Here is a 42,267-nt window from a genome sequence, read left to right as displayed (position 1 = left end):
TTAGCAGGGGCTTGTTTATGACTTTTAACTTTCTGGGGCCTGGATTAACTGTAAATGTTGAGGCCAAAGTCAAAGAGCAAATTATTTTGGACAGCAGTGGGTCAAATTATTAATTTTATTTTGTATAACCCGGTTCCGAGGTACGGTTAGGCACATTCCGCGGAACAGTAATCGAAAGTCTCAATATCGCTTATTCCGATTGTTTATCCCCCGTATCCCAATCTAAGATATTAAAGCAGCATCGTTCAATATTTATTTCTAATCAAATAGTTGGAGGATGTATGGATAGGAAGGCTATCGTTCAGGGGCTTTATAAAAGGCTCAAAATCCGAGAGATCGCTACCCTCTCAAAATGCGGTCTTGCAACGGTTCAAAGAACCAAAGACTATCTCCAAGAGCACAATATCCCTCTTGAAGAAGCCATTGAACTTACGGAATCCCAGCTGCAAGCGCTGTTCGATCAACCTCACAGAAAACCCGATATCTTTGCTGAGGAAGACTTTGCAGACGTCTTCCGGAAGGTCAATCGCGTAAAACTGAGGATGTCATTAAAGGATTGTTGGTATCAATACAAGCAATCTCACGAACAAAGCAGTCTTGAAGTAATGGGATACAAGACTTACTGCAAGCGTTATGGTGAGTTCAAGGAAAAGCTCGACGAGGAAGCAAAATTCCAGGAATGCGGACGCCGTCAGTGGCTGCCCGGGCAGGCGGTTATGGTTGACTACAGCGGAGACGGACTGCCTGCGCTTATCGGCGGCGAGCACATCGAACTCCAAGTCTTTGTAGCCGTGCTCCCTTACTCGGGCTACACCTTCGCCTACGTAACTCCCGATCAAACCAGAAAAAGCTGGCTTCATTCAATCAGAGAAATGATGACGGAGCTACAGGGAGCAACAAAATACCTCATTCTGGACAACAGTACGACATGCGTCTGCCAGGCAAGTAAAGTCTGGCCAAAATACGCAAAAGAATTTGAACATGTGTGCCGTTATTACGGAACGATCCCTTATGCCGGAGAACCGCATGTGCCGCTGTCAAAACCTCATGTGGAACGGGCTGTCGGGCTTGTTCAGGAAAAAGTTCTCTCGCAGCTTATTGACGAAAGGCCGGCCGCGTCAATTAAGGAAGCAAACGAGCGCTTAACTGAAAAGATCTGAGTATTTAATGATCGTCCTCTAGAGATTGATCCGAGTCTGACACGTCGTACCTTATTTGAAGGCAAAGAAAGAGAGTTTTTAAAACAGATCCCGGCAATCCCCTGGGGTGAGGGCATTGAAGTTAAACGATTAAAAGTCCAAAAAGGAGGAACAGTACGGTACAACCAACGCCGTTATCGTGTGAATTATCGATACGTCGGAGAGTACGTTAACGTGGTGGCCTGCGAGAGCGACCAAACTGTGCGCATCTTTACGGATAAGAAATGGAGCCTCATCGGAGAACTTCCCCTCAGAGACGGTACCAACCTGACCATTGAAGATCTTGAAAAGCAGAGTTCCGGTTCAAGATTTATGCAATTGAAAGCGGCCGAATTGATAGGAAATATCCGCAAAGCCGGTTCAAACTCACAAGCGCTGTATGTGGAGCTAGCCGGAATGACCGATGAATTAGCCGGTGCCCGTTATGCCAGATTTATCAATAAACGCTTCTCTGAATTAGGAGCAGAACGGTTCGAAAAAATCCTGGAAGAATCTCGAGACCTAGGAGCGGGCTGGGAGTTAGAAGAACTAAAGGACAAACTCACAAACGCCGGCAAGAAAGAAATCGTCAATATCCGCCGGAGAGCCGGGCAAGTGCTTCAACGTGAGCAAAGAGCTGACCAAAATCTCAGAGGCGCCGAACACTATGAATCAATCTTGAGGGAAAGAAAAGTGGAGAGGTAATGTTATGGAAAAGCTAAAAGAAAATGCCGCCTTGTCCGGTTCACGCTCTAACGGAGTAGCGCCCAATCAGGAGCAGATGAACAGAGAAGCGGCTAATGGAGATAGTCTGCTCCAAATGACAGCAGTAGACAAGCTAGAAGAAACGATCATGGATCTCCTTAGGGAGTACAGAATGAACGCTTTTGCTCAGCAGCTGCACGAGCAGCTCATGAATCCGGCATGGGCTTCACAACCGTTCTTAAGACGCCTTCTTGTCTGCTTAGAAGCGGAACGGGCTGTTCGAAAAGAACGCGGGGCGGAAAAAAGATTTAAGATCGCCGGCTTGCCCAGAGGGGCATATGGCCTGAAGCAGTTTGACTTTGCGCCGGGGCGAGGAATCAGCCGTCAAACCCTTGAAGAGATAGTTGAATGTCGATGGATCGCAAAGAGAGTGCCTCATCAAAGAAGAGACAGTCGCCGCGATGGTCAGTCAATTGCGATCACGGGAGCCACGGGCTGCGGAAAAAGCTTCCTTGCAATGGTTATTAGTTCTGAAGCTATCGAAAGAGGCTTTAACGTAAGGTACTGGAGCCTGACTGAACTTGTGGAGAGACTCTCAAAGGCAGAGAAAAAATCTGAGACGCTAAAGAAGATCAATGAAGCAGATTTACTCACAATCGATGACTTCGGTCTGGGGACTCTAACTGCTCAGGAGCAAAGCCTCGTCTATGAAATTATTAAAAGTCGTGCCGATAACTTGTCCACGATCATAGTTAGTCAAAGGCCATGCGCTGACTGGTATGAGTGGTTGGGTGGAAAATACATCGCTGATGGAGTCGCCGACAGGATTATTAATTTTTATTATTTAATAGAGTTGAAAGGAGAATCTCGTCGATCGATAGCACGGAAACAGGCTAAAGAAGCGGCTGGGTTGTAAAACTAGACGGTCTCTCGAACTAAAGGAGCGGTCCGGGAGACCAAATTTAAAAAATCGGAGTCGGTTCCGCGGAACTGAGAATGTTGTTCCAAGACCGTATCCCGCGACAGTATTTAGAAGAAATTTCACCTCAGTGTCTGCGATTGAAGGAATAATTTTGTTACTCCTCGAGAAATTCTGCAAAAATGACGGCACAAATAGGAGACAACGATAATGGTTTACCGACTTGTGTGTTCTTTAGTCTATGGAATATGCATCGCTTCAAGCGGCTATGCAGCTGCGCAATCCTCCGAAATCGTAAAAGAGGAACCGGCTGTCCAGACAGAGGAAAAAACAGAGGCAGCAAATCCGGCGCCAACCCAAAAAGCAAGCGCCGAAAAAGAAGTTAAACCTGCTGAAACAGTTTTAGAACCAAGAGAGTCAGAGGAACAACTTCTTGCTCGACAAAAGAAGATCAAAGAGTTAATCGAACAAGCTGAAGTGCAGTTGTACGGGGAAGGCGTTCCTGTTGATTTCTCCAAAGCCGCCGTTCTTTATGGGCAGGCAGCCGATCTCGGAAGTCCGAAAGCCATGATGCGATTGTCGGCTCTTTATAGAAAAGGTACCGGTGTCGAACTATCTCAGGAAAAAGCTTTCGAGCTCATTCAAAAAGCTGCTTCACTTGACTATGCTCCAGCACAAGCCGCTCTAGGTATTTCCTATCTTGAGGGCAGAGGCGTCGAAAAAGACGAGAACTTGGGCTATGACTGGATTCGCAAAGCCGCTGAAAACGGCCATACGCTCTCCAGAGTGATGACCGGTGAACGTCTGCTTTCTCAAGCAGATAACGAGCAGTCCAAGCAAACAGGGCAGGAATATATTGATTCCATCCTTCAAAACGCTTCTCCTCAAGAACTTTATACGATTAGTTATTCCTTCGGACACGGTTTACGGCTGACAAAGAATCCTGAAAAGGCCAGATATTGGGCAAAAGCCGCCGCGGACAAGGGAAGTGTTAACGGTACATACTATCTAGGCGAACTGTATTGGAATGCCAAAGAAGTGCCGGAAGCGCTTAAATGTTTTGAAAAAGCAGCCGAGATGGGCTTGACGGCTGCTGAACTCCAAACAGGAAGAATTTATCTTTACGGCGCTGAGGGTGTTGCCAAGAATCCTGCAAAAGCCGTTTACTGGATGAAAAAGGCCGCTCCCATCGCTTCTAATGAAGATTTACTGACTTTAGTCGGATTAGAGTTATCCGGACCTCGTGCGGTTAAAAACCATGAAGACGCCCAAAAGTATCTTGATATGTACATCGCTCGGGCTAAGCCGGAAGAGCTGGAAGAAAACGCTGAGAAATACTGGAACGGTGTCGGCGTACGCAAAAACTTCGATATCGGCGGGGCCTTGGCTCTAGCAGCCGTGCAGAAAGGCAATAAAGCGAATGTCTGCAGCTATGCCATGAAGTTAGCCACTCCGAATTGGTTCGGAGGCGATCCTGTCACCGCTTATGCAATTTTGAACGATTGCGTACTTCAAAAAGGTGCCTCGGAAGAAGAGGTCAAAGCCTTTGAAGCTTTGGAAAAGAGAATGAGCGCTGAAGACCTCAGAAAGGCCCAGAATTTAAATGGTGAGGACGCTATTGAGGCCATCAAAATTCGTCGAGTCTATTTAACAAGCAAGTAACTTCTTTTACGATAATTTTCGGCCGATCCTCGCGAATTGCGACGATCGGTTTTTTTCATGCTCGCCATTAGGCTTTTAATGGCTCGAGTAGACAATAAAGCCAGAAAAGCTTATGGAAATCCGGAAGAAAAACAAGTAAGCAAGCTTAAATAAGCGATGCTCTTTGGAAATTCTGAAGTGGATGTTGATGGTGGAGATAATGGGGATCGAACCCACGACCTCTGCATTGCGAACGCAGCGCTCTCCCAGCTGAGCTATATCCCCACCGGCGTGAAAACTCACAGGCAGAATGATGCACTAAATTACAAATAATTTCAACTTCAGCAAAAAATATTTTTATCTACGGAGATAAAAAGTTCGAAAAGGCGTTCGGAGAATCTGTCATCTCTGATGGTTTTATTTGGAATATGGTCCATATTGGTGGCAATGAAAAGGATAATAAACGAACGCGGCAGAAACCTTGGCGACTCAGCCGCTGTTTACAAAGGCTCAAACGATGAGGAAACCTTCACGGCAGCATTCATGTTTATGGAGTACTACCTCGACTTTTTGTTCAAAGGTTGTCGTAGTCGTAGCTTTCAGCTCGAAGACAGTGCCGAGGAATGGATTCTTCGTGATCTAGACATAGAAAACAGATGGGCTGAACCGTTGCCTTCCATCTTCGACTAACATTTAGGCTTGCTGTTTTATTGAAAAAAGGCGAGCTCAAATGATTCAGGATTATTTTTCTCTTGATAAGAAGGGCGATGACTATCTTCTTCTTCGTATCATCAACAAAGTTGACTTTGAAGAGGAGGTCGTCTGGGCTCGCGATTTCTCTTTATCTGATCGAAGTGACATTTCTAAGCCCGTCGAGCATTTAATGAGTTATCTGAAAGGCGGCTTCGATTCTCTTTCTGAATGGAACGGAGATATGGAAGGATTCCATTCATCTATTCAGCATTTCGGATTTGAAAATCTTCTGAGGACCGACAATCTCATTCCCGCATTCATTTTGAGAGAAGACGTAAAAACGCCGGAAATCAATCGTTTGATTTTCAATGAATTGGATAAAGAAAGAATAAACTTAGGAGATAAGGAGCTTGAAACAAAGGTCGGTCCTCTTCATCAAGCGATTTCTTCTACCGGCGCAAAGTCATACCGACCCAAAGACCCCGAAGCCACCGTTCCGGTTCCTTTAAAGCTGATTTTTAATAAAGATTGGAACGCTGTCGGCGCGCTATTGGAAAACTATTCCTAACCGACAGCGTTGTTAGAGACGATTAGATAGGCTCAGGAATGGCGCGCTGCAGCTTCAGCAGTGTCTTTCTGATCATCGTAGACGGGGCCCAGTCTTCTTTTGCTTTTCTTAAACCCGGAATACCGAGGTCTTCTTCGCGATTAATCTGTGTAAAGCGTTCAGGCAAAGTCTTGCACAAAGCGCTGGCTAAAGCAGGGTAGGCACCGGTAACAGTGCGATCAGCCTTTTCAATATGAACGGAGAAAATGTTTTCACCGACGTCGGAGCCATAGGTGAAGCCGTACATATTGTCTCCGTCCATTAAAGCGCCGCCAATCAAGCGGAACTCTTCAAAATGATCAAAGGCAAGCTCGATTGCGTCTCTTTCAGCTTCAAGACTCTTCGTCATTTCGCCGTAGTTGGCATACCAGTTCTTCAGAAAAACCCTTGCTTTTTCAATCAGTTCAGGCGTGAAAGATACAAATTGAGCGTTCGGGTAGGCCTTATAAAATCTCTTATTGAAATTGCGTTTCCCGTGAAGTTCTCTGCCTTCCAGGTTTTCGATCTTGTCACGTTCATAGACATAATCCCACCAGGAATTTGAAGACACGGTAATGAAGTTGCGATATCGCATGAGTTCGGAAATTCTTTCCGTCATATACGTAAAGCGCCCGAATAAAATCACCGGCTCTTTGCAGCACTGACATTCAGAAGCAATGTCTTCGATGATAGCTAAAGCGTTTTCGCTGCGAAGCGGAATGACATAAGCCGGCGGAATATCCGGATAAGGGGCCCAGTTCAATACTAATTCGCCCTGAGAAATTCCCCATTTGATGTTGTATTCCTTAGCGCGTCCGATGACGGATGCGATAGAAAGATTGCAGTCTCCGTTCTGAAGTTTCGGCAGTTGTTCTTGTAGAAGCGGTAATTCGTTAAGCGTGACGGGTTTTAGTTCGATCGGCATGTCGTGGTTCGATTTTATGATTTCAGTGGAGAATATACTATTCGGATCAGAGGCGATTATAGTTTCTCGTTCCGTAACGAGCACGGGACATTTTCAAACACAGGCGGGCCCATGGATTTCTCTCAAGTGGACGGCATCTTGCACATTCATTTGGATAATTTTTTTATCCTCGGCATTGCATGCCTCTGCTATTTCCTCGGCCGATGGATCAAATCCGAAATCAAACTTTTACAGGACCTCTCGATTCCCGTTCCGTTTATCGGCGGATTGCCGGCAGCGATTATTTTTGCATGTCTAAAAATTTCCAAGACTGCTGTCATTGTCTTAAATCCTGATCTCAATGCCCTGATTTTTCAGTTCTTTCTAACCATGATGGCTTTGATGGGAAGCTGGAAGCTCATCAAAACAGGTTTTGTTATTTCAATCATGTTTTGGTCTCTGGCGATGGTACTCGGTGTACTTCAGGCGCTCATCGGACTGACCGCAGCTCAGGCTTTAGGGCTGCATCAGCACCTCGGACTCCTTATGGGAACCATCTCCATGATGGGAGGAACTGAGACGCTCACCAATTTCATCCCGGCAGTTGAGCATCTGGATAAATTCTCAGGCGCCGCTCAAGTCGCAATGGGGGTAGCGACACTGGGAATGGTTTGCTCCATGATGGTTAGTGCCCCGATGGGCGAGTACCTCATCAAGAAATACTCACTCAAGAACCCTAGCCGCAGTGAATTCGACAATGCCCGACTCATTCGATCTATCGAACGAAGCAATAAACCTTTTTATCAAACGCATACTGTTGAGTGCATCAAGATCATTGCCATCTGCTTTGTCTGCATGGCTTTCAGTCACCTCATCAAACAGAAATTTTTAGCGGATGTCTTAATTCCCGACTATACGGTCTGTATGGTTTGCGCTCTGATTGCCAGAAATTTTGCAGACACGACGGGCTGGTTCAGTGTGGACGGATTAGCGCTGAGGACTTTGACTAAGATTTTTTTGATTCTTTTCATTTTGGTTTCGACATGCGCGCTGCAGTTGGACTTAATTTTTGATCTTTCGGCACCGATCATCGCTGTATTTTTCCTCGAGCTCATCGTTAATTTTTTATTTGCTCGTTTTATCTATTTCAATCTTTTGGGGAAAGACTTCCGAGGGATGCTCATTGCTGTCGGAGGATTGGCTTTCTCTATGGGGATGGCCGCCAACGGACTCAGCAACATGCAGAGCCTTTGTGAAAAGTACGGCCCTAACACCGACGGCTTCCTGGTCGTCTGTGTCGTGGGCTTGATTCTCTTGGCGATCTCCAATACGCTGTTAATTAAATTTTTACTCACTATTTTCTAGATCGAAGAGGTAACGCAATGGCTGATGAAATCGTTCTCCATGTCACAGAAGCAAATTACGAAGATACTGTCGTGAAATGCGACAAACCGGTTCTCTTAGCAATCGGCGCTCCTTGGTGCATTGACTGTAAACGAATCGAACCGATGTTCATGGAATATGCACAGAAGTACCATGACAAAATTCAGTTTGCTCATTGCGATTTCGATACTGAAGCAGGGCTCAACACTAAGTTCCGCGTCCGCCATATCCCGACCTTGCTTTTGATTCGCAAGGGCGAAATCCTGGATACATTGGTTGAACCGAAAAAAGTTGAAGCCTTCGACGAGTTTGTCCAGAAGGCCTTGAAAGAAATCTAATTTCTAAATTACGACTCAACCGCGGCTGACGTCCGCGGTTTTTTCTTAATTGTCGTTAGCCGAAGCTTCCGCTCACGTACTGACGAGTTTTTTCTTCAGTGGCATTCGAAAAGATCTTTTTCGTCGGACCGCGCTCAACCAACTCGCCCATGTAGAAGAATGCCGTGTTGTCTGAGATTCGCATGGCTTGCTGCATGTTATGTGTGACGATGATGATACAAAGATCCTTCTTGAGCTCTTCCATGCCTTGTTCAAGTTTTTCGGTTGCAATCGGATCCAATGCGCTGGCAGGTTCATCCATAAGCAGCACTTCCGGCTCTACTGCCAAAGCCCTTGCAATACACAATCGTTGCTGCTGACCGCCGGAAAGGGAAAGGGCAGAGTCCTTGAGGCGATCCTTGACTTCGTCCCATAAAGCCGCTCTTCGAAGACTTTCTTCAGCCTTATCCATTAAAAGCGATTTGTTTCTAACGCCGGATACTTTCAGACCATAGACGACATTTTCAAAAATACTTTTGGCAAAAGGCGTCGGCCTCTGGAAAACCATGCCGATCCTGCGCCTTAACTCAACGACATCACAGTGCTGATGGTTGATTTCTTCATCTCCGAATTTGATGGAGCCTTCAAGACGCGCACCTTCAATTAAATCGTTCATACGATTCAATGTTCTCAGAAAAGTACTTTTCCCACAGCCTGAGGGTCCGATTAAGGCCGTGATTTCTTTTTTGTTGAAAGAGAGAGAAATATTTTTTAATACTTGTTTTGAACCGTAAAAGAAATTCAAATTAGAAGCGATCAATTTTGTAAATTCATTATTTACTTGCATATTTACTTTTTCAACATTCCTGATTCATTTTCAAATTCGCGAAAATTGTATTTGGCCTTTATGACAGTTGAATGTCAGGAATATGTCAATTTGATGACAACTTACTCATTGATTTATTGTCATAAAACTTTCACGAAAATGTAATTTTCTTGTCATTTTTTACTACTAGCATTCGCTGTGTTCCTTGAGAAAAAAACTCTTTCTTGGAACGCAAAACTTGTTAATAAAACATAGGAGAATTTATGAGAAAAAATTATTTAATTTCCTTACTTGCTTTATCTGCCATGGCTGTTTCCGCTTCTTCCGTGGCGAAAGAAAATGTGACGGTTTCCGGTTCAACAACCGTTTTGCCGGTCATGCAAAAAATCTCTGAGCATCTCATGCAAAAAGATCCTTCTGTTGTCATCGAACTTTCCGGAGGCGGTTCCGGCAGCGGCATTAAAGCCCTGAACGAGAAACTCACACAAATTGCCATGAGCTCGAGAAAAATCAAAGACAAGGAGGTTAAGGCAGCTGAAGAAAAGGGCGTTAAACCTTTCGAAATCCCAGTCGCCGTTGATGCGATCGTACCAATCGTGAATCCTAAAAATACTTTGAATGGTCTTTCATTGGATGATCTCAGAAAAATTTATAAAGGCGAAATCAAAAACTGGAAAGAGGTAGGCGGTCCCGATGCTCCGATTGTTCTTGTTTCCAGAGATTCTTCCTCCGGGACCTTTGAATCTTGGGAGTCGCTTGTCATGAAGAATCAGCGCATTAGTCCGAGAGCGCTTCTTCAGAATTCCAACGGAACGGTTGTTCAAACCGTCTCTAAGAACCCAAATGCCATCGGATATGTCGGCCTCGGTTACGTGGCTCCGATCATCAAGGCTGTAGAAATCAACAGAATTAAAGCAACGCCTTTGACTGCTAAAGAAGGCAAATGGCCGCTCTCACGAGAGCTATATCTCTATACGAACCGACAGCCCCAAGGCGCTGTTAAAAAAGTAACCGACTTCTGTTTATCTGAAGAAGGCCGAGGTCTCATCAAAGAAGCCGGTTTCGTTCCGCCCGCAAAACAATAATTTCTTATCTATTCCGACAGAAAGCTTGAAGATCGAAGTAAGCTTTCCAACCATTTCCATCCTTTTTGCTGTGACCGGCATTGAATAGCCGGAGCCGCATAAGCGATTGAAATCTCGGAGTCTTCTAGTGAAGCGAACCATCAAGGATTTCATTTTTGAAAAATCTCTTCTTTTCTTAGCTCTCCTAACACTTGCCGGCCTCGCCGGAATCGTCTGGTTCTTATTTAAAGAGGGCATGCCCGTCCTCGATACGATATCGCTCAAACATTTTCTAACCGGTCACGACTGGTATCCGACGGAAGATCCTCCGTCATTCGGTATATTTCCTTTAATCATCGGATCGGTTTCGGTAACGCTGCTTGCTGCCGTGTTGGCCATTCCTCTGGGAATCCTATGCGCCATTTACTTGTCTGAAATTGCCTCGTCTCGGCTGCGTTCAATCTTTAAACCTTTTATTGAACTGTTGGCAGCCATGCCTTCCGTAGTTATCGGCTTTGTCGGGATGACTGTGCTTGCACCTTTTCTTCAGGATTACTTCGGAGCCCCTACGGGACTGAATGTATTGAACGCGGCCATCCTGCTGGCTCTCATGGCGGTTCCGACGATCTGCACCATTTCTGAAGACGCTCTTCGCTCAGTTCCGAGAAGTCTTAAAGAATCTTCTCTGGCTCTGGGTGCTACCCTCTGGGAAACTCTGACCACCGTCACAGTTCCTGCCGCTTTTTCCGGAATTGCAACCGGAGTGATGCTGGGGTTAAGCCGCGTCATCGGAGAGACCATGGTCGTGCTGATGGTAGCAGGCGGTGCTGCACTCATCCCGGAAAGCCTTTTTGATCCGGTCCGACCCATGCCGGCCTCTATCGTTGCTGAAATGGCCGAATCTCCGTTCGGAAGCAGCCATTACCACGCCTTGTTCGCCATTGGCATCGTATTGTTTTTCTTTACCTTCCTCTGCAATCTGGCTGCCTTCTTGGTTTCGCAAAAATACAAACTGAAAGCCTCTAGCTAATTCGGGAACTTCAATGAATCTACCAATAACTCTAAGAAACTGCAGAACATACAAAGAGTATGCGGGTCTTTTTATGATTAAGTCCGGCGCCTGGATTGTGGTCGCATTATTTCTTTCTTCACTCGGCTACATTGCTTATCATGGAGCCGGAACACTTTCTTCCTCTTTCCTGTCAACGTTTCCTGAAAAAATGATGGAAGAGGGCGGCATCCTGCCTTGCATCATCGGCACTGCGATTCTGTCCGTCGGTGCCATGGCCGTTGCGCTGCCCCTGGGAATCGCTTGCGCTGTCTGGCTCAATGAATATGCAAAAGAAGGTCCGCTTAAAAAACTTATCACTTTGGCCGTTGCTAATCTTGCCGGTGTCCCTTCCATTGTCTTCGGATTATTCGGCTTAGCCTTCTTTGTCACCGTCTGCGGCTTAGGAGTCAGCGCCATTGCCGGAATATTGACGTTGGCTGTTCTTACGCTTCCGATCGTTATCAATACCGTTCGTGAAACACTTTCTCAAATACCGAACAGCTGGAGAGAATCCTCCCTTGCCTTAGGAGCGAGCAAAACCCAGACCGTTTTACGGACGGTACTTCCGGCTGCGCTTCCGGGAATTTTGACCGGCGCCATCTTGGGATTGGCCAGAGCAGCCGGAGAAACGAGCGCCATCATGTTTACAGCAGCCGTCGTCTCGACGACTAATTTGCCGAATTCTCCGTTCGCCGCCGTCATGTCACTGCCATACCATATCTACGTGTTAGCAACGACAGGCATGAATCCGGATAAAGCGGTACCGATTCAGTGTGCAACGGCTTTGGTTCTTCTCATGACCGTATTCGCTTTGAATCTGATGGCGTTCTATATTCGTCAGAAATCTTCGATGCGACCGGCTTACTAAGTTCTTAGAGCCGGTTACAACGGCTTTTTCCAGCCGAAGCGGGCGTACGTCAAAAGACGACCCGCTTCAATTTCTTCAATGGCGGCTAAAAAGTCTTCTTCCGTCTTACTTTTAAAAATATTTTTAAAAGCTTTGGGATTTTCTTCAAAGAGATTGGCCTGGAAAAACCAAAATTCTTTCATGCGCATCATGGCATTTCGACGGTTCTGAAAAGCTTCCGTGTAAGCATCAAAAAGGGCTATGGTGAAATTTTTAATCTCTTCAAGGCTGGCTGCCGGACCGCCTTTATATTTACGGAAGAGAGCCGGATCGGCCATCAGTGCACGACCGACCATGAGCATTTTCGGCTCGCGGAAGGTCTTAGAGAAATCCGCCATGTCGGCCGTTGTGATCATGTCGCCGTTTACGCCCAGCGGGAAGGGGATTTCGTCGAGATGTTCCAGCAGCGCCTCTTTTCTGACTTCTCCTTTGTATTGATCTGTCTTCAAGCGCATGTGAACAATCAGAAGAGAAAGCGGATACTTCTTATATAAGTTCAGGATGTCTCCGAACTCTTCCGTGTTCGCCCAACCGAGCCTCGTCTTGATAGAAATCGGTACGGTGATCCCGGCACTGAAAATTTCATCTAGGAAACGTTCCAAGGCGTAAAGATTTCTTAAAAAGCCGGAACCTTTCCCTTTGGCCACAACGGTGCCGGAAGGACAGCCAAGATTAAGGTTGACTTCTTTGTAGCCTAAATCCTGGAGAGCTTTAGCGGCCCAAATAAAATCGGCAGAACGGTTGCTCAAGAGCTGAGGAACAACCGGAATACCGGCATTTACTTCAGGTGAAAGTTCCTTGAGGTGTCGATCCGTGAATTTGGGCTCAACGGTCGGGGTAATGAAGGGAATGTAATAAAGGTCAGTCCCGCCGAAATACTGATGGTGCAAACGACGAAACACGGCCGTCGTTAAACCTTCCATCGGAGCTGCTGCTAATAACTGACCATTCATCTCTTCAATCCTCACTCGAAGGCGTAATTTTAGTAGAGCCGATGAAAAAATCCTTGCAAAACAAGGTCTATTGAGTTTGAAAGTTTTCCTAAGCGCTTGACACTCCTGACGCCCGATGTCCGTATTTCATTTCTCAAAGAAAAAATTAGGTTAAATTTACATTTAGTTTCATTTATTAAGTACATATCTATTTTATTTTTTTTATATGGACAATATTATTATACGCATATCGAAATTCAATTAATTGTCAGGAGAAAGAAAATGACGATTACATTAAAGAAAAACAGTGTTGATGTCCGTGTCGAACTTCGCCGCAATGACAGCGATTTCATCGGAGATGACCGCGCTTACTACGCCTACTTTTTCAGCAAAGCCGGCTGCTTCGGCTCTGCTAAAGTGACAGAAAAGGAGGTTTTTCCGATCGACTGCGAATCCTTCACAACAAAAGAAAGAGAAAACTTCAAAGACGCCTTGGCTTCTCTGCAGCCCGACATTCTCAAGCTTGCTTCTTTCCTCAACAAGGAAAATGAGAATAAAGGGGACTTGGAAAGCACATTGGATCTTCAGTGGGCCTTGGCTAAAAGAGGCCGTCCGAGCTTAGACGATAAACCTCTGATTCGCACAACGATCATGCTGACGGAAGAAGATAAAGAAAAGCTTAAAGTCTTGGGCGGTTCTTCCTGGATTCGCAACCAGATCAGAATGGCTCGACTCGGCGAAATTCAATAAAAAAGCGACCTGAAGATCACTTGTAATAACCGGGGCCGGCAGAAATGCCGGCCTCAAGTTTTTTACTTGGCAGCCTGAGCAGCTTGAGCAGCCTGCTGACCGGCAATACGGCCGAAGACCATAATGTCGGTATAGGCATTTCCGCCTAAACGGTTTGTACCATGAGTGCAGCCCGTCACTTCACCAGCAGCATAAAGACCGGGAACGGGTTTACCGTTCTTATCGAGTGCTTCAGCTTTCGGATTGATGCGGACGCCGCCCATCGTGTGGTGAATCGAAGGAACAGCCTTGATGATGTAGTACTTGCCGGTCGACAAATCTTTCAGACCGCCGCGGTTGTGGAAGTCTAAGTCCTTGCCGCCGTCTTTAGCCATCTGGCTGACGCGATCAACAGTAGCTTTCAGATTGTCATACGGAATCTTGAAGAAATCAGCCACTTCTTTCAGGTTGTCAGCAGTGTGCATAACACCCTGTTTTGTAAAGGTTTCGTATTCTTCCGGATGAGCCTTAACGGTATTGGAGATCTTGCCAATATTGTCATTCCACAAGACATAGCAGTAAGAACCCGGCTGATTCAGAATAGCGTGAGAAATCACGTCGCGGCGCTGAAGTTCTTCAACAAAGCGTTTGCCTTCTTGGTTAATGAGAATAGCGCCGTCAAATCTTGCGTCGGCAATCAGCTCAACCACGCCGGAAATCGGATCGCAGATCGGATAGGTCTGGATGGACTGCATGTTGACCAATTCAGCGCCGGCTTTCTGGGCCATGTAGAGCGCTTCACCGGTAGTTCCCGGAGCGTCTGTAGTCTTGAAGCGTTCGTCTAAGCTCGGGTTGTATTTCTTAACCATGGCCGCGTTGGCACCAAAAACCGCCGGTTGCCAAAATAATGCCGCCCTTAGCGTAGAAGTCATACTTCTTGCCGTTGGATTCACAGCTCACACCGACGACGCGGCCATCCTTATTCTTGACCAGAGCAACAGCCTTCATACCGGTGACGACGGGAATCTTTTCTTTCTGAGCTAAAGCAGAAAGTTTTGTGATGTATTCGGTACCGGTCTGACCAACAGGAATCAGAGCGCGTTTAACAGAGTTTCCGCCGAACTGGAAGAGGTTATGCGGTTCATATTTGATACCGACGGTATTTTTCAGCCATTCGGCCGCGGGCAACGTACCGTGCGTCATGGTTTCGACAACAGCAGGGTCGCCCTTGTAGTCGCCGCCCTTGAGCGTATCTTGTGCATGCAGCTCAGGAGAATCTTTAATGCCGAGTTCTTTCTGAATCCAGCTTTGCGTCACATTCATTTCCGCGCCGGAAATCAAAGAATTGCCGCCGACTTGAGGCATCTTTTCCAGCAATATAACGGAAACGCCCAGGGCTTTAGCGGTTAAAGCGGCGGCAAAGCCTGCACCGCCGGCACCGACCACGACGACGTCATAATTACCTTCGGCAGGAATTGCGAATTGTGCTTTAACCGATTTTTTCCCAACTTTCTTCAAGGTGATTCCGGCTTTTTGTGCAGCGTCTTTAACGGCAGCAAGCAAACCGAGAGAAGAGTAGGTCGCACCGGCAATGACATCAAGGTAAGTAGAATCGGTCTTAACAATTTCGTCTTTAAGGTCGGTAAATCCTTTCTGAGACAAAACCGGATTTTCCTGTTGTTTAAGGATGTCAACATTCTTGATTTTGCCGTCTTCAAAAACAACTTTGACTTTGATTTCACCGTCTTTAGCGATACCCGAGCCTTCCTGAGTAATGGTCGCGGCCGTCGCTGTGGCGGAGAGGAATAGTGCAGCAAGAATAGCCGCGCTGAGCTTAACGATTCTCATAGATTCTTCTAGAGAAAATAAATGAAATCAACAGGATACCTTGCAAAAGCAGATAAAACCCCTGTTGACGGATGGTTTCATTTTAGACGCAAATCATTGGTACTTGTACTTAAGTGTTTCAACGGATCACAACTAATAACCCATTCAGATCGCTTTGCTTACTAACTGCTTGAATCACCTTCAAAAAAGAATCTTCCGTCGGAATCACCTCGAAAGCGTTTCTAGGATTAGCTTTGATTTTTCCTTTAATCCGGATGAAAAAACAGCCGCCTTCCAATTTAGATGGAAAAAGACCTGACAATGACTCGAAATTTACGTCCGTACCGTTACAACGGAATTGGGGTTTTCAAGTCGAGTTAGAAACTTGCTTCACCAGCTACGCTGCATCTTTTACCGGCATAACCTTTGACACCGACTTCAAATTTCCACGGATTGGTAATTGAGTGCCAATGAGATAAGTCGGTTTGTTCACAGTTTCTTTTGCCGCTGAAGAAGCGGCTTCTGCTTGGTGCGCAGGTTTCTTTTTCTCGAAAAATATATTGTTTCCTATCTGTATAATATTTGTTATCTAAAAATTATCTTTAGGAGAAAGATATGGCTTCTCTGACATTACGAAGAGTCGGGGGCTCGGTTGTTGCCACGATTCCTAAAACTTTGCTTGAGCTTTTGAATGCAAAAGAAGGCGATACTGTTGAATACACATTTGACGACGGCAAGCTGATTATTGAGTCCAGACAAAAGAGGCGCAGAACACTTCCGAAATATGATCTGAACCAACTGCTTGAAGAGCAGAAGCTCATTCAAGCAGAGCTGGATAAAGACAGAAGTTGGCTCCACGCAAAGCCCGCCGGGGGTGAGTTACTATGAGGACTTTTGATCGAGGCGATATTGTCTGGATTGACTTCGAGCCTTCTGTCGGTACCGAACAGAAGGGGACGCGCCCGGCCTTGGTTCTTTCTCCTAAAGAAGTGAACCGGGTGGTTGGGCATTTCATTTGTGTCCCGATTTCTCAAGGTGCAAACTTGAACCGCACTTTGGGTTTTACAGTTTCTTTGATCGGAACCGGCCTTAAGACACAAGGCGTCGTCATCAGCGATCAAATAAAAGCTGTCGATCCTGTGGAGCGCAACGCAAGATTCATTGAAACAGCTCCTCAATACATTATTGATGAAGTTCTTGGGAAACTTGCCGTAATTCTTGGCATAGACGAGTAAAGTCTTCATTACCCATTAGCCTCGGTGTTCCTGTTCCTGACGCAGAGTCGGAAAAGAAACAAGATTACGAAGACGACGAAGAAGAAACCGATACATAGAAAGAGGCCGACTTTGGTTAGAGACCGGCCTCTGCTAGATGCTCTTAATACGGCAATATTTCAGAAAGAGGGCTGTTGTTATTGAATTTGGCTTGTTGGCTTACCCTCTCCAGCGAAGCATTCTTAACCCGTTCGCCACAACAATGAGGCAGGTACCGGTATCCGCAAATACCGCCATCCACATCGTTCCGATGCCGGCAAGCGTCAGAACAAAGAAGATAAGCTTGATCGAAAGAGCAATCCCAATGTTTTCAACCAGCAGCTGGAACGTCTTCTTTGAGAGCCTTATGAATTCAGGAAGCTTGCGAAGATCGTCATCCATCAGGGCAACGTCAGCAGTTTCAATCGCGGTATCCGTTCCGGCAGCACCCATGGCAAATCCGATATCGGCACGAGCGAGAGCAGGGGCATCATTAATGCCGTCACCGACCATACCGATGACTTCGCGCTTAGCAATGCTGTCGACCAAAGATTGTTTATCTTCCGGAAGAAGATTTCCTTTCGCTCTATCCACGCCGACTTTATCGGCGATTTGGCGGGCAGCCTTTTCATTATCGCCGGTGAGCATAATAGTCTTAACGCCCAGACTCTTTAACTGACCGATAACTTCAGGTGCATTTTCCTTGATGCTGTCGGCAACACCGAAATAAGCCAGTACTTTCTTAGAAGAAGCAAATATCAATGGCGTGTAACCATGATCCGCCAGTTCGGACACTTTGGCGCGAACCGCAGGCCCGTTCAAGTAGAACTTATCGAGGCCTTTGATGTTGCCGAGGTAGTATTCGGTCCCGTCGATTTCACCGATGACGCCTTGACCCGGAGCAGCATAGAAGCCATGGACTTCTTTTTGTGCAGTCGGTTTCTGCTGAGCGGAATACTCAGAGACGGCTTTACTAACCGGATGGTCATTGCGAATAGCCAAAGCCGTTGCAAGATCAAGGATTTCCTCATCGGTCAGACCGGCACCGGCATTCTCGAAGGTAATGACAGCGGGTTTGCCTTTCGTCAAAGTACCGGTTTTATCAAAAGCGATGCTCTGTAAGTTTCTGCCTTTTTCAAGATAGACACCGCCCTTAATCAAAATTCCGCGGCGAGCAGCGGTAGCCAAACCGGAAACAATCGTTACCGGAGTAGAAATCACGAGAGCGCAAGGGCAGGCAATAACCAAGAGTGTCAGGCCTTTATACAGCCAGTCCAGCCACTCTCCGCCCATGAACAGAGGAGGAATCACCGCAGTCAGAATGGCAATAAGAAATACTGTCGGCGTATAGACCTTAGCGAAGCTGTCCACAAAACGCTGAGTCGGAGCGCGAGAGCTTTGCGCCGATTCAATGGCGGAAATGATTCGAGCAGGCATCGAATTATCAACGTCGGATTCTGCGCGATAGGTAATCGTGCCGTTCTTATTAATAGTGCCTGCAAAGACCAGGTCTTCCGGCTTCTTCTCGACCGGCATCGACTCGCCGGTAATCGGAGACTGGTCAATCGAAGTCTGACCGGAAAGCACGACACCGTCCACGGGCAGACGTTCTCCAGGAACCACACGAACGACCTCTCCGATTTTGATGTCTTTGGCAGGAACTTCAATAAACGTTCCGTCTCTCTCTACTCGAGCTGTTTGAGGGGCCAGAGAGAGAAGGCTGCGAATTGCGCCGCGAGCGCGGTCCAAAGAAAGCTGTTCAATCGCTTCCGAGAGTTCAAACAGAACCATGACCATTGCAGCTTCAGGCCAAGACCCGATCAAAACCGCGCCTGTGACCGCAACTGCCATCAAGGCATTCATGTTGAAATTCAGGTTGCGGACCGCGATGAATCCTTTCTTGTAAGTTCCCAAGCCGACTAACGCAATGGCAGCGACTGCAAGCGCAATGGAAAGCCATTCGGGCATGCTGAAGTACTCACAGGCTTCGGAGCCCGCTGCAATCACAATACCGAGAATGTATTTCCACCAGGCAATCTTGGTCGGTTTGAATTCGGAGAGTTTCAGCTTTTCATGGGCCTCAAGAACTTCCGGGGTGTAATCGAGAGATTTGATTGCAGCAACAATCTCCGGAAGCATTCCTTTCGGGTAAGAAACCGTAAGAACACGATTCATTAAATTGAACTGCAGGCCGCTCACGCCTTTCATGCCGTTAAGTTTTTTGCGAATCAGACCTTCCTCAGTCGGGCAGTCCATCTGTTGGATTCGAATCTGAGTCGTCTCTTTGCCTTCGTTGGTGCGCATCTTAAGTTTCAGATTATTCGCGTCAAAAGCCTGCTTGATCGCCGGAAGAGCCTCCGGTGTATGAATAATCTTCAAGCCGTCCGGATTTAAACCGACGTCCTTAACACCTGCAATCGCACCGAGGGTAGAGAAGAGCAGACGGTATTGAGAAGGATCAACGCCGGAAACATCCCAATCGGTGTCCATGCTGTTTTCGACATGTTCATGATCATGACCGCAGCAGCAGTGATCATGGTCATGATGATGTCCTTCTTCATGAGTGTGACCATGTTCACAGCAGTGGTCATGGCCTTTCCCCCCGTGGCCATGACAGCACTTTTCATGCTTTTCGTCATGGTCATGGCCGCAGCAGCACTGATGATCTTCTTCAAGATCCTCATGCTCGCAGCCGCAATGGTCTTCTTCGTAATGAGCACAACCGCAGGACTTTTTTGCATCGTTATGCTCGTGTTGATGACAGCAGCATCCGTGTTCATGTTCGTGAGGAATCGATGTTTCGCTCACTTGAGAAACGGCTTTCTTGCCTTCTTCGGAAGGGGAAGCTGTTTTGTTGTCAGAGTTTGTTAACGACATGATTTTTCATACTCGTTTTGTTAATATACCGACATTAAAAACCCTGAAGTAACTTCAAGGTCAAGCGATTTTTTATAGGTGTTTATGCGGATAAGTGAATTAGCAAAGAAAGCAGGCTGCACTGTGGAATCTATTCGTTTCTACGAGAATCACGATCTCATTCCCCGTCCTCCCAGAACGGAGTCGAATTATCGTGTTTACGGTCCTGCCCATCTTTCCCGTTTGCTCTTTATTCGACACTGCCGATCTTTGGATCTCTCTTTAAATGAGATTAAGACGCTGGCAGATGTGGTTGAAAACAGCGAGAAGGGTGAGCTCATTCGGGCACACACCATCGTGGAGGAACATCTGAAAGCGATCGATCAAAAGATTGAGGATTTGAATCATCTTCGCGATCAGCTAAACAGCCTCCATAGCCGCTGCCATGGCGAAGACCATGATCACGGCCGCTGCGGATTAATTGAAGAACTCACAAAATAATAAGAACCAAAGAAATACGTATGGATCAATATAAAGAAGGCCAATTCCGCATGGATTTTGAAAACACCGGAAGAGCCAACCGCAAACGAAGAATTTTCCTGGATACCGAAACCACAGGTATGAGCCGCACTACGGACCGAATCGTGGAAGTCTGCGCGATTGAAGTGGATGAAGCTTTCAACGAGATTGATAGCTTTCATGCATTTATTAACCCTCAGAGAAAAGTGCCATGGTTTGTCACTCGCATTCATGGATTAAACAATGAGTTTTTGGATGACAAACCGATTTTTTCCGATATCGGAAGAGACCTTCTTCTCTTTTTAGAAGGGAGTGAACTCTGGGCGCATAACATGTCGTTTGATGCCGGAATGCTTAATGCCGAATTTGCACGCAATCGTTTGCCGACATTAGAAAAAGTGGATTGCCGACTGAACTGCACACTGCAACTTGCCAGAAGCACATTTCCGGGACAAAAGAATTCTTTGGACGCCTTGTTGGACAGGTTTGCTATCGATCGCTCGGAGAGAAGACTGCACGGAGCAATGATAGACACTCGTTTATTGGTAAAGGTATACCAAAATTTAGTAAGCTACCGAACCAAAACTAGCTAGTTTTACAAAATAAATTAGCATTTGTTCGAATAATTGTCTAATATGTAGATTGCCTGATTTGAAAACAGGACACTACATTATGAAAGAATCTCCTACCACAGTAACAAAAAAACAGGGTTGGGGCGGCAGACGAGCTGGTTCGGGCAGGAAGCCCGGCCCTTACGCGGGCACTTCCAAAGTTACCACGATCGTTTTGACCGCAGCTCTGATAGAAAAATTGCATAAGCTCGGAGGTTCTTCCTGGGTTAGGGAACAGATCATCAAAAGCAAGGACGATTTGCTTCCGGAAGAAAAACCCCAATCTCTTGCTTCTCTGACCTCTATTGGTTCTTATTTCAATTCTACGGAAGAAGATCCCCTTTCCGCCTGTTTAGTTCGAAATCCTGAAGAAACTGTCTTTTGCATTGCAGAGGACGATACAATGAAAAATTCCGGTATCGACTACGGCGATCTTTTGATCGTGGATCGTTCTGCAGATCCGCAAAACGGTTCAATGGTCGTCGTACATACGACTGACGGTTATTCCATCAGAAAATTTTTACCCGCATCCGAAGTTCCACAGGGTGAATCGAATCTATTCGTCAGCCCTGACAGCAACTGGCGGCTGTTGGGTGTCATCGTTTTCGTGGTTAAAAATATTCAAGGCGCAGTCGACGCTCTTGCGATCAAAGAAGAAACGGCTGCCGTCTGAATTTTGAAGTTATGGCAACAGAAGAAGATCTGCCCGTTGTTTTGCCTCCGACTTATACGAGGCAAAAAGTTTATCGCTGGCCTTCCGGCGAAACCGTCGATGATGCGGTCGCCGACGAAGTTCCGATTTCCATTACTTATAACGGCATCTCTCATGTCGTCATGATGGCTTCTCCCGATTTGCTGGAAGAATTTGCCGTCGGCTTTTCCTTGTCGGAAAGAATTATTCCCGACATTTCTCACATTTATGACATCCAGGTCAAAGAAGGGTGCGGCAACGGTTTAGTTGTCGAAATGGAAATTTCTCCGCGCTGCTTCTTCAAACTCAAAGAGCACAGACGTTCCATGGTCGGCCGCACAGGCTGCGGAATCTGCGGAGTAGAAAGTCTGAAGGATGTTGAGTTAAAACCTGAACCACTGAAACATACCTATCAGTTTGACATGAACTTCTACCAACCTGCGATGAAGTACTTCGAGCAAGTACAAAAAGTCGGGCAGGTTACCGGAAGCACTCATGCGATGCTGGCTTTCACTCCGGACGGTGGTTTTTTAGGCGGAACCGAAGATGTGGGTCGTCACGTTGCTCTGGACAAACTTATCGGAATGAGGGCGATGAAAAAATGGGGACCGACAGTGGTTTTTCTGAGTTCCCGAGCTTCCTACGAAATGGTGCAAAAAGCGGCAGTGATCGGAATCGAAATTCTTTTTGCGATTTCCGCACCGACGAATCGAGCACTCCGTTTAGCTAAAGAATGCGATCTGACGTTGTGCGCATTCTGCCGAGACAATCGAGCAAATATCTACAACGCTCCGGAAAGACTGCTGAATCTCTAAAAATTTAAGCCGCGCATCGCGCGGCTTTTTCAATTAATTATTCTTCTTTGGACAGATCTCGAAGAAGCGTCGGATCATCGTGATGCACCAGCAGCATCGGCAGCTTGGTCTGCGAGGCTACCGACATCGTCACGGATCCTAACATCATGATTCTTAAAGAACTTCCGCCATGTGTACCCATCACCATTAAGCTTAGGTTATGTTCCTGAGCATACATAGAAATTTGTGCAGCCGGATCTCCGGTAAGCAGGGCTTCAACTACTTCATGACCCTTTTCTTGCATGTACTTTTCAAAAGGTCTTGCGATTTTGAAGAAAGGGTCTCTTTGTTCTTTTTCAAATTCTTCGGAAGAAAGAGCAGGGGCTCCGAAGGCGCTGACTTCCGGAATTAATAATCCGTTCTGAGGAGACGCCACATTAATTAAATGGAAGCGGGCGTCTTTGGCAAACAAAGGAAGACGGCGTTTAATAAAAGTCAGAACAGCGGGAGAGTATTCGGAACCGTCCAAGCAGACGCCGACTTCGGTACGACCGGGTTTCTGATAGAACTTGTGGCGGATGACCAGAAGCGGAATCGAGGTTCTCGCCAAAACCGAAGAAGTTTTTGAGCCGAGCAAAATTCCTTTTACCGGAGTATGGCCGTGGGAACCCATAACGATCAGCGTCGCCGGAATTTCCTGAGCATATTCGACAATTCGGTTTGTCGCCTTTCCGTAGGCGACTTTCATTTTGACTTTATAACCCGCGGCTTCCAAGGCTTTTTTAGCCGGCTTCAAAATTTTCTTTGCGGCTTCATCCAAGATTTCTTCGGGATTGGGTAACTTGGAAGCAAGTTCGGAGGGAAGTTTTTTTTGAACGTTCAACAGATAGACAGTATCGGTTTTCGCTCTGAGCGAAGAGTGTTCACAGATATATTCAATTGCTCTGTCGCTGTAAATACTACCGTCAATCGGTAAAAGAACTTTCATAACATCCCCCGAGGGTTATTTTGTTAATTTCGATTTTAGTTTTGTTTTGTGACCGCCGTATGACGGTCAGCTGCTCGCCTACGAAGCGGCTCTATTCAGCGCGATTGTAAGAAGACAAGCTGCTCCGGTCGCAATCGCTTTGTCATTGAAATCGAATTCAGGATTATGAACGGAAGCGTTGTGTGTTTCGTCCTGAACGCCGAGTCTGAACAAACATCCCGGTTTTGCCTGAAGCATAAATGAAAAATCTTCACCGCCGGCACGGCGAATCATCAGTTTGACTTTGTCCTGACCCAGCGCTTCTCCGAGAAGTGCTTTTGCTTTTTCGACATGTTCGGGAGAGTTGAACATTGCGGGATAAAGTTTGGTGTATTCCAATTTACCCTGCATGTCATTTGAAAGTGCAGTACCGTCAACGATCTGCTGCATTCTTTGAATGATGATATCTTGAACTTCCTTTTCAAAAGAGCGAGTCGTTCCGACAATCGTTGCTGTCTTTTGCACAACGCTGGATCCTTTTTCATTTCCGCAGCTGATGCATCCGGCAGAAACAACCGCGGTCTGATTCGGATCCACACTACGGGAGACGATGGTCTGGAGAGAAAGGACGCATTCACATGCAGCAACTAAAGGATCTTTTGTTAAATGAGGGCGAGATCCATGACCGCCGACACCGGTAAATGTAATTTTGAAAATATCCGCATTTGCCGTCGCAAAACCCGGAATAAATCCGACGCAGCCAACCGGAAGCATCGGTTCAGCGTGAAGGGCATAAAATTCGTCAATTCCGAATTTCTGGACTAAACCGTCTTCAATCATGTAGCGGCCGCCGGCGAAACCTTCTTCTCCCGGTTGAAAAATGGCGACTAATCTTCCGGCGAAATCTCTGTGCTGATTAATATAGTGAACCGCTGCGAGCAGGGTGCCAACATGACCGTCATGTCCGCAGGCATGCATCGTCATCGGAACTTTACTGCTCCATTCGACACCGGTTTTTTCTTCCAAGGGAAGTGCATCGGAATCGGCACGAAGTCCGATCGTTTTCCCCGGACGGCTACCTTCAATAACGGCAACGACTCCCGTGACGTTTGCGCCGCCGACAAAAGTTGAAATTTCTTTAATCCCGAAAGACTTTAGGGCTTCTACAATTTTTTCCTGAGTTTTCGGAAGATAAAGACCGATTTCCGGCTCTTCGTGAATGCAATGACGAAACTGAGCACCGAATTTAGCACTTTCTTCCAGTTGGGATGGTTTGATAATGATGGACATGAAAACTTCTCCTTGATTTTGATTTGTAACTATTCTAATCGGAGAAATCTCTCGTCTTTCAAGACCGGTTCCAAAAATTTTGCTGACAAAATAAAATTTTCTTTATTTTTGATAGAGATTTTCTACTCAGGTCTCTTATCTCAAACCAAGGAGCGGGTTTCTATGTAGAAAACAAACAGTAACGTTTCTTACATGTCGGATACGAAGGGCTCTCTTCTAGGACTTAATTTTTATTATTATGGAAAGAGATCGAGGCAAATTCGATCGGTAAAATTAAAAACAAAATATCCCATAAAACAAAGTAAATGAGGGGCATTACCCTCTTTTTGGAGGAGAGAAATGGATACTAAAGCTTATTTGTATCGAAGAGAAGCCATCAAACGATGGACGCTTCTTTTCATAATTTCGCTTTTTTCCATGTTTGTTCTCGGCACGTATGCTATTGCCGCTGAAAGATATTACGACGACAGCGGAAGATACAAGGGGCGAATGAACGACTCCGGAAGAATGTACGATAAAAACGGAAGATACCAAGGCCGAGTTTCAGAAGACGGACGCTTTTATGACAACAGCGGTCGTTATCAGGGAAGGCAAAGCTCCGATGGTCGGTACTACGACAAAAGCGGAAGATACCAAGGTCGAATGACAGAAGACGGCCGCGGTTACAACAAACAAGGTCAATATCAGGGTCGGATCTCCGAAAACGGAAGAATGTACGATAAAAGCGGAAGATATCAAGGCCGCATTCAAAACAACGACTAAAAATTCAGCAAAAATGAGGTCCTCCGGGGCCTTATTTTTTTATCCTCAAGTTCTAGGATTACACGATTAATTTTATTTTTAACGGTCAAATTCGCGTTGTTAAGCAGGCTAACAATTTAGCTGTAACATTTGCTTGTCACTTATTGATTTTTAATGGTTTTTACCGAGTGCAGAGATCTTTTTTTTAATCTAATGTCGCAAAATAATTTTTTAGAAGATTCCTAACATGGAAATGGACGTCAGAGCGCTCAACGCGCTCATTCCCGTATTTGACTTTGTCGGCATTGTCGCTTTCGCACTTTCCGGTGTGTTCGAAGGCATCAAAAGAAGAATTGATCCGGTCGGCGTTTTTATCGTCGCTTTTTCGACGGCATTCGGCGGAGGGATGCTCCGTGATATTTTGATTGACCGCCGGCCGTTTTACTGGATTGATCACGAAGCGTATGTCGTTGCCACTTTTGTCATCTGCATGGCGGCACCGTTTATTTATAAATTTTTCCAGAGAACGAAACACGCCCATGACTGGTATATCTTTGCAGATGCCATCGGTCTCGGAATTTTCTGTATTTCCGGAACGTCACTTTCATTGGCAGCTGGAGTGCCTTGGTTATCTTCCGTCATCATCGGATGTATCACGGGTGTGTTTGGCGGCTTGATGAGAGACTGCTTCTTAAATCAGATGCCGGCTGTTGTTGCCGACCGTCAGCCTTATGCGGTTGTGGGTTTCATCGGATGCTGGTTCTACATCATGCTGTTAGAGCTGAAAGTTCCGGTTGATGCTGCACTTTGGGCAGGTTTCATTTTCATTACCGCTCTTCGTATGGCTTGTGTCTCGTTTAAGTGGAAGATTTCTTACTTTCTCAAAGAAGAACAAGAAAAAACCGCTCAAGAAAAATAATCTATCCGGCCTGCATCAGCAGGCCGTTTTTTCAGGTAAAAAAATCCTCCGGTGTTTTTCGCATCGGAGGATTCTTGTTAATCAGGACGAACGATTATTCCTGAACGAAGTGAGCATGTTTCGGATCCCACATGGCATCATTAACGGCCTTCTTCAGATCGGCAGGTTTTTCAATTCCGGCCAAGTTGTTGTCGAAGATGTAACCGGCAACTGCTACACCGATTTCTGCAGAAATTTCACGAACTTCTGAAAGTGCAGGATACAGGCTGCCGCGTTCCAGATCTTCAGGTTTGACCATGTCAGCCAACACCTTGGCTGCCACCAAGAAGACATCATTCGGAATCAGTTTGGCACGGGCGAAAATAGCGCCGAGTCCGATTCCCGGGAATACATAGTGGTTGTTGCCCTGACGGGGAACAAAGGTTTTTCCTTTGTATTCAACAGGGTTAAACGGAGAACCGCATGCAAACAAGCAGCGTCCGTCTGTGTACTTGTATGCTTCTTCTGCTGTACATTCGGCCTTCGAAGTCGGGTTGGAGAGGGCAAAGATGATCGGACGTTCGTTGATCTTCGCCATTTCTTCCAGGCATTCTTTCGTGAAGGCGCCGCCCTGAGCAGATACACCGATAATTGCAGTCGGCTGAATTTCACGGATCGCATCCAGGAATGTTTCAGCCGGAGCATCTTCAGCGGCAAACGGCAGTTTGGCCGAAGTCAGCGGGGCAGTGCGCTTCTTGGTTACGAGTCCTTTGGAATCAAACAGTTTGATGCGAGCCAGAGCTTCTTCTCTAGTCAAACCTTCTTCAACCATCGCGTCGGCGATTAAGTGTGCAATACCGGTAGCTGCGGAACCGGCACCCAGGAACAAGACTTTCTGATCCTTGAGCTGCTGCTTGAGGGCACGCATGGCAGAGAACATACCGGTCACAACAACCGATGCCGTTCCCTGAATATCGTCATTGAAGCAGGGGACTTTATCCTTGTACTGATCCAAAAGATCATAGGCGTGACTGTTATGGAAGTCTTCGAACTGAATCACAACATTGGGCCAGCGTTCTCTGACGGCGTCCACAAATTCAGCAATCAAAGCGTCGTATTCCGGTCCGGTAACACGCTTCTGGCGAAGGCCCATGTAAAGCGGATCGTTCAGAAGTTCTTCGTTGTTCGTACCGACGTCGATGCAGACAGGAAGTGTCTTCTGGGGGTTAACACCTGCGCAGGCAGTGTAAAGAGCCAGTTTACCGACAGGAATACCCATGCCGTTAACGCCCAAGTCACCTAAACCGAGAATGCGCTGTCCGTCTGTCACAACAATGATGTCAACATCTTTGTGCGGAACGTTGGCAACCAGCTGACGAACACGACCTTTATCTTCAGTGGAAACATAAAGACCGCGGGCATAGCGGAAGATGTGGCTGTACTGCAGACAGGCCTGACCCACCGTCGGGGTATAAACAATCGGAAGGAACTGATCGATGTAGCGAACCAGCAATTCAAAATACAAAGTTTCATCGGAAGCGTGTGCGCCTTCGAGAACAATATATTTGTTGATCGGTTTTTCGTATGTGTCGATGATGCCTTTAAGGCGAGTCACTTGTTCGTCGAAAGTAGACACTCTCGGAGGAAGAAGACCTCTTAAACCCAGCTCGTCGCGTTCTTCTTCAGTAAAAGCACTGCTCTTATTGAACCAGGGATTTCTTAAAAGGTTAACACCCCTCAATGTTGTGTCTTTAATATCCGTCATTTGTCATCCTTTATTCTGCACTTCATTGTGCGCTTGTGAATAACCGCATTATCCATGAACACCTTCGTGCGTGCACGAAGTTTCAAAAAAAGAAGTCAGACTTCCTTTCCAACATTCGACAAGATTGCCTTACATGCAGAGTTATCGAATACCGAGCTTTTCTGCCGCTCGAACGAGAAAAAAGAAAAGATACTCTCTTTAATCCCGCGTTCTCTTAGGTCACTTTTAAAAAACGCCTCTTAACGTACTTATTTCTACCGGGCTCGGTCCTTAGAGACACGAATAAATTTTATCACGCAGACTCGGGCCTCCATACGTTCCAAGGTTCAGAGTCATTGCCTGCAGAACACAACATTTTTCGTATTCTGCAGAAAATTATCCACTTGAAATTCCGCTCTGCACCCAAAATGCAGAGCGGAATTTGAGGTCAGATCGTGACGCCGTAGAGGCTCTTGAAGATATCTCTCAAGGTCTTATCTAAAATCTTTGTGTACTCGCCGCGAAGCTGATCAGCATCTGCTGCCTTTTCTTTCAGAGCCTTGAAATCGATGTTTTGAGCTTTAATCGCCTGTTCGGCCAGCGTTTTCCAAAATGCCGGAGATTCGCTGTCTTCCCATTGGCCTCTGCCGCGCCCGAAGTGCGCAACAGCCAAATACAGAAGAACGGTATCCAGCAGGAAACCTTCCATCGAAGCCGGAGACCATGTGATGATATTTTCCTTATGGCCTTTTTGAACGTTGTAGGCGGCAGCCGCACCGGCGCCGCCCAACGCTCCGACAATCGCACCGCCCAAGGCACCGAGCCCCAGAGTAGCACCGCCGGTTGCAATATCAGCGGCAATTCCGCTGACCGCACCGCCGGCTACGGCGCCGAGCAGGGAGGCTGCTTTCGGATCAATCGTTGCCTGAGTTTCCCAGTCACTGCGCATACGGCGCAGAATTTCTGCCTTTGTTCCGCTGCCTTCCAGCCCATTAATATTAATAAGGCGCTGCGTCAGGGTGCAGAGCCAATCAGCCGCTCGGGTGGACAAGGCGACTTGAGCATCTTCCATCGCACCGTGAAGGTCTTTCTTGATAAAACCCAAAGAGCGTCCGATCGAACGGAGGCGTTCAATCAATGACTGACTGGCTAAGACTTCCTTATCGTTGGAAACCTTAACCATATAAGCAGCCATGGCTTCCAAAGAAGAAGAATAGAGCGCCTGCTTCTGACGAATCCAAGTCGCATGCAAAGAGGCAAAAGTCGGTTTGTCCGCGTCCGTCAAACACAGCTCAATCTCTTTCCAAAGTTCGTATTCCTGAACCCAGCAGCGGGCAAAAGCGTCCATCGGCATCACGGCTTTCACAAAAGCATAAGGCTTCAAATAGTCACGCCAAAGCTCGACTTCTGCCTTTTCTTCTTCCGGAGGACGAGCTTCACCCATCTGATTTAAGAGAACGATCACCGGTTTGTTTACCCAGGCAAGAATATCCATTTCCGCCTTGACGTAGGGCACGGCTTCCGGTGATTCACTGGCGTTCACTAAATAAAGAATCACCAGAGATTTGTCCCGCACATGTTTAATCGCCTGCTGATTCAGCCAAAGAGATTTATCCGTCAGGCGATCCCAGATTTCGCTCGTAAACCAGCCGATCGGATTGCTTCGGGCTTTGAGGCGTTCGGCCAAACGGACACTGTCTCCGAATCCCGGAGTATCCCAAAGAATAAGCTCGGAATCATCCGGCGCTCTTAATAAAACATAATCTTCCGGTTCGGTGGTGACGTGAGAGCGGTCACCGACTTCCCCGATATCTCTGCCCAATAAAGTACGGGCCAAAGTAGTTTTGCCGACGTTGGTATGGCTGACTAATGAAAGATTAATTTTTTGAGGATCTTTATTCATCTCAAGGAAACGTCCTTATTTTGCTTGTTCAAACTGTGCCGCTGCGTCTTTCACATCAGCATCTGTAAGATTTACAAAAGCGAAACTCACACCGTACGGAGCAAGGAAGTTCGACCAATTCTTTTTACGTTCTGCAATTCGCTGAGGCGTATTTGCGAAACGAGCCAAAAACCCGGAGGTATCGATAACAACACGAAGCAGGGCCTTTGAATCCAGAGCTTTCTGTTTAAGCTCCGCAATAAACCTGCCTTGTACTTCTATCTCGGGTGTGGAAGTCATAGCAAAAACAGCAATAACTTCTGTTTGCTCTCCTGCAGGAATTTCAGGAAGCTTAGTATTTTCATGCTGGGCCTCAGAAAAGATGCACCGGGAATTTTCGGGATGCAGTTCGGAAGCGAATTTCTGAATTCCTTCCTTTACTTTTTCCGTTAAAGGATAAGAGAACGGAATAATTTGCATCAACATAGTTTGTCCTCTCCATTGACGGAGAATATTTGAGTAGTAAACCGACTCAAGATCAATCGGAAAGTGATTCCCAATATATCGGGCTTTTGCATAAGCATAAAGCCCCAAAAGGATTCGAGGAACCACAACGATCAGGGAAATAATGTAAAAAAGCTGAACCAGCCAAGGCGCAGCGTTTTGTCCGTGTCCGGCCCCGAACTTCATTGACTCGATGACTTGCGGCGTCAACTGATTAAAGAGATCCGCGTTGACGGGGATCATTCCGTAGAACAAATTAATAAAGGTCAGAACAGCCGCCGGTTTATCTGAAAGCCATGTGCTTTCCCATCCGACGGTGTACTCGGTGCCCCAGCCGTGGATGCCGATAGATGCAATGAGTCCAAGACCAAAAAGAGCCGCTGAAAAATGCAGGATTTCGGCAATTCGTCCTCGCAGAAGCGGCAGCTCCGCTTCCGTCCACTTACCGTAAAAAGACACCAATGCCTCTTGACCGTGGCTTCCGCGGGTTTGAAGTTTTAAAACCGCCGAAGCAAAGGTACGGCGAATATATCCGACCGGAGACTTTCCTCGATTAAACACTAAGGCTGCCGCAATCCAGCAGTAGACAATGAGGTTCCAGGCAATAACGCCCAAGAGAGGAGGCGAAAGCAAGTTAATCCTGTTATCTGTAACGGAAAGCTCGTTCGTCAGGATCCCCCCGACAAAGGCTAAGACCGCGAGAACAGAACCGATCGCCCAATACGGTATGCCCTGAGGCTTCTTAAAAGGAACGGCACTTTTTGATCTTAAGAGTTCAAGAACGCCTTCCGCTCTTGTCAAAAGCAGTTTCTTGAAATCGGCTTGTTCTCCGACTTCGCGAGCGCATCGTGCCGTGACTTCCTTAAGTTCGGAAATAGTGATTTTCCGGCGCTTTAACGCTTCCTCTTCCAGAACCTTCGTCCAAGTCAACAGGCGTGCCTGCTCCTCCGTAAACGGCGAAGAAAGATCGGATCGACTGCCAAAATTAAAAAATGCCATTACTTTCTAGTATTAATCAACAAATCACATTATCCAACAGGACAGCTCTTGAGTGCGAATCTGAGCACGATTTTAGGTCTCGGCGCCAAGAACGCTTAAAATTTCAGAAACAAAGAATAAGGACAAATAATGCAGGAAATATTAATTAACAATGCTGTCCATGAGACGCGGGTTGCCGTCTTAGAAGACGGCGTTCTACAAGAGCTCCGCATTGAAAGAAATGCGGATGTCTCTTTAATCGGAAATATATATTTAGGCGTTGTCGGGAAAGTGCTTCCGGGCATGCAGTCTGCTTTCGTTGAAATCGGGCTGTCCCGAGCCGCCTTTCTTCACGTCAGCGATATGCGGCAGGCCCATCAGGAAAACGGAGGAATGCTGCCCATCGAGCGGCTCCTTCATGACGGCCAAGTCGTTCTCGTACAGGTGGCCAAAGATCCGATCGGAACAAAAGGCGCCCGTCTCACAACCGAAATCAGCTTAGCAGGGCGCCTGTTAGTCTATTTACCTTATACCTCCCACATCGGCGTCAGCCAAAAAATCGAGGATGAAGCCGAACGCGAACGTCTTAAAGAAGCGGTTGCCAAATTAACGGAAGAACAAGGCATTCCGAAAGGCGGATTTATTGTCCGGACGAGCGGCGAAGATGCCAAACCGGAGGACTTCGTCAACGATATGAAGTATCTGGAAAAACTTTGGTTAGACATCGAGGCTAAAACGCATATTGCCGGTGCGCCTTGCCTACTTTATTCCGACGTCTCGATCTCCCAGCGGGTACTGAGAGATATTGTGACGGAGCAAACCGGAAAAATTATTGTTGATAATCCGGAAGTTTTTGAGGAACTGACAAGATTCGGCAAAAAATTTGTACCGGAGGCCGTTCAGTTGCTGAGCTTATATAACAGCGAACGACCGCTTTTTGATCAATACAATCTGGAAAAAGAAATCGAAGCTTCTCTTAGCCGTCGAGTTGATTTGAAGTCCGGCGGTTACCTGATTATTGATCAGACAGAGGCTATGACGACCATTGACGTCAACACCGGTGCTTTTGTCGGCAGGCGAGATTTCTCAGACACCATTTACAAAACGAACCTAGAAGCTTCTCAGGCTATCGCTCGCCAGCTCCGCTTACGAAACTTAGGAGGAATCATTATCGTCGACTTTATCGACATGGATTCCAAAGAGCATGAGCAGGGCGTTCTGACGGAATTAAGAAAAGCCGTTGCCAAAGACCGCAATCGCATTTCGATTTCGGAATTCACTTCTTTGGGCCTGGTTCAAATCACGCGTAAACGTACTCGGGAATCCCTGGCACACACGCTTTGCGAAACCTGCCCGACCTGCGGAGGAAGAGGAGAAATCAAGACAGCCCGAACCGTCTGCTACGAAATTCTCCGTGAAGTAGTGCGTGAATATCATCAATTCAAGGACGCCAAAGAATTCCGAATTCTTGCTTCACAATCGGTCATCGATTTATTCCTTGATGAAGAAAGCGAAGCTTTAGCGCTTGTCGGAGATTCCATCCAAAAGCCGATTACCTTGTCGGTTGAGACGGAATATACCCAAGAACAATATGACGTATTGGTGCTTTAATGGCGAAACCTTACGAAATGTACGTCTTTGACTGGGACGGAACTCTGATGGACACAACCCGTCTCATCATGAAAGGATATCAGCATGCTTCTAAAGCGCTCGGCTATCCTGTACCGTCTGACGAATTAGTGCTGTCAACCATTGGCCTTAACCGTTCGGATTCCATTGCACTGTGTTGCTGCGACTGTCCGAAGGGCAGATATGCGGAATTTATTCAAGCGTATATGGATTGGTACGCGAAGAAAGAGGCTGAGCTGGAGCTTGTTCCGGGTTTCAGGCAGCTGCTGGAGAACATGTACAAAGACGGAAAACGTCTGGCCATTGCAACCGGTAAAAGCCGGGAAGGGATGCAACGAGTTTTTAAAGCCACCGGAATCGAGTATTTGTTTGAATGCGTACAGACCGCCGACACTAATTTCTCTAAACCGAATCCGGGAATGCTTTTGGCAATTGCCGATGAATCCGGTCTTGAAACCAAAGACATGGTCATGGTGGGCGACGCGGTGCTCGATATGCAGATGGCTGCAAACGCCGGAGCAGATTCCGTTGCCGTAAGTTATGGCGCCAGCCCGAGGGAGTGTTTGCTGGAGACAGCCTCCCTTGGCGTGGCAGACAACGTTCCTCAATTGGCGGCCATTCTCGGACTGGAGAAGTATCTCGCTTAGCAACCTACTCTAAATGGGGTAGATATTGTCCGCTCATGCGTGGTTTCCCTTATAGTCTAACCATCGACAGATCGGAAGTAACTCCGATCCAATAACTTAAAAGGTGATCGAAATGGGAAAAGCTGAATGGAGCGTGACAGTATCTGATGAACTTAATGATGCCGTAATGGCCTATCTTGCCAAGAGCGGACAGGGCGTTGAAGGCTTGTCCAACTTGGTTGAAAACGCCGTTGGCAAATATGTTCAGGATCCGCGCGCTCTGGACAAAGAAAGTGACGTTACTGAAGGTGAACTCAATGATCTCATCAACGTTGCCGTTCAGCGCACCAAGGAAAAGTATTCCAGCCTGACTGAAGGCGAACTCCGCGAAATCATTAACGACGCCGTTCAGAAGACGAAAGAAAAGTATTCCGGTATTACCGCCGGCCAGTTCAACGACATGGTCAACTGCGGTGTGGATGCTTTGAAGAAAAAATTAGGTAAGTAATTGAGGTACCGGCACCGAGATTAGGTGCCGGGTTGACCGAGGCTCGCTCAGATAGAACGAGATAAGGTTCGACACCCTCGGCAAAACTTGTCAGACCGAAAGATCGGCAAGTTTTTCTTTTTTGTGTTTCGTTGATTCTCAATAGAACAGGCAAGGCTCTTGGCAGCCGGAGACAACTAATCAGAGCTGCTCTACTTTGATGCCGGCTTTCTTAAGGAATTGAATCCCGGCGTCATCACGATATTTCTCGTGATAATAGACTTCATTAATTCCGCACTTCTGTATTAATAGAGAGCAATGGATACAAGGGGAGTGCGTGATAAAAATCTTAGCGCCGTTGGAGCTGTAGCCGTTTTGAGCAAGTTTCGCGATGGCATTCAGCTCAGCATGCTGAACTTCGGGGCGGGTGACAAGTTTTCCGTCGACTTCGTACTCGCAGCAATTGTCGTAACCGGTCGGCATTCCGTTCCAGCCGAAAGAAATAATTGAATGGTTTTTGACAATGACGCAGCCTACTTTTAAGCGCTTGGCATAACTTCTCTGCGCAGCGATCTGCGCAATCGTCATATACATTTCATTGTCTTTTTTGATGTCCATCTTATTTTCCTGCCGGAAACTAAACATACAAGATTTTAGTTTTATACCTGATTTTCCGCAAAAATCAGCAAACTACGGTCGGTTCGGGAGATTGAAGGTTTTACAAGGTTGGCAGTGTGCTAATCTTTACACATTGTAACGAGAGGTTTTCTTATGCGTATCATATTGGCGCTTATCTGCTTTATCGCAATGTTTATGCACGCTTTCTTCGGCTATTACCTTTACGTCCGAGGCGAGAGCGTCTTTGAACCGGACAACATGATTGTTGCGGTTCAAAAGAAAGTTGCTGTCAACACCAACAAGCTTTCTATTTTCCAGAAAAAGAGTGATCACATCGATGATCCCGTTGTAAAAGAACAAGCTAAAAACGCTGCCTTTTACGAAAAACCTGATGACGGCCTTGTCAAAACAGAAGAAAGAACCGAACAAGAGGGCGCTAAGACTGAGCTGAATGTCTCGCCGAATTCTTCTTCCTCATCTTCGGCCACTGAGCCGACAGTTCCTGCAGTGGCCACTGCGGCTCCCTCTCCGGTTCCGACTGAAAGTAAGCCGGCTGACGAACCGAAAGCCAAAGAAGAAACGCATTACCTTCCTTTCAGCACCGGTTGGTCCGGATTCCTCCAGGTTGAAAATGCTCTGATTACCGTCATTCTTTTCCTGCTCGGTTTCTCGATTTGCTGCGTCAAAGGAAGAGGGCCTGCATCCCGCTGGGTGTTCGGTTTCAACCTGATTTTCTGGTCGGCTTTAGGCGGATCGATCTACTTCTTCCTGCCTGCCAACACGCCTCTTGTCATTTTCAACATTAAATTCGCTTTCCCGCAGTGGTACCTTGTGATTTCCATGTGCGGTTTGGCGGCCCTTTTAAGCCTGCTTCTTTTCTTCAATGCTTTCCGCAAACCGATTGATGCCGCTACAAGGCCCGTTAAGAAGGAACCGGAAAAAGCTCCGAAAGCTGAACCTGCAGCTCAAGCTGAAGCTCCGAAACCCAGCCGTTTCGGTTTCGGCGCCAAGAAAGAAGAGAAAGTAGAACCTGCCGCTACCATCATTCCGGTGCCTCCCGAACAAACACACGGTCCGGAAAAACGACCCGAATAAGACCAAGTATCTCATCCCGCTCCGGCGGGATTTTTTAGGCCCAATTTGAAGGGGATAACCATCTGAGTTGCGCTTAAGTGAATAGAATGCCAGCAATAGACTGGTGATTCTTAATTTGCTAATTAACAATGATCCATCCCTCTGTGACAGACACGGCAGATGTCAATGAATTCGGTGCCGTGCGTATCCCCGAAGAAATTCTTCGTAAACTCGGTGCCGGCGTAGGCGATTTAATTTCTTTTGTGAAAGACGGCGACAGTATTCGTCTCGTTGTTAAAAAACAAAATTCAATTCAAGAAGACCAGCCCAAAGCAGCCACAGGCTTAACAAAATCATTGCGAATTCCTACAATGCAGTTTGCAACTGATTAACGGAGTATAAGAATGTGTCATTTGACAGGAAAGAGCGAGCCTGTGGCTCCTAGCGAAGACGAATGCAAAGCTGTTGTCGGCGAACCCGCTCCTGATTTTGAATTAGAAAGCGACTTAGGCGGAAAGGCTAGACTTTCCGATCTTCGAGGCAAAAAAGTCGTTCTTTATTTTTACCCGAAGGACAATACCTCCGGCTGCACCATGCAGGCCGTGAACTTCCAGGCCGCTTTAGATAAATTTGAAAAAGCCGGATATGTGGTCATCGGAGTATCTAGAGACAGCATAAAGAGCCACACCAATTTCAGAAACAAACAGGGGCTCAAATTCCCGCTGCTGAGCGATGCTGACTCTGAAGTTTCCAAACTCTACGGGGTTCTTAAGTTGAAATCGATGTACGGCAGAAAGTACCTCGGCATTGTCCGCAGCACTTTTGTGATCGATGAAAACGGTATTTTGACAGCTGAATTCAGAGACGTAAAAGCCAAAACCAGCGTTGCCGATTTAGAGAAAGCTCTCGGAATTTCTTAATAGAAAGAACAAGTTAAGTTGTAAAAGCGTCCTTAAGAGGGCGCTTTTATTTTATTAGTAACCGAGGAATCCGCCGGATAAAAGTGAAGGGATGTAGTGAAATAAACCCTCGAAGATACTTTCCATGGCCCAAAAAAATTCATCCAAACCGCCTCTTATCTTGGCAAACTCAGCCGTGAGATTAAACGTGCTGGCAAACCAATAAAGCGCGGTTTCAAAAAAATCGTGAAATTGTGCCCAAAAGCTAGGAAACATCTTCGTCTTCGTTAGATATTAGTTGTGTCCATAAGCATAACAAAATGCCGCGATTAGTTAGCCGGCTAAAACCTATTTTAGCCACGAAAAAGCCGGGCTTTCGCCCGGCTTTTCCTTGCCAATCTCTTACTTTTTATTGATTAAAGTTGTTCTTTAACAACTGTGTCCTGATCCATCAGTTCTGTGCCGAGAACACCTTCGGACTTAGAAACCACTAGAGCGGTTAAGCTGTCGCCGAGGACGTTGACAGATGTACGGATCATATCAAGGATACGGTCGATACCGGCAATCAGAGCAACGGCTTCAAGAGGAATACCGACTTCTGTAAAGACCAGAGTTGTCATAATCAGGCCGGCACCTGGAACACCAGCTGTACCGACGGCAGCCAGAACGCCCATCAAAACGATCTGGAACTGCTGAGCCAGAGTAAGGTCAATACCGAAAACTTCGGCAGCGAACACAGCGGTTACGCCCATGTAGATGGAGGTACCGTTCATGTTGATGGTGTTGCCCAGAGGAATTGCGAAAGAAGCAATAGCTTTAGAGGCACCCATCTTGCGGGAAGCTTCAAGGTTGACAGCCAAGGCTGCGGCAGAAGAGCAAGTTGTGAAAGCGATAAGCCAGGGTTCGAAAGCGCCTTTGAGGTAATCGGAAATCTTCATGCCGATAAGTTTGATGATCGGCAGATAGGTAATGCAGACGAAGATAAGCGTTGCGATGAAAGCGGTAAGAATGAGCTTGCCCAGCGGAAGCAGAACAGCTAACCCATGACGTGTAACCGTGTAAGCGATCAAGCCAAACACACCGATCGGAGCGTAAAGCATGACATAGTTGGTCATCCGAATCATGACGTCGCCGACTTTCTGGAAGAAGTCTGTAACCATGCGTACGGAATCGCCCATAAGCGAGAGGCAGAAACCGAAGAAGATGGAGAAGAAGATAACCTGAAGCATGTTGCCTTTGGCAAACGCTTCGATCGGGTTAATCGGGACGATCTCAAGAAGGACCTTAGAAAGGGGAGGCGCAGCAGCCGCTTTAGCCTTCAGACCTTCGACGGAAATCGTTAAACCGGTACCCGGTTCCATGAAGTTAGCAACGATCAGACCGATCGTAACTGCAATAGCCGTCGTAATTGCGAAGAAGAGAATTGTTTTAACAGCGATCTTGCCGATTTTGCTGGCATCACCCAAGCCGGCTGAGCCTGCAATCAAAGTCGCAACAACCAACGGTACTACGACCATGCGGATCAAACGAATGAACAGCTGGCCAAGCGGCTGCAGGTAGGTGGCACCGAATTCGGAAGATACCATCGTACCTACGATCACGCCTAGGACCAAGCCATACATCATCTGCATGGGCAGTCCTATCCAAAAGTTTTTCTTAGTTGACATAGAATCTTTACCTCCAAAGGATTGGCATTGTGGGCGACAAGAGAGAATCCCCCATAACCCTGACTCTGATCATAGGCTAAAACCCGACGGAAATAAATAGTTACAGACAAAAAATTTTGCGTTTCTACTAATAAGTTATGAATAACGGTGGTAGAAAAGAATAAATAGAGGTATCTAAAATTTCAAAACATGAAAAAACGAGTTCAGACAGTGCCAAATCGTTCAAACAATAATTAAAAAACAGACTAAAAACCTCCAAATTCAACTCAACATAATAGTAGTTATGTTGAATAATATATTATTTACGTTTTTATTCAATTATTTAAGTTACAAGTTCAAGATTTTTCAGTAGCCCTTTTCTCAAAATTACTTTGGCCTGTGCCAGCCAAACAAGCACGAGAGTAAAATTTCCAGTTTGATGATCTTGCAAACGTTTAAGCAAAATGATTTATCTCGCAGTAATGATCGGCGGCGGTCTTGGTTCTTTACTTCGCTTTCTGATTAGTTCCTTCGGTTTTCTTCCGTTTGCGACCGTCTTTATCAATATCATCGGCAGCCTCATTCTCGGCTTCTTAACGTTTTTCTTTTTGGATCGGCCCGAGATTCCCCCGGAGCTTCGTTTCGGATTAACTGCCGGATTCTGCGGCGGCTTCACAACCTTCAGTACTTTTTCCGTTGAAGTCTACGCAATGGTTTTGGACAACCACATCGGACAAGCAGCCTTCTATGTTTTGGCCAGTTTTTTAGGCGGCCTGCTCGCCGTTGCTTTAGGCGCATTTTTAGCGAAGAATTGCTGACGCGTTTTCAGGCAATTCTATCCGACGAATGTCCACTAAAAAGAATTTTAGGGCTTTAAAACGCGTCTGATTTTCATTCGTTTTTATGCGGAAAGCCTAATAGTCAGGCTTTCCGACCGTTTTAGAGTCTATTTTTTCGCGTTATTTTGAGCCTTTAACTTTCAAAGACTTCAAAATTTTCTTCATATTTTTCTTAGAGTTATCTAATTTTTCCGGATCTGTTAAGCGGCTGAGCTTCTCTTTGGCTTTTTGACCTAAGAAATACGCAATTCTTTCTCCATTGGCACGAGACGGATGAGGAAGTTCCGGCAGCAGACGATTTTCGAACTTCGTGCCCTTCACAACCTTTTCTAAATAATGCTGAACTTTAGGTCCTAACGGAAGAAGCACAGCGTTAGGTGCTTTGTTCAACTCTTCCAATGTCAGCGGCGCCGCAAATTCAAATAATTTTGTGCCCTGCTTTATTTCTGCATTGAAATTTGTTTCTTTGTCGTTTTTGATTGTAAAAGTCGGATAACGAATACACGATGTCAGGTTCACCAGATCTTGTTTATCAGAGAACAACTGTGCTGTTGTTTTGATATCCAAGAATTCCGCAATTCCGGCCTCGTCCATCAATTCAACGAGATTCTTGCGCATCGGTCCGCTGAAACTTCCTACGGCTTTGCAGCGCTTCAGAACATCCTCGTCAGAAAAACCTTGATGAATCAAACGAGCCGCCTCGACAAGCATGTTATTCATCTGGACTTCGCCAGGCGTAATGCCAACAATGAATAAACGAGCCTTTGGATTGACATAGTCAAATGGCGCGTAATAGATCCTTTCTTCTCCGAAATCTTCAAGAAGAAGATTTTGCCTGTCTTTCACATCTTTAAAGGAAGCAATGACAGAGCCGTATGTTGCAAACAGTGTTTTAGTTTTCATATTCTTAAATCAGTAAGATCCGGCGGCTTTGACCAGGCCGCCAGATCTTTTCCAAATTTACTGTTGGAGCTTATTTCTTGATTTTGACGACGTCGAAGCCTGCCAACTGCTTCTTACCGACTTTCGTCCAAAGATAAAGCTCGGTATCAACATCGGGTACTGTGTAAGCGACCGCCGTCTTGATCGGGAATGTAAACACAGCATCCTTTAAGCCGTCTTGGTTCACATCTAAGAATTCGACTTTGAGAGGTTTCGGCATTTCACGGTTGACTTCCAAATCCGCATTAGAGAACGGAGAACCGAAGCGAGTTGCTTCCTTATCCACCCTCGTCATGTGAACTTCAGGCGTTGAGAGCGCCGTCACGGTGAAAGTACCGTTAGAACTCTGGCTTAATTCTTTAGTGTTAATAATGATCGGGAGATGATGGAGTGCATGCAGTTCCTGTTCTGTTGCATGCAGTACATTATGGAAAGAATAGTTGTTGAACTCATGCAGGAAGGCTTTGGCTTTAACCGGATCTACGCGATACAGCATTCTGCCTTCTTTATCGGCTTTATGAACTTCCGCAGCTGCCTGCTTTTCAAAAGCCCTCTTATTCTTGGCAAAAATCGGATAATCCTGATGCTGCCAATCTAAGAAGTTCTGCATTGCAAGGAAGGTATAAAGCGGACGGTCGGCGCGATAAGACAACTGATCCGGCTTAGCGTGGAACTGAGCCGCCGTTGCAGTCTTGGGATCCATAAAATTCTGTCCGATCGCGGCGCCCGCTAACGGGTATTGCGGATAAGAGAACTGCTGAGAAGGTCTGCCGTTCGTTCTCCAAGCCAACGTAAACAACGGGTTCTGACGCAAGACATACACAACGCTGTCATAGGTTCCGATATTGCAGATGTCGTTCATGCCTTGGTGATACCAGCCGGAATTTCTGACTTCATGCTTGCTGTGACCGCTAATCATCTGACGAACCTGTTCGTAAGAAACTTTATTCTTAAGTTTCATAGACATCGGGAAGGCGTGCTCGTCCTTATAGTCTTTGCCTGTTATGTAATTGAGCAAGACACGAACGCGTTCTTTGGTCCAATCAGCAGAAGTTCTTTCGTCAAGCTGATAGGCTTTTCTCAGATTAAAGTCAGAGAAATTCTTCGGATCTTTTGGCTTATAAGTACCCTTCTTTATAGCGTTCTCAATTAAATCCGGAGAAGCAATTACATTGGCAGTGTCTTTCAGATCAATATTCGTAATATTGATTGCATTGGCCAGGAAGGCAATTTCGTCATCCTGAACTTTACGAGCGACGTATCGGCTGCCGCACAAAAGCACGAGCTGCCAAGCTTCATTAGCGTCTGCAATTGTATATGTCCGACCTTCTTGAAAATAGCCATACTTCTTTACGAGACCGATAGCCAGGTTCACTCCATCTCTTGCAGAAACTGCTCTTTCAGCAATTAAACGGCGAATCCCATAACCGATGCCGCCTTCGTTGATCTTTTCGCCTTTTTCAATGGTCTGGTTGCAGTTGTTGGAGACAACTACGACACCTTTCTCATTCACGAAGCCATCGGAGAATGAATAGCCGGTAGGCGCCAAAGTCTGCGACCACCAAAATCCCAGTGTCTTTTTGACTTGAGGAATTTTGGCGGCAGCGGGCTCAAATTCTATGAGTTCTCCGTCTTCATGCACTGCCGGATCGACCCAATACTGACTGGTGATAATGCGCATTTCATTGTCTTCATTATGACCAACAAGAATTTCACCCGTTGAAGAAACTTTCTTTCCGACAATTACAGTAAAGCATGCATTAGAGGGGAGTGCAAAAGCGGCAAGTGAGATGCCTACGAGTGCGGATAGAGCGGTTAGTCTTAAATTCATACCGATCTCCTTGAAGATAATTTGGGTGATTTTTTATGTTTCTATATTCGCACGGAATACCCTGTTTGAATAGGTATAGCGAGAAATAAGCCTTAACTTAATCAGGGTTTCCGATAAGGTAATAAGAGAATAGAAAGAGTTTTATTTATAGCATTCGTCTCAAAAGTTCTCTTAGCCGCACAATAAAATCGAGTAGGGGGACGGGTTTCCCCGCCCCTCTCTCACAGCACCCATCGTGCGGTACCGCAATGGGCGCTTCATTAACGGATCTCCATAAAGCGGAGAG

At 46.4% G+C, this 42,267-nt stretch carries 43 protein-coding genes and 1 tRNA gene; 27 read left to right on the top strand and 17 right to left on the bottom strand.

Annotated features, from left to right (window positions below):
- Positions 1-281 precede the first annotated feature (281 nt).
- The 4 genes from ACZND6_RS08085 (at position 282) to ACZND6_RS08070 (ending at position 4,464) form a co-directional block, all read left to right on the top strand.
- Complete coding sequence (locus ACZND6_RS08085) at positions 282-1,160, top strand: hypothetical protein (protein WP_302987776.1); 879 nt, start codon at positions 282-284, stop codon at positions 1,158-1,160.
- A 24-nt stretch (positions 1,161-1,184) separates the two neighbouring features.
- Positions 1,185-1,883 carry a Mu transposase domain-containing protein gene (locus tag ACZND6_RS08080; RefSeq protein WP_423804285.1) on the top strand — a complete coding sequence of 233 codons (699 nt, stop codon included), beginning with the start codon at positions 1,185-1,187 and terminating at the stop codon, positions 1,881-1,883.
- Between the two features lie 4 nt (positions 1,884-1,887).
- On the top strand, positions 1,888-2,799 hold the full coding sequence (locus tag ACZND6_RS08075; RefSeq protein WP_489524532.1) for an ATP-binding protein: 912 nt from the start codon (positions 1,888-1,890) through the stop codon (positions 2,797-2,799).
- A 213-nt stretch (positions 2,800-3,012) separates the two neighbouring features.
- Entirely contained in the window at positions 3,013-4,464 is a 1,452-nt protein-coding gene (locus ACZND6_RS08070; protein ID WP_293737665.1) for an SEL1-like repeat protein, read from the top strand.
- A gap of 188 nt (positions 4,465-4,652) precedes the next feature.
- Here ACZND6_RS08070 and ACZND6_RS08065 read toward each other — a convergent pair.
- Positions 4,653-4,728 (bottom strand) — tRNA-Ala (locus tag ACZND6_RS08065).
- Between the two features lie 162 nt (positions 4,729-4,890).
- Between ACZND6_RS08065 and ACZND6_RS08060 the strand changes: the two genes are divergently transcribed.
- Both ACZND6_RS08060 and ACZND6_RS08055 read left to right on the top strand, forming a co-directional pair.
- Positions 4,891-5,133 carry a hypothetical protein gene (locus ACZND6_RS08060; RefSeq protein ID WP_418941644.1) on the top strand — a complete coding sequence of 81 codons (243 nt, stop codon included), beginning with the start codon at positions 4,891-4,893 and terminating at the stop codon, positions 5,131-5,133.
- A 40-nt stretch (positions 5,134-5,173) separates the two neighbouring features.
- On the top strand, positions 5,174-5,704 hold the full coding sequence (locus ACZND6_RS08055; RefSeq protein WP_293737664.1) for a hypothetical protein: 531 nt from the start codon (positions 5,174-5,176) through the stop codon (positions 5,702-5,704).
- Between the two features lie 22 nt (positions 5,705-5,726).
- Here ACZND6_RS08055 and ACZND6_RS08050 read toward each other — a convergent pair whose 3' ends face one another.
- Positions 5,727-6,647: a DUF2156 domain-containing protein gene (locus ACZND6_RS08050; protein ID WP_021868033.1), complete on the bottom strand. Its 921-nt coding sequence runs from the start codon at positions 6,645-6,647 to the stop codon at positions 5,727-5,729.
- A gap of 111 nt (positions 6,648-6,758) precedes the next feature.
- On the opposite strand from ACZND6_RS08050, the gene ACZND6_RS08045 reads away from it, so the two are divergent.
- Positions 6,759-7,991, top strand: coding sequence for a sodium/glutamate symporter (locus ACZND6_RS08045; protein WP_293737662.1), 1,233 nt, complete (start codon positions 6,759-6,761; stop codon positions 7,989-7,991).
- Positions 7,992-8,008: 17 nt separating this feature from the next.
- Complete coding sequence (locus ACZND6_RS08040; protein WP_008863737.1) at positions 8,009-8,347, top strand: thioredoxin family protein; 339 nt, start codon at positions 8,009-8,011, stop codon at positions 8,345-8,347.
- A 55-nt stretch (positions 8,348-8,402) separates the two neighbouring features.
- Here ACZND6_RS08040 and pstB read toward each other — a convergent pair whose 3' ends face one another.
- A complete protein-coding gene (gene pstB / locus ACZND6_RS08035) occupies positions 8,403-9,173 on the bottom strand; it encodes a phosphate ABC transporter ATP-binding protein PstB (protein WP_293737661.1) in 771 nt (256 codons plus the stop codon).
- 242 nt (positions 9,174-9,415) lie between these two features.
- Between pstB and ACZND6_RS08030 the strand changes: the two genes are divergently transcribed.
- The 3 genes from ACZND6_RS08030 (at position 9,416) to pstA (ending at position 12,135) form a co-directional block, all read left to right on the top strand.
- A complete protein-coding gene (locus tag ACZND6_RS08030; RefSeq protein WP_293737660.1) occupies positions 9,416-10,237 on the top strand; it encodes a PstS family phosphate ABC transporter substrate-binding protein in 822 nt (273 codons plus the stop codon).
- Between the two features lie 127 nt (positions 10,238-10,364).
- Positions 10,365-11,246 carry a phosphate ABC transporter permease subunit PstC gene (gene pstC, locus ACZND6_RS08025; protein WP_293737659.1) on the top strand — a complete coding sequence of 294 codons (882 nt, stop codon included), beginning with the start codon at positions 10,365-10,367 and terminating at the stop codon, positions 11,244-11,246.
- Positions 11,247-11,259: 13 nt separating this feature from the next.
- Positions 11,260-12,135, top strand: coding sequence for a phosphate ABC transporter permease PstA (gene pstA, locus ACZND6_RS08020; protein WP_300876231.1), 876 nt, complete (start codon positions 11,260-11,262; stop codon positions 12,133-12,135).
- Between the two features lie 14 nt (positions 12,136-12,149).
- Here the strand turns inward: pstA and ACZND6_RS08015 are convergent, their stop codons facing one another.
- Positions 12,150-13,127: a tRNA dihydrouridine synthase gene (locus ACZND6_RS08015; protein WP_489524531.1), complete on the bottom strand. Its 978-nt coding sequence runs from the start codon at positions 13,125-13,127 to the stop codon at positions 12,150-12,152.
- A gap of 261 nt (positions 13,128-13,388) precedes the next feature.
- Between ACZND6_RS08015 and ACZND6_RS08010 the strand changes: the two genes are divergently transcribed.
- Positions 13,389-13,856, top strand: a complete 468-nt coding sequence (locus ACZND6_RS08010) for a hypothetical protein (RefSeq protein ID WP_293737656.1) — start codon at positions 13,389-13,391, stop codon at positions 13,854-13,856.
- A gap of 62 nt (positions 13,857-13,918) precedes the next feature.
- Here ACZND6_RS08010 and ACZND6_RS08005 read toward each other — a convergent pair whose 3' ends face one another.
- Complete coding sequence (locus ACZND6_RS08005; protein ID WP_489524530.1) at positions 13,919-14,704, bottom strand: FAD-binding protein; 786 nt, start codon at positions 14,702-14,704, stop codon at positions 13,919-13,921.
- Entirely contained in the window at positions 14,697-15,683 is a 987-nt protein-coding gene (locus ACZND6_RS08000; protein ID WP_489524529.1) for an FAD-binding protein, read from the bottom strand. Before ACZND6_RS08000 ends, ACZND6_RS08005 begins: the two co-directional genes overlap by 8 nt.
- Before the next feature lie 594 nt (positions 15,684-16,277).
- On the opposite strand from ACZND6_RS08000, the gene ACZND6_RS07995 reads away from it, so the two are divergent.
- Both ACZND6_RS07995 and ACZND6_RS07990 read left to right on the top strand, forming a co-directional pair.
- Complete coding sequence (locus tag ACZND6_RS07995) at positions 16,278-16,550, top strand: AbrB/MazE/SpoVT family DNA-binding domain-containing protein (protein WP_293737783.1); 273 nt, start codon at positions 16,278-16,280, stop codon at positions 16,548-16,550.
- Positions 16,547-16,897 (top strand): type II toxin-antitoxin system PemK/MazF family toxin, encoded by a 351-nt coding sequence (locus ACZND6_RS07990; protein ID WP_293737784.1) that lies wholly within the window; start codon positions 16,547-16,549, stop codon positions 16,895-16,897. The genes ACZND6_RS07995 and ACZND6_RS07990 overlap by 4 nt, the downstream gene beginning before the upstream one ends.
- A 198-nt stretch (positions 16,898-17,095) precedes the next feature.
- On the opposite strand, the gene ACZND6_RS07985 is transcribed toward ACZND6_RS07990, so the two are convergent.
- On the bottom strand, positions 17,096-19,405 hold the full coding sequence (locus ACZND6_RS07985) for a heavy metal translocating P-type ATPase (RefSeq protein ID WP_489524533.1): 2,310 nt from the start codon (positions 19,403-19,405) through the stop codon (positions 17,096-17,098).
- 471 nt (positions 19,406-19,876) lie between these two features.
- On the opposite strand from ACZND6_RS07985, the gene ACZND6_RS07980 reads away from it, so the two are divergent.
- The 4 genes from ACZND6_RS07980 to fdhD all read left to right on the top strand — a co-directional run bounded on the left by ACZND6_RS07980 (position 19,877) and on the right by fdhD (position 22,407).
- Entirely contained in the window at positions 19,877-20,272 is a 396-nt protein-coding gene (locus ACZND6_RS07980) for a MerR family transcriptional regulator (RefSeq protein ID WP_293737786.1), read from the top strand.
- Positions 20,273-20,292: 20 nt separating this feature from the next.
- Positions 20,293-20,883, top strand: coding sequence for an exonuclease domain-containing protein (locus tag ACZND6_RS07975; protein ID WP_300876296.1), 591 nt, complete (start codon positions 20,293-20,295; stop codon positions 20,881-20,883).
- 79 nt (positions 20,884-20,962) lie between these two features.
- Positions 20,963-21,574: a LexA family protein gene (locus ACZND6_RS07970; protein WP_489524528.1), complete on the top strand. Its 612-nt coding sequence runs from the start codon at positions 20,963-20,965 to the stop codon at positions 21,572-21,574.
- A gap of 11 nt (positions 21,575-21,585) precedes the next feature.
- Positions 21,586-22,407: a formate dehydrogenase accessory sulfurtransferase FdhD gene (fdhD, locus tag ACZND6_RS07965; protein ID WP_293737789.1), complete on the top strand. Its 822-nt coding sequence runs from the start codon at positions 21,586-21,588 to the stop codon at positions 22,405-22,407.
- 37 nt (positions 22,408-22,444) lie between these two features.
- Here the strand turns inward: fdhD and ACZND6_RS07960 are convergent, their stop codons facing one another.
- Both ACZND6_RS07960 and ACZND6_RS07955 read right to left on the bottom strand, forming a co-directional pair.
- On the bottom strand, positions 22,445-23,374 hold the full coding sequence (locus ACZND6_RS07960) for a universal stress protein (protein ID WP_293737790.1): 930 nt from the start codon (positions 23,372-23,374) through the stop codon (positions 22,445-22,447).
- Between the two features lie 78 nt (positions 23,375-23,452).
- Entirely contained in the window at positions 23,453-24,643 is a 1,191-nt protein-coding gene (locus ACZND6_RS07955; RefSeq protein ID WP_300876293.1) for a M20 metallopeptidase family protein, read from the bottom strand.
- A 339-nt stretch (positions 24,644-24,982) separates the two neighbouring features.
- On the opposite strand from ACZND6_RS07955, the gene ACZND6_RS07950 reads away from it, so the two are divergent.
- Both ACZND6_RS07950 and ACZND6_RS07945 read left to right on the top strand, forming a co-directional pair.
- Positions 24,983-25,405 (top strand): type IV secretion protein Rhs, encoded by a 423-nt coding sequence (locus tag ACZND6_RS07950; RefSeq protein WP_489524527.1) that lies wholly within the window; start codon positions 24,983-24,985, stop codon positions 25,403-25,405.
- Between the two features lie 226 nt (positions 25,406-25,631).
- Positions 25,632-26,303, top strand: coding sequence for a trimeric intracellular cation channel family protein (locus ACZND6_RS07945; protein WP_293704043.1), 672 nt, complete (start codon positions 25,632-25,634; stop codon positions 26,301-26,303).
- Positions 26,304-26,397: 94 nt separating this feature from the next.
- Here the strand turns inward: ACZND6_RS07945 and ACZND6_RS07940 are convergent, their stop codons facing one another.
- From ACZND6_RS07940 to ACZND6_RS07930, 3 genes are all read right to left on the bottom strand, one after another.
- Entirely contained in the window at positions 26,398-28,047 is a 1,650-nt protein-coding gene (locus tag ACZND6_RS07940; protein WP_489524526.1) for an NAD-dependent malic enzyme, read from the bottom strand.
- 427 nt (positions 28,048-28,474) lie between these two features.
- Entirely contained in the window at positions 28,475-29,929 is a 1,455-nt protein-coding gene (locus ACZND6_RS07935; protein WP_293737796.1) for a DUF3482 domain-containing protein, read from the bottom strand.
- Between the two features lie 15 nt (positions 29,930-29,944).
- Positions 29,945-31,411: a DUF2868 domain-containing protein gene (locus ACZND6_RS07930; protein ID WP_293737797.1), complete on the bottom strand. Its 1,467-nt coding sequence runs from the start codon at positions 31,409-31,411 to the stop codon at positions 29,945-29,947.
- A 129-nt stretch (positions 31,412-31,540) separates the two neighbouring features.
- On the opposite strand from ACZND6_RS07930, the gene rng reads away from it, so the two are divergent.
- The 3 genes from rng (at position 31,541) to ACZND6_RS07915 (ending at position 34,153) form a co-directional block, all read left to right on the top strand.
- Positions 31,541-33,001: a ribonuclease G gene (gene rng / locus ACZND6_RS07925; protein WP_489524525.1), complete on the top strand. Its 1,461-nt coding sequence runs from the start codon at positions 31,541-31,543 to the stop codon at positions 32,999-33,001.
- Complete coding sequence (locus ACZND6_RS07920; RefSeq protein ID WP_489524524.1) at positions 33,001-33,666, top strand: HAD family hydrolase; 666 nt, start codon at positions 33,001-33,003, stop codon at positions 33,664-33,666. The genes rng and ACZND6_RS07920 overlap by 1 nt, the downstream gene beginning before the upstream one ends.
- A gap of 112 nt (positions 33,667-33,778) precedes the next feature.
- Entirely contained in the window at positions 33,779-34,153 is a 375-nt protein-coding gene (locus ACZND6_RS07915; protein WP_278660480.1) for a ribbon-helix-helix domain-containing protein, read from the top strand.
- A 180-nt stretch (positions 34,154-34,333) separates the two neighbouring features.
- On the opposite strand, the gene ACZND6_RS07910 is transcribed toward ACZND6_RS07915, so the two are convergent.
- Positions 34,334-34,750 carry a deoxycytidylate deaminase gene (locus ACZND6_RS07910; protein ID WP_022099720.1) on the bottom strand — a complete coding sequence of 139 codons (417 nt, stop codon included), beginning with the start codon at positions 34,748-34,750 and terminating at the stop codon, positions 34,334-34,336.
- A gap of 153 nt (positions 34,751-34,903) precedes the next feature.
- On the opposite strand from ACZND6_RS07910, the gene ACZND6_RS07905 reads away from it, so the two are divergent.
- From ACZND6_RS07905 to ACZND6_RS07895, 3 genes are all read left to right on the top strand, one after another.
- A complete protein-coding gene (locus tag ACZND6_RS07905) occupies positions 34,904-35,845 on the top strand; it encodes a hypothetical protein (RefSeq protein ID WP_293737801.1) in 942 nt (313 codons plus the stop codon).
- A 128-nt stretch (positions 35,846-35,973) separates the two neighbouring features.
- Complete coding sequence (locus ACZND6_RS07900; RefSeq protein WP_293737802.1) at positions 35,974-36,216, top strand: AbrB/MazE/SpoVT family DNA-binding domain-containing protein; 243 nt, start codon at positions 35,974-35,976, stop codon at positions 36,214-36,216.
- Positions 36,217-36,228: 12 nt separating this feature from the next.
- The gene (locus ACZND6_RS07895; RefSeq protein WP_008863720.1) at positions 36,229-36,744 is read left to right on the top strand and encodes a peroxiredoxin; all 516 of its coding nucleotides are present in this window, start codon (positions 36,229-36,231) and stop codon (positions 36,742-36,744) included.
- A gap of 54 nt (positions 36,745-36,798) precedes the next feature.
- Here the strand turns inward: ACZND6_RS07895 and ACZND6_RS07890 are convergent, their stop codons facing one another.
- Both ACZND6_RS07890 and ACZND6_RS07885 read right to left on the bottom strand, forming a co-directional pair.
- Positions 36,799-36,999, bottom strand: a complete 201-nt coding sequence (locus ACZND6_RS07890; RefSeq protein WP_008811947.1) for a hypothetical protein — start codon at positions 36,997-36,999, stop codon at positions 36,799-36,801.
- A 140-nt stretch (positions 37,000-37,139) separates the two neighbouring features.
- Positions 37,140-38,390 carry a dicarboxylate/amino acid:cation symporter gene (locus ACZND6_RS07885; RefSeq protein WP_008811946.1) on the bottom strand — a complete coding sequence of 417 codons (1,251 nt, stop codon included), beginning with the start codon at positions 38,388-38,390 and terminating at the stop codon, positions 37,140-37,142.
- 443 nt (positions 38,391-38,833) lie between these two features.
- Between ACZND6_RS07885 and crcB the strand changes: the two genes are divergently transcribed.
- Complete coding sequence (gene crcB, locus ACZND6_RS07880; RefSeq protein ID WP_293738593.1) at positions 38,834-39,187, top strand: fluoride efflux transporter CrcB; 354 nt, start codon at positions 38,834-38,836, stop codon at positions 39,185-39,187.
- Between the two features lie 141 nt (positions 39,188-39,328).
- Here the strand turns inward: crcB and ACZND6_RS07875 are convergent, their stop codons facing one another.
- The gene (locus ACZND6_RS07875) at positions 39,329-40,111 is read right to left on the bottom strand and encodes a uracil-DNA glycosylase family protein (protein WP_046448436.1); all 783 of its coding nucleotides are present in this window, start codon (positions 40,109-40,111) and stop codon (positions 39,329-39,331) included.
- A 70-nt stretch (positions 40,112-40,181) separates the two neighbouring features.
- On the bottom strand, positions 40,182-41,981 hold the full coding sequence (locus ACZND6_RS07870) for a C69 family dipeptidase (RefSeq protein WP_300876273.1): 1,800 nt from the start codon (positions 41,979-41,981) through the stop codon (positions 40,182-40,184).
- Positions 41,982-42,267: the final 286 nt, after the last annotated feature.

The organism is Parasutterella sp. (genome assembly GCF_057870745.1).
This window is presented reverse-complemented; position numbering and strand designations above follow the sequence as displayed.

Excerpts from the sequence above, each read along its gene's own strand:
- ACZND6_RS07955 (WP_300876293.1), bottom strand. The coding sequence starts at position 24,643 with ATGTCCATCATTATCAAACCATCCCAACTGGAAGAAAGTGCTAAATTC.
- ACZND6_RS07915 (WP_278660480.1), top strand. The coding sequence starts at position 33,779 with ATGGGAAAAGCTGAATGGAGCGTGACAGTATCTGATGAACTTAATGAT.
- pstB (WP_293737661.1), bottom strand. The coding sequence starts at position 9,173 with ATGCAAGTAAATAATGAATTTACAAAATTGATCGCTTCTAATTTGAAT.
- ACZND6_RS07910 (WP_022099720.1), bottom strand. The coding sequence starts at position 34,750 with ATGGACATCAAAAAAGACAATGAAATGTATATGACGATTGCGCAGATC.
- ACZND6_RS07930 (WP_293737797.1), bottom strand. The coding sequence starts at position 31,411 with ATGGCATTTTTTAATTTTGGCAGTCGATCCGATCTTTCTTCGCCGTTT.
- ACZND6_RS07895 (WP_008863720.1), top strand. The coding sequence starts at position 36,229 with ATGTGTCATTTGACAGGAAAGAGCGAGCCTGTGGCTCCTAGCGAAGAC.
- ACZND6_RS07970 (WP_489524528.1), top strand. The coding sequence starts at position 20,963 with ATGAAAGAATCTCCTACCACAGTAACAAAAAAACAGGGTTGGGGCGGC.
- ACZND6_RS08085 (WP_302987776.1), top strand. The coding sequence starts at position 282 with ATGGATAGGAAGGCTATCGTTCAGGGGCTTTATAAAAGGCTCAAAATC.
- ACZND6_RS07920 (WP_489524524.1), top strand. The coding sequence starts at position 33,001 with ATGGCGAAACCTTACGAAATGTACGTCTTTGACTGGGACGGAACTCTG.
- ACZND6_RS08060 (WP_418941644.1), top strand. The coding sequence starts at position 4,891 with ATGAAAAGGATAATAAACGAACGCGGCAGAAACCTTGGCGACTCAGCC.
- ACZND6_RS08075 (WP_489524532.1), top strand. The coding sequence starts at position 1,888 with ATGGAAAAGCTAAAAGAAAATGCCGCCTTGTCCGGTTCACGCTCTAAC.
- ACZND6_RS07885 (WP_008811946.1), bottom strand. The coding sequence starts at position 38,390 with ATGTCAACTAAGAAAAACTTTTGGATAGGACTGCCCATGCAGATGATG.
- ACZND6_RS07980 (WP_293737786.1), top strand. The coding sequence starts at position 19,877 with ATGCGGATAAGTGAATTAGCAAAGAAAGCAGGCTGCACTGTGGAATCT.
- ACZND6_RS07905 (WP_293737801.1), top strand. The coding sequence starts at position 34,904 with ATGCGTATCATATTGGCGCTTATCTGCTTTATCGCAATGTTTATGCAC.
- ACZND6_RS08005 (WP_489524530.1), bottom strand. The coding sequence starts at position 14,704 with ATGGTTAAGAAATACAACCCGAGCTTAGACGAACGCTTCAAGACTACA.
- fdhD (WP_293737789.1), top strand. The coding sequence starts at position 21,586 with ATGGCAACAGAAGAAGATCTGCCCGTTGTTTTGCCTCCGACTTATACG.
- ACZND6_RS08040 (WP_008863737.1), top strand. The coding sequence starts at position 8,009 with ATGGCTGATGAAATCGTTCTCCATGTCACAGAAGCAAATTACGAAGAT.
- ACZND6_RS07900 (WP_293737802.1), top strand. The coding sequence starts at position 35,974 with ATGATCCATCCCTCTGTGACAGACACGGCAGATGTCAATGAATTCGGT.
- ACZND6_RS08010 (WP_293737656.1), top strand. The coding sequence starts at position 13,389 with ATGACGATTACATTAAAGAAAAACAGTGTTGATGTCCGTGTCGAACTT.
- ACZND6_RS07950 (WP_489524527.1), top strand. The coding sequence starts at position 24,983 with ATGGATACTAAAGCTTATTTGTATCGAAGAGAAGCCATCAAACGATGG.
- crcB (WP_293738593.1), top strand. The coding sequence starts at position 38,834 with ATGATTTATCTCGCAGTAATGATCGGCGGCGGTCTTGGTTCTTTACTT.
- ACZND6_RS08030 (WP_293737660.1), top strand. The coding sequence starts at position 9,416 with ATGAGAAAAAATTATTTAATTTCCTTACTTGCTTTATCTGCCATGGCT.
- ACZND6_RS08015 (WP_489524531.1), bottom strand. The coding sequence starts at position 13,127 with ATGAATGGTCAGTTATTAGCAGCAGCTCCGATGGAAGGTTTAACGACG.
- ACZND6_RS08055 (WP_293737664.1), top strand. The coding sequence starts at position 5,174 with ATGATTCAGGATTATTTTTCTCTTGATAAGAAGGGCGATGACTATCTT.
- ACZND6_RS07870 (WP_300876273.1), bottom strand. The coding sequence starts at position 41,981 with ATGAATTTAAGACTAACCGCTCTATCCGCACTCGTAGGCATCTCACTT.
- ACZND6_RS07945 (WP_293704043.1), top strand. The coding sequence starts at position 25,632 with ATGGAAATGGACGTCAGAGCGCTCAACGCGCTCATTCCCGTATTTGAC.
- ACZND6_RS07990 (WP_293737784.1), top strand. The coding sequence starts at position 16,547 with ATGAGGACTTTTGATCGAGGCGATATTGTCTGGATTGACTTCGAGCCT.
- ACZND6_RS07890 (WP_008811947.1), bottom strand. The coding sequence starts at position 36,999 with ATGTTTCCTAGCTTTTGGGCACAATTTCACGATTTTTTTGAAACCGCG.
- ACZND6_RS08000 (WP_489524529.1), bottom strand. The coding sequence starts at position 15,683 with ATGAGAATCGTTAAGCTCAGCGCGGCTATTCTTGCTGCACTATTCCTC.
- ACZND6_RS08070 (WP_293737665.1), top strand. The coding sequence starts at position 3,013 with ATGGTTTACCGACTTGTGTGTTCTTTAGTCTATGGAATATGCATCGCT.
- ACZND6_RS08045 (WP_293737662.1), top strand. The coding sequence starts at position 6,759 with ATGGATTTCTCTCAAGTGGACGGCATCTTGCACATTCATTTGGATAAT.
- pstA (WP_300876231.1), top strand. The coding sequence starts at position 11,260 with ATGAATCTACCAATAACTCTAAGAAACTGCAGAACATACAAAGAGTAT.
- rng (WP_489524525.1), top strand. The coding sequence starts at position 31,541 with ATGCAGGAAATATTAATTAACAATGCTGTCCATGAGACGCGGGTTGCC.
- ACZND6_RS08050 (WP_021868033.1), bottom strand. The coding sequence starts at position 6,647 with ATGCCGATCGAACTAAAACCCGTCACGCTTAACGAATTACCGCTTCTA.
- ACZND6_RS07995 (WP_293737783.1), top strand. The coding sequence starts at position 16,278 with ATGGCTTCTCTGACATTACGAAGAGTCGGGGGCTCGGTTGTTGCCACG.
- ACZND6_RS07960 (WP_293737790.1), bottom strand. The coding sequence starts at position 23,374 with ATGAAAGTTCTTTTACCGATTGACGGTAGTATTTACAGCGACAGAGCA.
- ACZND6_RS07875 (WP_046448436.1), bottom strand. The coding sequence starts at position 40,111 with ATGAAAACTAAAACACTGTTTGCAACATACGGCTCTGTCATTGCTTCC.
- ACZND6_RS07935 (WP_293737796.1), bottom strand. The coding sequence starts at position 29,929 with ATGAATAAAGATCCTCAAAAAATTAATCTTTCATTAGTCAGCCATACC.
- ACZND6_RS07940 (WP_489524526.1), bottom strand. The coding sequence starts at position 28,047 with ATGACGGATATTAAAGACACAACATTGAGGGGTGTTAACCTTTTAAGA.
- ACZND6_RS07985 (WP_489524533.1), bottom strand. The coding sequence starts at position 19,405 with ATGGACACCGATTGGGATGTTTCCGGCGTTGATCCTTCTCAATACCGT.
- ACZND6_RS07975 (WP_300876296.1), top strand. The coding sequence starts at position 20,293 with ATGGATCAATATAAAGAAGGCCAATTCCGCATGGATTTTGAAAACACC.